58 protein-coding genes and 1 pseudogene are annotated in these 49528 nt (G+C 72.1%); 19 read left to right on the plus strand and 40 right to left on the minus strand.

The features are described from left to right. Positions 1-584: 584 nt before the first annotated feature. From ACZ4M8_RS29295 to ACZ4M8_RS29330, 8 genes are all read left to right on the plus strand, one after another. On the plus strand, positions 585-1508 hold the full coding sequence (locus tag ACZ4M8_RS29295; RefSeq protein WP_467612867.1) for a sigma-70 family RNA polymerase sigma factor: 924 nt from the start codon (positions 585-587) through the stop codon (positions 1506-1508). Between the two features lie 13 nt (positions 1509-1521). Next, positions 1522-2352: a hypothetical protein gene (locus ACZ4M8_RS29300; RefSeq protein WP_467612870.1), complete on the plus strand. Its 831-nt coding sequence runs from the start codon at positions 1522-1524 to the stop codon at positions 2350-2352. Then, positions 2353-2736 (plus strand): GIY-YIG nuclease family protein, encoded by a 384-nt coding sequence (locus tag ACZ4M8_RS29305; RefSeq protein WP_467612873.1) that lies wholly within the window; start codon positions 2353-2355, stop codon positions 2734-2736. Between the two features lie 637 nt (positions 2737-3373). Further along, the gene (locus ACZ4M8_RS29310; RefSeq protein WP_467612875.1) at positions 3374-3535 is read left to right on the plus strand and encodes a hypothetical protein; all 162 of its coding nucleotides are present in this window, start codon (positions 3374-3376) and stop codon (positions 3533-3535) included. Then, on the plus strand, positions 3532-4818 hold the full coding sequence (locus ACZ4M8_RS29315; RefSeq protein ID WP_467612878.1) for a hypothetical protein: 1287 nt from the start codon (positions 3532-3534) through the stop codon (positions 4816-4818). Before ACZ4M8_RS29310 ends, ACZ4M8_RS29315 begins: the two co-directional genes overlap by 4 nt. 81 nt (positions 4819-4899) lie before the next feature. Continuing rightward, positions 4900-6291: a replicative DNA helicase gene (dnaB, locus tag ACZ4M8_RS29320; protein WP_467612880.1), complete on the plus strand. Its 1392-nt coding sequence runs from the start codon at positions 4900-4902 to the stop codon at positions 6289-6291. 112 nt (positions 6292-6403) lie between these two features. Beyond that, on the plus strand, positions 6404-6721 hold the full coding sequence (locus tag ACZ4M8_RS29325; RefSeq protein ID WP_467612883.1) for a hypothetical protein: 318 nt from the start codon (positions 6404-6406) through the stop codon (positions 6719-6721). Positions 6722-6795: 74 nt separating this feature from the next. After that, on the plus strand, positions 6796-7104 hold the full coding sequence (locus ACZ4M8_RS29330; protein ID WP_467612886.1) for a hypothetical protein: 309 nt from the start codon (positions 6796-6798) through the stop codon (positions 7102-7104). A gap of 72 nt (positions 7105-7176) precedes the next feature. Here the strand turns inward: ACZ4M8_RS29330 and ACZ4M8_RS29335 are convergent, their stop codons facing one another. Together ACZ4M8_RS29335 and ACZ4M8_RS29340 are read right to left on the minus strand one after the other, a co-directional pair. Then, positions 7177-7593: a hypothetical protein gene (locus ACZ4M8_RS29335; RefSeq protein ID WP_467612889.1), complete on the minus strand. Its 417-nt coding sequence runs from the start codon at positions 7591-7593 to the stop codon at positions 7177-7179. Positions 7594-7627: 34 nt separating this feature from the next. Next, positions 7628-7972, minus strand: a complete 345-nt coding sequence (locus ACZ4M8_RS29340) for a hypothetical protein (RefSeq protein WP_467612892.1) — start codon at positions 7970-7972, stop codon at positions 7628-7630. 675 nt (positions 7973-8647) lie between these two features. Here ACZ4M8_RS29340 and ACZ4M8_RS29345 point away from each other — a divergent pair. Beyond that, positions 8648-9409 carry a hypothetical protein gene (locus ACZ4M8_RS29345; RefSeq protein WP_467612895.1) on the plus strand — a complete coding sequence of 254 codons (762 nt, stop codon included), beginning with the start codon at positions 8648-8650 and terminating at the stop codon, positions 9407-9409. A 137-nt stretch (positions 9410-9546) separates the two neighbouring features. Here ACZ4M8_RS29345 and ACZ4M8_RS29350 read toward each other — a convergent pair whose 3' ends face one another. The 6 genes from ACZ4M8_RS29350 to ACZ4M8_RS29375 all read right to left on the minus strand — a co-directional run bounded on the left by ACZ4M8_RS29350 (position 9547) and on the right by ACZ4M8_RS29375 (position 13513). Further along, complete coding sequence (locus ACZ4M8_RS29350; RefSeq protein WP_467612898.1) at positions 9547-9843, minus strand: hypothetical protein; 297 nt, start codon at positions 9841-9843, stop codon at positions 9547-9549. Positions 9844-9968: 125 nt separating this feature from the next. Beyond that, on the minus strand, positions 9969-10301 hold the full coding sequence (locus ACZ4M8_RS29355) for a hypothetical protein (RefSeq protein ID WP_467612901.1): 333 nt from the start codon (positions 10299-10301) through the stop codon (positions 9969-9971). Positions 10302-10406: 105 nt separating this feature from the next. Beyond that, positions 10407-10670, minus strand: a complete 264-nt coding sequence (locus ACZ4M8_RS29360; protein ID WP_467612904.1) for a hypothetical protein — start codon at positions 10668-10670, stop codon at positions 10407-10409. Between the two features lie 105 nt (positions 10671-10775). Continuing rightward, the gene (locus ACZ4M8_RS29365) at positions 10776-12032 is read right to left on the minus strand and encodes a site-specific integrase (RefSeq protein WP_467612907.1); all 1257 of its coding nucleotides are present in this window, start codon (positions 12030-12032) and stop codon (positions 10776-10778) included. A gap of 141 nt (positions 12033-12173) precedes the next feature. Continuing rightward, on the minus strand, positions 12174-12527 hold the full coding sequence (locus ACZ4M8_RS29370) for a hypothetical protein (protein WP_467612909.1): 354 nt from the start codon (positions 12525-12527) through the stop codon (positions 12174-12176). Then, entirely contained in the window at positions 12527-13513 is a 987-nt protein-coding gene (locus ACZ4M8_RS29375; protein WP_467612912.1) for a ParA family protein, read from the minus strand. Before ACZ4M8_RS29375 ends, ACZ4M8_RS29370 begins: the two co-directional genes overlap by 1 nt. A 273-nt stretch (positions 13514-13786) precedes the next feature. Here ACZ4M8_RS29375 and ACZ4M8_RS29380 point away from each other — a divergent pair, with 273 nt between their 5' ends. Next, complete coding sequence (locus ACZ4M8_RS29380; RefSeq protein ID WP_467612915.1) at positions 13787-14269, plus strand: hypothetical protein; 483 nt, start codon at positions 13787-13789, stop codon at positions 14267-14269. Positions 14270-14509: 240 nt separating this feature from the next. On the opposite strand, the gene ACZ4M8_RS29385 is transcribed toward ACZ4M8_RS29380, so the two are convergent. Further along, positions 14510-14923 carry a hypothetical protein gene (locus tag ACZ4M8_RS29385; protein WP_467612918.1) on the minus strand — a complete coding sequence of 138 codons (414 nt, stop codon included), beginning with the start codon at positions 14921-14923 and terminating at the stop codon, positions 14510-14512. A 106-nt stretch (positions 14924-15029) separates the two neighbouring features. Between ACZ4M8_RS29385 and ACZ4M8_RS29390 the strand changes: the two genes are divergently transcribed. Further along, entirely contained in the window at positions 15030-15674 is a 645-nt protein-coding gene (locus ACZ4M8_RS29390; protein ID WP_467612921.1) for a hypothetical protein, read from the plus strand. Here the strand turns inward: ACZ4M8_RS29390 and ACZ4M8_RS29395 are convergent. Beyond that, on the minus strand, positions 15671-16006 hold the full coding sequence (locus ACZ4M8_RS29395) for a hypothetical protein (RefSeq protein WP_467612924.1): 336 nt from the start codon (positions 16004-16006) through the stop codon (positions 15671-15673). The two genes, ACZ4M8_RS29390 and ACZ4M8_RS29395, sit on opposite strands and share 4 nt — an antisense overlap. Positions 16007-16063: 57 nt before the next feature. Next, positions 16064-16993, minus strand: a complete 930-nt coding sequence (locus tag ACZ4M8_RS29400; protein WP_467612927.1) for a hypothetical protein — start codon at positions 16991-16993, stop codon at positions 16064-16066. Positions 16994-17509: 516 nt separating this feature from the next. Between ACZ4M8_RS29400 and ACZ4M8_RS29405 the strand changes: the two are divergent. Beyond that, positions 17510-18037 (plus strand): annotated as a pseudogene (locus ACZ4M8_RS29405) (DUF4231 domain-containing protein); the annotation flags it as partial. A gap of 93 nt (positions 18038-18130) precedes the next feature. Here ACZ4M8_RS29405 and ACZ4M8_RS29410 read toward each other — a convergent pair. Next, entirely contained in the window at positions 18131-18700 is a 570-nt protein-coding gene (locus tag ACZ4M8_RS29410; RefSeq protein WP_467613031.1) for an endonuclease domain-containing protein, read from the minus strand. Then, complete coding sequence (locus ACZ4M8_RS29415) at positions 18613-19728, minus strand: tyrosine-type recombinase/integrase (protein ID WP_467612930.1); 1116 nt, start codon at positions 19726-19728, stop codon at positions 18613-18615. Before ACZ4M8_RS29415 ends, ACZ4M8_RS29410 begins: the two co-directional genes overlap by 88 nt. 214 nt (positions 19729-19942) lie before the next feature. Here ACZ4M8_RS29415 and ACZ4M8_RS29420 point away from each other — a divergent pair, with 214 nt between their 5' ends. The 5 genes from ACZ4M8_RS29420 (at position 19943) to ACZ4M8_RS29440 (ending at position 23897) form a co-directional block, all read left to right on the plus strand. Beyond that, positions 19943-20731, plus strand: a complete 789-nt coding sequence (locus ACZ4M8_RS29420) for a hypothetical protein (RefSeq protein ID WP_467612933.1) — start codon at positions 19943-19945, stop codon at positions 20729-20731. A gap of 202 nt (positions 20732-20933) precedes the next feature. After that, complete coding sequence (locus ACZ4M8_RS29425) at positions 20934-21362, plus strand: hypothetical protein (RefSeq protein ID WP_467612935.1); 429 nt, start codon at positions 20934-20936, stop codon at positions 21360-21362. Between the two features lie 457 nt (positions 21363-21819). Continuing rightward, positions 21820-22023, plus strand: a complete 204-nt coding sequence (locus ACZ4M8_RS29430) for a hypothetical protein (RefSeq protein WP_467612938.1) — start codon at positions 21820-21822, stop codon at positions 22021-22023. After that, positions 22020-22871: a hypothetical protein gene (locus ACZ4M8_RS29435; RefSeq protein ID WP_467612941.1), complete on the plus strand. Its 852-nt coding sequence runs from the start codon at positions 22020-22022 to the stop codon at positions 22869-22871. The genes ACZ4M8_RS29430 and ACZ4M8_RS29435 overlap by 4 nt, the downstream gene beginning before the upstream one ends. Before the next feature lie 33 nt (positions 22872-22904). Next, a complete protein-coding gene (locus tag ACZ4M8_RS29440; protein ID WP_467612944.1) occupies positions 22905-23897 on the plus strand; it encodes a hypothetical protein in 993 nt (330 codons plus the stop codon). A gap of 58 nt (positions 23898-23955) precedes the next feature. Here ACZ4M8_RS29440 and ACZ4M8_RS29445 read toward each other — a convergent pair whose 3' ends face one another. The 5 genes from ACZ4M8_RS29445 to ACZ4M8_RS29465 form a co-directional block, all read right to left on the minus strand. Next, complete coding sequence (locus tag ACZ4M8_RS29445; RefSeq protein ID WP_467612947.1) at positions 23956-24177, minus strand: LexA family protein; 222 nt, start codon at positions 24175-24177, stop codon at positions 23956-23958. Further along, positions 24174-24410: a hypothetical protein gene (locus ACZ4M8_RS29450; RefSeq protein ID WP_467612950.1), complete on the minus strand. Its 237-nt coding sequence runs from the start codon at positions 24408-24410 to the stop codon at positions 24174-24176. Before ACZ4M8_RS29450 ends, ACZ4M8_RS29445 begins: the two co-directional genes overlap by 4 nt. Before the next feature lie 202 nt (positions 24411-24612). Then, entirely contained in the window at positions 24613-25353 is a 741-nt protein-coding gene (locus ACZ4M8_RS29455) for a hypothetical protein (protein WP_467612953.1), read from the minus strand. Positions 25354-25413: 60 nt separating this feature from the next. Next, positions 25414-25632: a hypothetical protein gene (locus tag ACZ4M8_RS29460; RefSeq protein WP_467612956.1), complete on the minus strand. Its 219-nt coding sequence runs from the start codon at positions 25630-25632 to the stop codon at positions 25414-25416. Positions 25633-26645: 1013 nt separating this feature from the next. Then, positions 26646-26993: a hypothetical protein gene (locus ACZ4M8_RS29465; RefSeq protein ID WP_467612959.1), complete on the minus strand. Its 348-nt coding sequence runs from the start codon at positions 26991-26993 to the stop codon at positions 26646-26648. 233 nt (positions 26994-27226) lie between these two features. On the opposite strand from ACZ4M8_RS29465, the gene ACZ4M8_RS29470 reads away from it, so the two are divergent. Both ACZ4M8_RS29470 and ACZ4M8_RS29475 read left to right on the plus strand, forming a co-directional pair. Beyond that, positions 27227-28504, plus strand: coding sequence for an XRE family transcriptional regulator (locus ACZ4M8_RS29470; protein ID WP_467612962.1), 1278 nt, complete (start codon positions 27227-27229; stop codon positions 28502-28504). Beyond that, entirely contained in the window at positions 28489-29034 is a 546-nt protein-coding gene (locus tag ACZ4M8_RS29475) for a GNAT family N-acetyltransferase (protein WP_467612965.1), read from the plus strand. The genes ACZ4M8_RS29470 and ACZ4M8_RS29475 overlap by 16 nt, the downstream gene beginning before the upstream one ends. An 82-nt stretch (positions 29035-29116) precedes the next feature. Here ACZ4M8_RS29475 and mobF read toward each other — a convergent pair whose 3' ends face one another. From mobF to ACZ4M8_RS29585, 22 genes are all read right to left on the minus strand, one after another. Continuing rightward, positions 29117-33286 (minus strand): MobF family relaxase, encoded by a 4170-nt coding sequence (gene mobF / locus ACZ4M8_RS29480; RefSeq protein ID WP_467612967.1) that lies wholly within the window; start codon positions 33284-33286, stop codon positions 29117-29119. 453 nt (positions 33287-33739) lie between these two features. Beyond that, entirely contained in the window at positions 33740-33955 is a 216-nt protein-coding gene (locus ACZ4M8_RS29485; protein ID WP_467612970.1) for a hypothetical protein, read from the minus strand. 121 nt (positions 33956-34076) lie between these two features. After that, entirely contained in the window at positions 34077-34694 is a 618-nt protein-coding gene (locus ACZ4M8_RS29490; RefSeq protein WP_467612973.1) for a hypothetical protein, read from the minus strand. 62 nt (positions 34695-34756) lie between these two features. Then, positions 34757-35338 (minus strand): hypothetical protein, encoded by a 582-nt coding sequence (locus ACZ4M8_RS29495; RefSeq protein WP_467612976.1) that lies wholly within the window; start codon positions 35336-35338, stop codon positions 34757-34759. Positions 35339-35448: 110 nt separating this feature from the next. After that, positions 35449-35607: a hypothetical protein gene (locus ACZ4M8_RS29500; protein ID WP_467612979.1), complete on the minus strand. Its 159-nt coding sequence runs from the start codon at positions 35605-35607 to the stop codon at positions 35449-35451. Positions 35608-35699: 92 nt separating this feature from the next. After that, entirely contained in the window at positions 35700-36704 is a 1005-nt protein-coding gene (locus tag ACZ4M8_RS29505; RefSeq protein WP_467612982.1) for a hypothetical protein, read from the minus strand. Positions 36705-36889: 185 nt separating this feature from the next. Continuing rightward, on the minus strand, positions 36890-37114 hold the full coding sequence (locus ACZ4M8_RS29510; RefSeq protein ID WP_467612985.1) for a hypothetical protein: 225 nt from the start codon (positions 37112-37114) through the stop codon (positions 36890-36892). Positions 37115-37235: 121 nt separating this feature from the next. Next, positions 37236-37421, minus strand: coding sequence for a hypothetical protein (locus ACZ4M8_RS29515; protein WP_467612988.1), 186 nt, complete (start codon positions 37419-37421; stop codon positions 37236-37238). A gap of 31 nt (positions 37422-37452) precedes the next feature. Beyond that, positions 37453-37965 (minus strand): Pycsar system effector family protein, encoded by a 513-nt coding sequence (locus tag ACZ4M8_RS29520; protein WP_467612991.1) that lies wholly within the window; start codon positions 37963-37965, stop codon positions 37453-37455. Positions 37966-38092: 127 nt separating this feature from the next. Next, positions 38093-38917 carry an AAA family ATPase gene (locus ACZ4M8_RS29525; protein WP_467612994.1) on the minus strand — a complete coding sequence of 275 codons (825 nt, stop codon included), beginning with the start codon at positions 38915-38917 and terminating at the stop codon, positions 38093-38095. Between the two features lie 30 nt (positions 38918-38947). Continuing rightward, complete coding sequence (locus ACZ4M8_RS29530) at positions 38948-39445, minus strand: hypothetical protein (protein WP_467612997.1); 498 nt, start codon at positions 39443-39445, stop codon at positions 38948-38950. 91 nt (positions 39446-39536) lie between these two features. Then, positions 39537-40937: a DNA/RNA helicase domain-containing protein gene (locus tag ACZ4M8_RS29535; protein WP_467613000.1), complete on the minus strand. Its 1401-nt coding sequence runs from the start codon at positions 40935-40937 to the stop codon at positions 39537-39539. Continuing rightward, entirely contained in the window at positions 40937-41797 is an 861-nt protein-coding gene (locus tag ACZ4M8_RS29540) for a hypothetical protein (RefSeq protein ID WP_467613003.1), read from the minus strand. The genes ACZ4M8_RS29535 and ACZ4M8_RS29540 overlap by 1 nt, the downstream gene beginning before the upstream one ends. Positions 41798-41898: 101 nt before the next feature. Continuing rightward, positions 41899-42318: a hypothetical protein gene (locus tag ACZ4M8_RS29545; protein WP_467613006.1), complete on the minus strand. Its 420-nt coding sequence runs from the start codon at positions 42316-42318 to the stop codon at positions 41899-41901. A 2-nt stretch (positions 42319-42320) separates the two neighbouring features. Further along, complete coding sequence (locus ACZ4M8_RS29550) at positions 42321-44549, minus strand: hypothetical protein (protein ID WP_467613009.1); 2229 nt, start codon at positions 44547-44549, stop codon at positions 42321-42323. Positions 44550-44696: 147 nt separating this feature from the next. Next, positions 44697-44915, minus strand: a complete 219-nt coding sequence (locus ACZ4M8_RS29555; RefSeq protein ID WP_467613012.1) for a hypothetical protein — start codon at positions 44913-44915, stop codon at positions 44697-44699. Then, positions 44915-45376 (minus strand): hypothetical protein, encoded by a 462-nt coding sequence (locus ACZ4M8_RS29560; protein ID WP_467613015.1) that lies wholly within the window; start codon positions 45374-45376, stop codon positions 44915-44917. Before ACZ4M8_RS29560 ends, ACZ4M8_RS29555 begins: the two co-directional genes overlap by 1 nt. A 107-nt stretch (positions 45377-45483) precedes the next feature. Continuing rightward, the gene (locus ACZ4M8_RS29565; RefSeq protein WP_467613017.1) at positions 45484-47559 is read right to left on the minus strand and encodes a coiled-coil domain-containing protein; all 2076 of its coding nucleotides are present in this window, start codon (positions 47557-47559) and stop codon (positions 45484-45486) included. Between the two features lie 74 nt (positions 47560-47633). Then, positions 47634-48047 carry a hypothetical protein gene (locus tag ACZ4M8_RS29570; protein WP_467613019.1) on the minus strand — a complete coding sequence of 138 codons (414 nt, stop codon included), beginning with the start codon at positions 48045-48047 and terminating at the stop codon, positions 47634-47636. After that, positions 48044-48685, minus strand: coding sequence for a hypothetical protein (locus tag ACZ4M8_RS29575; protein WP_467613022.1), 642 nt, complete (start codon positions 48683-48685; stop codon positions 48044-48046). The genes ACZ4M8_RS29570 and ACZ4M8_RS29575 overlap by 4 nt, the downstream gene beginning before the upstream one ends. After that, positions 48682-48969: a hypothetical protein gene (locus ACZ4M8_RS29580; protein ID WP_467613025.1), complete on the minus strand. Its 288-nt coding sequence runs from the start codon at positions 48967-48969 to the stop codon at positions 48682-48684. Before ACZ4M8_RS29580 ends, ACZ4M8_RS29575 begins: the two co-directional genes overlap by 4 nt. Positions 48970-49078: 109 nt before the next feature. Further along, entirely contained in the window at positions 49079-49510 is a 432-nt protein-coding gene (locus ACZ4M8_RS29585; protein ID WP_467613028.1) for a hypothetical protein, read from the minus strand. Positions 49511-49528 lie beyond the last annotated feature (18 nt).

The raw sequence follows: 49528 nt of genomic DNA on the forward strand, positions 1-49528 counted from the left end.
ATGTCGTCGACCGCGTCGACCGCGTCGACAACAGCCCAGGGGCGCAGGGGTACAGCAGCAGCTGCGATGATGCTCATGCGGATCGGCTCCTAGTTGTTGATCCGTGGACCCCCGCGACACGGCGTTGCACCGCCGTTGCGCCCTTCGGGCGCTCGTCGTCGGGGGTCGCGCCGTCTTGGCGGCGCGGTGAGCGGGCAGGGAATCGCACCCCGGCCCCACCCCTGGGGCCCTCTATCCCGCTCTCGGGCTGCCGTGCGGCCAACCCCCCGCTCAAGACCTCGCCAGCGGAAAACCGCTGGCGAGAGGGTCATCTCGTCGTAATGACGGCAGGGGCGCCGCGGCCCGAAATTCAGTCCACTGTGGAGTTCTCAAGGAACGAGCGGCCATCCGACCTAAGCCCTCGCGGGCCGTATCAGAGCCGCCAAATGACGCTTGAAGTGCAGGTATAGCTAGCGCGACGACCTGATTTAGCGAACTAAACCAGCGGCGCACCGAAACCATAGGGCGACTCTCCACTTCGAGTCAACAGCCTTGAACTCATGCCGTTTAGTGAGGTAAACATGACCCCACGAAGGGAGGCACGAATGGAACAGGAACGGCTCGATGCGGCGACGTCCCCCTCACTGCAGGGGCAGATCGACGCGGCTTTCGACATCACGTTGTCCCAGTTGAAGGAGTTGTCCGACCCGCTGGAGCGGGCCAAGGCGGCCCATAGCCTCGTCAGCCGGGCGCAGGACTACGGGAACGAGTTCCAAGCCGTACGCAACGAGGCGATGAACGAGACCCTGCGGGTGGGAAAGCTGAACAGCACCCAGCTCGCGGCGGAGCTGGGCATCAGCAAGGGACGAGTGAGCCAGCTCGCCAAGGGAGCGCCGCCCGAGCGGCTCTTTCTCGGCTCTGGCAAGGTCATCGTGGCGCTTGCCGAGAAGCTGGAGGACGGCCGGCTCAAGGACGGCAGCGAAAAGCCGGTCCAGGGCCCCGTGATCGCCACGGAGGACGTCCAGACCTACGAGCACCTGCGGGAGCTGGCCGAGGAGGTCGGCCTGGAGATCACCTTCGAGCGGATTCCGCTGGGTGGCAACGTCCGGCTCAACCGCAACAACCTGGTGGTGATCTGCGGACCTCGTCTGTCCCCTCTGATCGAGCAGATCCTCGAAGGCGACCCTCACCTCCGGTTCGACAAGGACGAGGCGGGCTGGTTCCTCACCGACCGGAACACCGGCGAGATCTACCGCTCACCGATGGACCGCGGCGAGAACAGCGACATCGCGTACTTCAGCCGGCTCCCTCGCCCCGACGGTCAGGGCACCTTCCTCTACATCGCGGGCGTCCACGCCCGCGGCTCCGGCGGTGTCGTCCACTGGCTCAACCAGGAGCTGGCCAACGCCCACCGTGAGCTCAAGGCGAAGCGGTTCTCGACCCTCATCTCCAGCACGTTCGACCCCGACACGCTGGAGATCACCTCCAGCGAGCGCATCACGCCGTTCTACCGCCCGGAAGGGGCCTGACGTGCAGGTATCCATGGCATCGACCCACGGTGTGGGCGCCACGAACGAGGACACGGTCCACGTGAGCCCCACTGGTGTGGTCGTGCTGGACGGCCTGTCCGCCCCGAAGGATCTGCCCATGGGGTGCGTTCACGGCACCCCATGGTTCGTACGACAGCTCGGCACCACCCTGATCAACCTGATCGGCGACGACGAGGTATCCCTCCAGGACGCCCTCCGCAGCGCCATCACCGAGGTCAACGAGCTACACCGCGATACCTGTGACCTCGACCAGGAGGCGGTGCCGGCCTCGACCGTGGTGATGATCCGCGAGCGCGGCGACGTCCTCGACTACCTGGTGCTCTCCGACAACGTCCTGGTCCTGGACCTGGGGACGGACGGCATCAGCACGATCGTCGACAAGCGGGTGGAAGAGGTCGCAGCCAAGGAGATGCAGGCCGCCCTTCAGGGACCTACTGGGACGCCCGAGCACGCTGCCCGCGTGTCCCAGCTCGTCAGCGTCCAGCGACGTCTCCGGAACAAGCCAGGCGGCTACTGGGTCGCGGCCACCGACCCGGCCGCCGCCGCCGAAGCGATCACCGGCTCCGTGGAACTCGCGAGGGTGCAGCAGGCCGCATTGCTCACCGACGGCGCCAGCCGCCTCGTCGACTCTTTCGACGCTCTCACCTGGGAGGAGCTGCTCACGCTCCTGCGTACGGAGGGGCCGGCCGCGCTGATCGACCGCACCCGCGAAGCCGAACTCGCCGATCCAGTGGGCGAGAGGTGGCCCCGGTTCAAGCGCTCGGACGACGCCACCGCCGCGTACGTCAACAAGATCTCGTCCGTGCCGAAGGGCGAGGATTAGATGAGCGTCTACCTCATCGGCGCTGATGGCTCTCCGCTGGTGAAGATCGGGCACAGCCGGACGCCCGAACGTCGTCTTGCCGACCTGCAGGCTGGCTCTCCGCTGGCTCTATCCCTCCTCGCCACTTGGCCCGGCGGGCAGGAGACGGAGACTCGTCTTCACGCTCAGTTCGTCGAGGACCGGAGGCATGGCGAGTGGTTTGACCTTGGCGCGACGCCCGTCGAGCGAGTTGACGCGGCTCTGAAACAGCTCCGGAAGCCGAGCCCGGCTGCCGAACCGCTGACCCAGGCCCACCTCGACTGGTTCCCGGATGATCCACCAGCCGCCCCGACACACCCAGAAGTCGCAGGCTGCCCCCATGAAACCGAGGAGGGAGGAAGATGACCCGCGAAACGCGAACAGGCCCCCGCGGGGGCCTGCCGGTCGCGCTCGCCGGTTGTGGTGGTCGGCGGCGTCGGACCAAGCACCTGATGGGAGGTGCCTGCGATGCGTTGCAGGCTACGCGTACCCACTGACCGTGGGCCAGCGGGACACGGCGATACGCCGTCGACGCCCCGTTCTTCCCGCGTGGCGGGACGCTTCCGCCCGCAAGTTCTCTCCCGGAGAACGGGACCGGGGAGTATCCGCGCCCGGAACTCGGTACAACACGACGACGCCGTCCGGCACGATCGCCGGGTGCAACCACGCGTCATACCAGCTCATCACCGGTTTCGGAAACCGGCGGAAGGACTCCACCATGGTCGTCATGACCGCTCGCGCCCCGTAACGCCGAGGGCCGCCCCTGCGCCAACAGGAGCGGCCCTCGACCTTCACAACCTGACTCAGTCCACCGGCCCTGCAAGCCACAGCTCCTGAGTCGTACGTCGGCTGATGCCGGGCTCCCGACCCATCGGGCCCGGTCACCATCAGCAGGGTAACCGCCCAGACGGACTTCACGCAGCACCGCTCGCGTACCCGCCCAGTTACCTGGTGATGATCGCCGACGTGCGGCTCTCTACCCCCTCCGGAGAGATCGCACCCCATGCACTGTCCCCTCCCCGCCTCCGCGAAGTCCGCGCTGGTACCGTCTGCGGCCGCGTACGACGGCGCCGTGATCAAGGTCTGCCCGCCGCCCGCAGCCGGTGTCCGCTTCGCCACGTACACCACCGCATCCGTATCGGCCGCCGAGGCGGTGGCCCGATGACCCGCCAGCCGATCAACCCGAACGACCTCGACGAGACCCTTGAGGTCACCCTCGGCCGACGCGCCCCGTTCAGCCAGCTCGGCGACTGGGTGCTGTTCTCCGGCGTGGACTCCGACGCCCGGACCCTGTACTGGGGCCTGTCCGCCCACATCAACACCAGCGAGCGCAGCGACACCGAGGTCTGGCCGGGCCTGGCCACACTGGCGCGGATCCTCCAGTTGAAGAAGCCGGAGAACGTGTCGAAGTTCATGCTGCAGCTGGAAGTCATCGGCGCGATTGAGGTCGTGCGCACGATGGTCGGCCTGGTCCGCCGGAATCGGTACATCGTCCATCAGACACCGCCGGCCTCCCACACTGGCGCGCGATCGACGAGTGAGTGGTACGCACTCAACCGCGGCCCGAAGGGCGAGCTCCCCGAGGCCCGCAAGGAACGTGAGGCCCAGTTCGACCAGTGGCTGACGGCTGTCCGCACCGCCCTCAAGGCCCACTGCGACAAGGTCTCTAAGAGCCGCGCCGCCGCGAAGAAGGCGAAGGCCGCGATGCCGCCCATCGAACTGTTCGTGGCGCCGCACCTCTCCGACTTCCGTACCCCCTGCGCAGGGGGTACGGCACGACCTGCGGCGATTCAGAAAACCGCAGGTCAGCCCGTACCCCCTGCGCAGGGGGTACGTACCCCCTGCGCAGGGGGTCCCGTACCCCCTGCGCAGGGGGTTGAACGAGACCAACATCAACTAGACCAACCTCTCTCTCCCGTCCGGTCTGCCTCAGAGCATCTGGCCAACGCAGCTGAGGCCCAGGCTGGCAAGCGAGGAGAGAGGAAGTCGGCTTCGCCGAAAACCGCCGCCTTCCCTCCGTCTGCTGCTGATTCCTCGGTGACCGCTGTTGTCGAGGCGTGGGCTACTGGCATGAGGGCCGGGGGACGTCAGAGCCTGCCGAGGCGCGCGGCCGCCATCGCTGCGGAGGTGCCCGGCCTCGTTGCTGCTGGCCATCAGCTGGACCACCTGTGCCGGGTGGCCGAGTGGATGGGCCGGGCGAAGCCGACCTGGAAGGTGCTGGAGGACGCGCTGACCTGGCCCGAGGCTCCGCAGCCCGCGGTGCCTGGCCAGCGTCCCGGCCGTCCGGCGGGCCCGGCGCGGTGCGAGCAGCACCCGACCTTCGAGGCCGGTGACTGCCCTCGGTGCCGTATGGCCGAGCGCGACCGGCAGCAGCGCGGCGACTCTCAGCCCGCCTCCGTCGACGGCGCCGGGCTGCTGGCCCGGCTGCGTGCCGGTCAGTCCGTCTGACCCGATCGTTCCGCAAACGCCTGTGGCGGCCGCTCCCGCTAAGAACCGGCCGCCACAGAAGAACCTCACTAGGAGATCCGCATGTCTATCGTCGCACCCCACACCGCCCCTGACGACCAGGTCGGCCCCTCCCAGCACGGCTTCGACCGTGTCCCGCCGAACGACGTCGCCGCGGAGCAGTCCGTGCTCGGCGGCCAACTGCTGAGCAAGGACGCGATCGCCGACGTCCTCGACACCCCGCTGCAGCAGCGCGACTACTACCGTCCGGCGCACGAGACGATCCAGGCCGCGATCCTCTACCTGTACGGCAAGGGGGAGCCGGTCGACCCGATCACGGTTGCCGCGGAGCTGACCAAGCGCGGCGACATCGCCAAGGTCGGCGGCGCCTCCTACCTGCACGACCTGGTCCAGTCCGTGCCGACGGCGGCCAACGCGGAGTACTACGCCGAGATTGTCCATGAGCACGCGGTGCGCCGCCGCCTCATCGAGGCCAGCGTGCGGATCGCGCAGGCCGCCTACTCCGGCGAGGGCGAGATCGACGAGGTCCGCAGCACGGTGGAGGCCGAGGTCCTCGACGCCCTGGCGACCCGGGAGCAGTCCGCCGGCTACGCCTACGTCCGCGAGGACGTCCCGGGATTCTGGGACCGCCTGGATGCCCGGATGAAGGGCACGGGGACGATGGACGGTCTGCCCACCGGCTTCCTTGACCTCGATGCGCTGACCGGCGGCTTCAAGCCCGGCCAGCTCATCGTCGTCGGTGCTCGCCCGGCCATGGGCAAGTCGACCCTCGCCCTGGACTTCGCCCGCGCCGCCTCCCTCGCGAACGGCAAGACGGCGGCGTTCTTCTCACTGGAGATGGGCCGGGCGGAGATCACCAACCGGCTCTACAGCGCCGAGTGCCAGGTGGCCCTGCACCACATCACCGCGGGGACGGTCAGCGAGAGCGACCTGACGAAGATGGTCAACCGCACCCCCAGCATCGAGGCGGCGGACTTCATCGTCGACGACTCCCCGAACCTGACGTGCCTGGAGATCCGCTCCCGCGCCCGCAGGATCAAGCAGACCAAGGGAGGGCTGGACCTGCTGGTCGTGGACTACCTCCAGTTGATGCAGGGCGGCGGTTCCCGGCGGGCAGAGAGCCGCCAGCAGGAAGTCTCCGAGATGTCGCGGAACCTCAAGCTGCTGGCCAAGGAGCTGGAGATCCCGGTCATCGCGCTCTCCCAGCTCAACCGCGGGCCCGAGCAGCGGACCGAGAAGCGGCCGGTCCTCTCGGACCTGCGGGAGTCCGGGGCCATCGAGCAGGACGCGGACATGGTCATCCTGCTGCACCGCGAGGATGCCTACGAGAAGGAGTCCCCTCGCGCCGGCGAGGCCGATCTGATCGTCGCCAAGCACCGCAACGGGCCGACGGCCACGGTCACGGTGGCGTTCCAGGGGCATTACTCCCGGTTCGTGGACATGGCCGCCACCTGAAAATAGATCAAATATTCGAATATTCGAACCCTTTGAGGCTCCGTCGGGACACCGGCGGAGCCTCTTCGTGTACCTGCGCCGCCGCGGGCGGCCCGACCGAGACGAGGACGATGTGATCACCATCCATGGGGCGATGCTCGCCACCGAAGCCGACTTCCACGGGCCCGCGGGCTACCTGGCGCTGTGCGCGGTGGCCGGGTTGGAGCCGACCGCCGGGGGGTACGGCTTCCTCCTGGCGCTCGACGACGACGGCCGGCCGTACACGGCGGTCACCTGGGACGTCGACTACGTGCGGCTGCTGCTGTCCGTCATGGAGGCCGGGCAGGCGCGGGACATCGAGGTGCCCGCGGAGAAGATCCTCGGGCACATCCGCGAGTGGCCGTGGATGTGGGTCGGGGCCGCCGCGCCGCGCTCCCCGGCGGGGGAGTGACAGGGTCGGCCCGGCCGTGCGGGGCCTGGGAGACCGGCGTCGCGGTACGGGCGGAAGCGGCATGATGAGGCGGCGTGGCACAAGAGCAGCCGGAGAGCCGGCACCCGCAGATCCGCATCCATCGGTACGAGCAGGCCGTCGCTGTCAAATGGCCCGGTGAGGACCGGTGGTTCATGGCCTGGGGGGACGGCGAGGCGACCGCGGAGTGGCGGGACAACCCCAACGATTCCCTCGGCTTCGACAGGCTGTCTCCGCACGACGAGTGGATGGACCCCGTGGCGGAGCACCGCAAGGACGTGAGGCCCTGGACGGATGCGATCCGGCGGGACGTGGCGTCGATCCAGCGGCTTCTCGGGAGCCTGGAAGACCACCCCTGGGGCTGACGGGGCACCGTGCCGCGCGGCTGGTACCGGGGGCGGGAGCCGTCGGGCCGACCGGCGCCGAGCCACCGTCGTTCACCGGGCCGGCGGCGTGCGCAGGTAGGCGCGGGCGAAGCGGGCCGCCGGGCGGACGAGCGGCGCCGCACCGTCGACGTCGCCGAGGCGTTCGGCCTGTTCTTCGAGGGTGGCTGTGGTCTCCAGCCAGGCGGCGAGGGCGGTGGCGGCCGGCGGGTCGAGCGCGGCCATGTGGGCGGCCGCCGCCAGGGCGCGGGCGTGGGTGGCCCGGTCCGGGTTGCCCGGGTAGGCGAAGGAGGCCAGGGTGCCGCCGCCCACGGTGCCGTCGGGGGCGACGTCCTCCGGCAGGTAGCCGGCGAGGACGAGGGCGCCGTCGTCGTCCTGGTCCACTGTCCACCGTTCGTCGGGGGAGGCCGCGGCCTCGGTGGCGCGGCGCCGCAGTGCGGCCGCCGCCTCCCGCAGCAGTTCCGTCGTCACGGGGTTCTCCGGCCGTTCGCGTCACACATAGGCGTCACCGTGTGACGGCTGCTGAACGCGAGCGCCGGCGCCATGCCCGGGTCCGGCACCTCGGTGAGCACCAGCGGCTGTCCGACCGCTTGCGGGTTCCGAGGGGGGTGTCGGCGGCGTACCAGGTGTCGCCGCACTCGGGGCAGCGGAAGCGCGGCCACGGGTGGGGGCGTCCCTCGATGAGGGCCTGGAGCGCCTGGCCGCCGGCCTCGATCGCGGCCTCGCGGGCGCGGGACACCCGCCAGGCCCTGGTGCGGCAGGCCGGGCCGCAGTACCGGCGCGAGCGCCTGCTGCCGTCGGGCAGCTCGGTGCCGCACTGGTCGCACCGGCGGATGTGTCTCCTGCCCATGTCTCCAGCCTCCTCCCGTCCGCCGGCGGATGCCACGCCGGGCGCCCGCACGGCGGCCCGGCGCCCACCCGCCATTAACAGGCCCAGGCTGCCCGCGCCGAACCTGGGGTGTTGGGCGCGCGTCGCACCCAACACCCCAGGTCAGAGCACCCCTCACCCTCCCGGCGCCGCCTCGCGGGCGTGGCTCCCTGTGCAGAATGCGGCGTCGGTGACCGGCTGGGACTGCGAGGGAGAGCCCGGAGTCTGCAGGTCATGGACGCGCCAGGACCGGTGAGTAATGAGCGCCTAGGCCTGTTAATAGCTCTGGATGGGGCGGCGCCCCGGCACCCGCCAGGGTGCCGGGGCGCCGCGCGGGCCGTCCGCCCGTGAACACCTGCGGGTCACAGCAAACAGACGCGCTACGCGCGGCGACCACAAGAACAGAACCTCGCGCCCCTGAGAGGCCGCGTACGGCCCTCGGGGGCGATCAAGGCCCAAGCGGGTCCGGCGGGCGCCGCAGGCCCTCCTGGGCCCCGCTGGGCCCCTTCTCGGTCATGTTCTGCATGATCAGGAAGGAGGTGCCACCGCCGCGCGGCCGGTGTCACTCGAGAACGGCCGAGCCGAGGTGCGCGGACGGGCAGACACGCCCCGTCCGTGATTCGCGGACATAGGGCGTGGGGTGGCAGGCTGCCCGCCATGGCGAAGATCGACCCCGAGGTACGCGAGCAGCAGCTCCGCAACGCCCAGGACCTCCTCCGCGACCGTTACGGCGCCGGCCGTGCATGGCACGACCCCGTCCGCGCCATGCACGCGGTCCGCGCGGCCGCCGACGGTTACGGCCAGGCCGACGGCGCCGAACCGGCGGACGTACCGCTGGAGGACGTCCTCGCCGCCCTCACCCAGCTCGACCAGGCGCGCGCCGACCTCGACGTCCTGGAGCGCGACCTGACCCGCGCCGCCCGGTCCCGCGACGGCTCCTGGCAGCAGATCGCCACCGCCCTCGGACTCTCCTCCCGCACCAGCGCGGAATCCCGCGCCGTCCGCCTGGAGCGCGGCGCCGCCAGCCACGGTGCCGACCGCTACCCCGACCAGCTGCGCGCCGCCCGCGCCCGCGACCGCGCCGGTGACGACTGGTGCCGCGCCAACGAGCGCCGCCTGCGCGAAGCCGTCCACGACCTCGCCACGTTCAACGACACCTGGCCCGACCTCGCCCTCGCCGCGCCCGCCGTCGAGCTGACGAACTGGGCCGAGCACCTGGACGGCCCCGGCCTCGCCGCCCGGCTCCGCGGCCTGCGGCCCGTCCTCACCTTCGGCCCTCCGCCCAGCGCCGAGGCGTCACACCCTCTGACCGCCACCGCCCTCCACAATGAGGTCCTCGCGCTCCTCGACGAGCTGATCGCCGCGCGCCACGGCCTACCCGCCCCCGACTCCGGGCTGGGCGCCCAGCAGGGTTCCTGAGCTCTGCAGCCGGGCTACCAAAAGCCCCCGTCCGCGATTCGCGGACGGGGGCTTGATCGATTGACGCTTCCTGCCCTGTTGGCCCCGTTAGGGCCAACAGGGCCAACAGGCTTTGGCCTGGTCCCTTCGGTACACGGTCACGCCTCTTCTTTCCAGGCGTGGCCGCATTCGCCACAGCTCACGCGGGCGAGGTGCGGGTCCCTGTCGGAGCGCCACGACGTGAGGTCGTCACCGTTGCAGTCCAGGCAGCGGGGACGGTCACCGTAGTCCTCCGGGAGTCCGTGGCGGCGGAGCCATTCGCCCTCGTAGTCGTTGCGGCCAACGGCAGCGAAGGCCGCTCGCGCGTCGTTCACCTCGTCGTCCGTCATCTCAGTGGAGACCTTGTGTGCCCAGGTCTTGCCGGTGAGGTCCGGCCAGCGGTCTGCAGATCCCATACGTCCTCCGTAGGTGGTGGGCATTCAGGCCCAGTCGTTGCCTCCGGGCGTGGAGCCGGAGGCCCTGACGAACATCAGACCCATTAGGTCCAATAGGTCTGACAGTGGTTGGGCTGGCCTTTCGGTTAAAGCCAGCGGAAGGCATCGCGGACGTCGCTGGCGGCGGCCGAGAGGTTGTCGGCGTGCAGGCTCGCGTCGAATTCGTACGGGTCCTCCATCTCGCCCGTCACCGCGCAGGAGGCGGCGTCGAGGACGTCGGCGAAGGCGTTGTGCACGCCGGCCTGCTTGAGGGCCTCTACGACGTCGTCGTGGTCGGTGCCGCGGCGGATGGCGTCGGCGAGCAGGCGCAGGGCAGCGGCCGCGGCCGGGGCGAGGGCGTCGAGCGCCTCGTCGGCGGCGACGTTGCCGTGGCGGTCGGCGGCGGTCTCGACGGCGGCGATGCGGGCGATCTCGGTCACGATGGGCCTCCTGTGGGTGTCGAACTCCCTGCCCGACACCCACAAGAATGCCAACTCAAACTTGGCGCGTCAATACTGAGTTGGCCAACAAATATGCATCCACACTCAGGGGAGCCGGTTGTACTTGGCGAAATCGCCAGCCATGGCCTTGGCCTGCTCGGTGAGGCGGAGCGTTGCGTCCGCCAGTTGCACCGTGAGTTCCCGGGTGAGGTACTCCAGGGCGACCGGGTCCTTCCCGAGGTCCGCGTACTCGTGCGCTTCCTTGGCGGCCTTTCTGGCCTCGTGCGATGCCCTCCAGGAGGTGATCCGGCTGGCGCTGTAGTTGGCCTTGTCTCGGATCATCGCCGCCGCGAGGATGCGCAGGAACACCGCGCCTTCTGGCTCCTTCTCCTCATGATCAACCCATATGCCGACAGTGGCCGAATCGCCGCCAGAGGAGGTGAGGCCGCATCAGACCTGTTGGGGCTAACGGGTCTATGGCGCCGCCGGGCTCGCGGCGCGGTCGAGGGCACGCAGCAGCTCGGGGTCCCACCCGGTGCGGGGGATGTCGTAGGCGAGCAGTCCGGCATCCGCGAGGGCGCCCAGCTGCACCTGGTGCCGGACGCCGCCGCGCCACGCCTGCAGCAGGGCATGGCGGGCCCTGTCGCGGGCAGCGCGGCCGGCCGACGTGGAGGAGCGCAGGTCGGGCAGGGCGGCAAGTGCGCGGGCTGCCTGATCCAAGCGGGCCATGGCGAGGTCGGTGAAGCACCGATCGGGGCGCTGCGGGATGTAGTGCGAGTCGACATCGACGCCGCGGCGCAGCTGCTCCATGCGGGTCGGCAGCGGTGTCCAGCCCTCGGTACCGGCCAGCGCAGCGTTCACGGCGTCGACCGTCGCGGTGTAGGCACGGGCGACGCCGCGCGGGCGCAGTGGTGTGCCGGGTGGGCGGGGGCCGGGGCCGTCTTCGCCGCCGGCCCCGCCGTGGTTGGCTCGTACGGAGACCCATAGGGCGTCCGCGCCGCCGGTGACCGCGGTCATCAGCAGGCGGCGCACCAGGAGGTAGCGCTGCAGCGCGGCCTGGGTCGAGCGGCGCAGGGGGCACGCCTCGACGGTGACCGGGCTGCCGGGGCGTGCCCGCTGCGGACGGCGCACGATGCGGACCTCCTCCAGGGCAGGGGACAGGTCTTCCAGGCGCAGGGCGCACAGCTCGCCGACGCGGGCGCCGGTGTCGAGGACGACCGCGGCCATCGCGAGCATCCGGACGCGGCTGGAGATGTCGGGGGTGAGCAGGCCGCCGTCGACGGTCCAGTGGGTGCGGCGGCCGATGCGGTCGGCGACGGTCTGCAGGGATGCGCGCAGCTGCTCGCGGCGGGCGACGTCGACGGGCTCCTTGCCGGGGATCGTCTCCAGGGCGCGGAGGTGGATGACCGGCAGTCCGAGTTGCGCCTGGAGCAGGGCCATGACGCCGGAGCGGATCAGGGCGGTCGCCTCGGTGGTGGGCCGAACGCCGCCGCGGGCGCGCAGCTGGCCGGCGAGGGCCAGGCGCTCGTACTCCTGGAGGGAGTCCCGGCCGAGGATGTCCGCCAGGTCGTCGTCGGCGGTGTGCGGGTGGTCGGGGTGGTGCAGGGCGCGGATCAGCTCGCGGGCGTGGGCCCGGATCTGTCGGCAGCGGGCCTCGGAGGTGGCCGCCTGGCAAGCGCCGTCGACCGCCCGCCGGAGATCGGGCAGCTCGTCGAGGACGTCGGTCGTCATGCCCGCACGGTATCCAGGCCGCGCCGGCCGCACGGCCCGGGGCGCCCCTCTAGACCTGTTGGGCCTAACGCGCCTAACTGGTTATGACCTGCACAGAAGAAGGCCCCGCCGACGGTGCGGCGGGGCCTTCGAGGCGGATGCTCAGGCGATGGGCGGGCCCGTCTTGAGCCTGGCGTGCGGCCTGGGCGGGTACGGGCGGCCGCTGTTGTACTCCGCCTCCACCTCCGCGATGGCCGACTCGATCGCGGCCTCGACGAAGGACGACAGCGACAGGGGCGGGACGTCGACGTTGGGGTCGCGCTGGAGGCCGACGACGGTGTTGCGCAGCCGGTCGAGGAGGTCGTTGCGGACGTAGGCCGGCACCTTGCTCTTGCCGCCGGGGGGCCGTCCTCCTCCGATCAGGTTGCCGAGGATGCCGCTGCCACCGACCGAGCTGGGGCCGGGGTGCGCCGGGGGCTGATTGCCGGTCCCGTTTCCAGATCCGATCTTGGGCATCAGGCAGCTTCCTTCGCAGGCAGGAGGAGGTGGGCGAGCTGGGCGTAGTCGAGTGCGGTCGTGGCCTTCGGGTCCAGGGCCCGCAGGGGGAGCCCTCGCGCGGGGGCGGCCGCCGCCTTCACGTTGCGGCGGGCGGGCGCGACGATGGCGCCCGGGTAGTCCCGGCGGATCGTGGCGGCAATCTGCGGGACCAGGTTGCTCTTGTTCCAGTTCGTCATCACACCGGCCGCGACGACCAGATCGGGGTTCTCCACGTTCTGCACCCCCTCGATCGTCCGCTTCAGGTCAAGCAGCGCCTTCGCGTCCAGGGCGCTCACCTGCATCGGCAGGATGACCTGGTCGGCGGCCACCAGGCCGTTGATGCTCAGCTTCCCCAGCGCGGGCGGCGCGTCGATGATCGTGATGTCCACCGGCACCGTCGAGCGGCGGATGGCGGCGCGCAGCATCTGGTCGCGGGCGGCCCGGCCGTCGAACTCGACGTGCTTGAGGTCTTCGAAGGACGGTACGAGGTAGAGGCCCTTCACGGCCGTCTCGTACGTGCACTCGTCCAGGGGCTGGCGTCCGTAGAGGACGTCGGCGAGGGTGTAGCGCTCCTTCTCCGGGACGCCGTCGAAGTTCGGCAGCATCCAGGCCCGGGTGACCGAGGCGTCCTGCGGGTCGGCGTCGATGATGCGGACCGTGTAGCCCATCGCCACCCAGGCCGCCGCGAGCTCGACCGAGGTCGTGGTCTTGCCCGCGCCGCCCTTCTGATTGACCACCACATAGGTGCGGTGGCCAGCCAGGGGTGCCGGCGGGACCGTGTAGCCCGGCGGTACGTACATCTGCGGGCGGACGTCGTCGCGGTAGTTCAGCAGCTTCGCGATCGCGGCCTCGATCGCTTCCTGCGGCTCGTCCAGGAACGGGATCAGCTCGTCGATACGCCAGTCGCGTACGACGTCCAGCTGCGGGGAGGAGCTGGACAGCTGCTCCAGCACGGTCATGGACATACTGCTCCTCGTCGGCCGGACTCCGGGGCTCTACGGTTCACGCCCTGACCGTACCGCCCGAGGCCGCGCCGTCCTTTCCTGCCTCGGCATACCTGCAGGAAAACCGCTGTTCGGCCCGTTGGGTCCAACGGGTCAAACGTCCGCCCCTCCGAGCGGAGAGATACAGGCCAGAAATATTTAGTTGGCCACCTTTTACTTGCCACGCCAACTCTAACTTGGCATTCTCGGGGGAGTCGGTCGGCACCCCGCCGCCCCACCCCGATTGGAGACCTCGTGTTCTTCCGCAGGAACCGCACCGCGCCCGCGCCGGCCCCCGTGACCCCCACGGCTCCCAAGGCCGCGCCCGCCGAGTACATCGGCATCACCCTCGCCGAGTTGCAGGCCCTGGAGAAGGTCCTGCAGCACGGGGACACCATCAGGACCCGGGCCCGCCCGGACATGGCCCCCAGCACCGCCCGGACCCGCCTCATCGGCACCCTGTACGAGCGGGCGGGCACGGCCTCCGTGATCCAGTCCGACCCGGACGAGCTCCGCGTACCCCTGCACCACAGCGACTTCTTCCAGCTGGAGAACGCGCTCGTCGACATCGAGAGCTACCGCGGGTCCGCCGAGGTCGCGGCCCTGGCCCGCCGCCTCCTCAACCGATTCCGCTTCCTGCTCGGGCAGGCCCACGCCGTACAGCACCTCGGCGGCGTCCCCGCCTTCGTCCCGGAAACCCCGGCCCCGGCCACCACTGGCCTCCGGGAACTGCCGTAGCCATCTGATGGGCGGCCGAAATGCCAGGCGGCCGCCCATCAGACCTGTTGGAACCAACCAGGCCGCACGTCGGCCGTCAGCGTGAGGCAGAGGCCGCGGTCGACGAGCGGTTGGGCTACCTGGGGATGAACCCGGTCGCGGTCCTCGCCGAGTGACCTCCGCAGTCCGCCGTCGCCCCCAGGTTGGTCCTGTTGCCCCCAACAGGACCAACCTGGGGGCTTCCTTCCTTGCGGCTCCGGATCACCGGGCTTCGGCCTGTGTCCGCATCCGCGCCAGCAGGTCCGTCATCCCCGGGCCGTCCTCCCGCAACACCCTCATGACGTAGGCCAGGGCCGTGCGCGCGATCTCCTCGGGGGAGCCACCGCAGGCCGCCCAGCGCTCCACCGCGTCCACCAGCAGCCGCGAGACGCCCGCCACAGGATCCGCGACGATCTTCTGCTCGATCTTCGCCGCTTGCCTCGGGGTCCTCACCCGGTCGACACCGGCCGCCCGGAGCATCAAGGTCTCGGCGGACTGCGACAGCCACCTCGCCGTCAGCACGGCCAGGGCCGAGGTCTCCCGCTCGATGCGCCGTGCCACGGCGTCGTCGTCCCGGTGCACCGCCTCCAAGTACCTGAGCACCAGCCGCATCTCGGCCGCCTGCATCTGCCCCATGTGACATCCCCTCCTCGTACGGACCTCCGCAGTCTCTCCCACCCCGCCCGCACAGCAGGCGGCCACCCGAGGGCGAGCCGCTGACGGTGTACGGGAAACTGCTGTGATGGCTGACGGACGGAACCGGATGTGGCGGCGGGCGGCGGAGAGGGCCGACCAGATTGTCGGAGACAGGTGGCCCGCGACCAGCTGGGACGGGCGGGCGATCCGCGGGATCCTCACCGTCGTCCTCGCCGGGCTGGCCCCTCACCTCACCCGCGATCCGCACGAGGTGGACCCGGGGGCACTGCTGTGGCACCTGGATGTCGGCGGCGCGTCATGGGTGCGCGAGCTGGGCGACCTCCTGGAGCTGCACGGCGAGGCTGCGGAGGAGTGGGCGTGGCTGACGCGCCAGTGGCCGGCCGATCCTCCGGTGGCGAACGCGGGCGGGATGCCGGGCGGGCGCGGGATCGCCCGGGGGTCCGTGCGTTCCGCGGTGGAGATCTGCACGTCCTGGGCGACGTCCGCCGTCTCGCACGAGCTGGCCGCCGAGCGGCAGGGCTGGGCACCCGGGACCCGGGTGGAGGTGACGGCCGGAGAGCACGCGGGCCGCACCGGCGTCGTCCGCGGCGCGGCGTGGGTGCTGAACGACGAGCTGCGCAGCGTGCGCCCGGGGCCGCCATCGGGCTACCAGGTCCGCTTCGAAGGCTGCCCGGAAGACGCGACGGACTGGCCCGTGGTGCGCAGCGAGGACCTGGCGCCGCTCGGTTAGCCGGGTGCCTGCTGCCGCAGGGCGGTGGTGATGGCGATCTGCAGAGTGAGCCGGGCCCAGGCGGTGTCCGCGGGAGTCCAGGTGTGGCCGCACGGGCACAGGATGGCGGCCGGGTCACCCCACCGGCCTCTCAGGTGAAGGTCACGGTTAGCCGCACACGCGGGGCACGCCACCACCGTCCGCTCGGTGCCCGCAGAGCAGAACGCGCTGTCGCATCCGCACGGAGACTCGGCGACGACGAGGGTGCCGACGGGGACGTCCCATATGTCGTCCGGGCCGACCTCGGCCGGACGCTCGCCTCCGAGTGCGCGGATGCGCTCCGACCAGTCCACGGCCGCATGGTATCCGCGCGGCGCCGTCTGACAGCCGTCCGCGAACTGCGGACGGTGTCAGTCCGGCCGCCCCGACGCGATCGCCCCCAGCCCTGCCGCGCAGGCCCGCAGAGCGGCTTCGATCGCCATCACCTGCTGCACCAGCAGGTCCGGCACCTGCCCGGTCTCCCACTCCGCCCACGCCGCGGGGGACCCTGCCGCCACCCACAGCGCCTCGACGTCCTCGGCCGGCCCCACCATGGCGGCGCACATCCCCGCGTGTGCCTGCAGCACCAGGGCGAGCGGGTCGCCCGTCAGGTCGGCGGCGGCGCGGAGCCTATCCGTCATCGCCGCCAGGCGATACGCCCGCTGCAGCCAGCTCGGTGCCCCCGCCGACCCCGGGAGCGGGACCTGCGGGTAGTCGTGCACCTCGGCCTCGAGCAGCCCGCTGGAGCGGATCGCCGCCCGGTCCGCTGAGGTCGGACGCCAGCGAGCGGACAGCCACTCCGCCCGCAGCCGGTCCAGGGTGCGGGCGGCGGCGGTGCGGTGCTCGCCCCAGCCGCCCCGTACGACCGGCAGGTCGGGGTCGGCCCGCAGCGCCCGCGCCACGTACCCGACCGTGTCCGTCGCCCATGCCCCTCCTCGGACGCCGGGGCGTCCGCCCGCGCACGCCAGGGCGATGGCCCTCGCGGACTGCACGGTCCGGGCCGCCCGGTGCGCGGGGGGCAACTCGCCGTCCCGTCCCGGGTGAAGCGGCGGCGGCGGGGAGAGCAGGTGTGTCCCGTCGCGCTCGCACCGCGCGGCCACCGCGGTCAGCCGGATGTCCTCGACCGAGGTGGCCGTGTCCTCGGCGGTCCGCCAGATCGCCGTGGCCAACACCGTGTGTTCCCACAGCTTCACCTGGCCCAGCGGAGCGGAGGCGGCAGGCCGATGTACGGCGTCGTACCAGGCGTACAGCAGCCGCGTACGTACGAGCGCCCGCTGCCATTGCCCACCGGTGTCGGTCATCCCGGCACGGTACCTCCCGTGCCAAGCCCCAAACTTCGCCGCTCGCAACTCACAGCTCAGCCCTGGTAAGACCCATTAGGGCCAACAGGTCTTACCAGGGCGGCACCTGAGCGGCAGAAGGAGGTGAGGCCAGCCAAGCGTTGGCGTCCCAGCCGTCGGCGATCTGCACGTGACCGAGCACGTGCCAGCCTCGATCCGGCCAACGGAAAGGGTTTGCGTCAATCCCTCCGGACACAAACAGCCGGGGCCGGCCGGGCCGCTACAACAGGGGCACCGACGAGCGCGACCGCCCGTCCTTTCAGCTCATGGGGGAAGCCGCACATGCCGCAGTCCGGCCCGGCCGCCGAGCACGCCATCGCCGCCCTGATCCAGCACCGACGCGTCGTCGCCGACCTTCACCGTCAGATCAAACGCACGCGCATGGTCGAAGTCGCCCAGCTGGTGGGGTGGCTCGGGGTGCCGCTCCTCCTCCTGACACTCGCCACGGCGACCGCGCTCACCTGGCGCCGGTTCAACATGGCGCCCCTCAACATCGTCGGCCTCCTCGCCGGGGTCGCCCTGGCCGTCGGATGCACCGTCTTCATCGTCAAATTCGACACCAAGCAGCCCAAGTACGCGGAGGCTGATGACGGCCGGGTGGTGCGGCTGCGGGCCAAAACGTCCGAGGAACTGCGCCTCGACCTCGAACTTGCCGAGGAGGAACGGGTCCTGGCCGCATCGCAGGTCGCCCGCGCGGCCTTCGAGCGGCAGTACTCCTACCGGGAGGCCATTCCCCGGGAGATCGACCGGCTGCGTGCCGAGAGCGCGACCTACCGGCGCCGACACAACTGGCTCCAGTGGTCGCTGATCCTCTGCTCCGCGGCGATCCCCGCCGTCACCGCCCTCTACGACCCCCCGCAGCCCGGCAAGGGCATCCTCGTCGGCCTGGGCGCCGCCGTCTCCGTCATCACCTCGGTGATGGGCTACTTCAAGTTCAAGGAGCGCGGCTTCAACCTCCAGCAGACCGCCGACGCCATCGAGCAGCACACCACCGCGCTCGACCTGGCCATCACCAGGGACAGCAGGAAGTCGTGTAGCGCGGGGCGCCCCATCTCCAGCCTGGGAGGCACACCGAGCCTCACCAGGGCTGTTGTGCGGTCAGGTGAGGCCGGCGGAGGCGTTGTCGTCCCAGCCGTCGCCCCTGGGCGGGGCGGGCGCCGCATACCGGCCGGTGAGTGGGTCTCGGTAGCGGATCGTCAGGCCGAGGATCGTCGTGGGCGGTCGCTCGCGGTAGCTGGCGAAGGCGGTGCCGGGACCGACTGTGGTGCCCTCTCGCGTGTTGCAGGAGCTGCAGAGCCACCCGCGTACGAGGCCGGTTGCGTGGTCGTGGTCGAGGACGAGGCGCCGGTCGGTCGCCCCGCAGGTGGCGCAGCGGCCGGCCTGCCACGTCGCCAGGGCCTCGCTGTCGGTGTCCAGGGCATCCGCGGCTTCCTGGAGGAGTCCCATGACCATCTCGCTGTAGCCGGTGGTGTCGATGCCATCCCAGAAGCGGCGGTGAATCTCGTCCCTGCCCGGCCGCCCGGCGGGCCAGGACCAGCAGGCGGGCACCCTTGCTCCGGGCACGGTCCCCTCCGGGCTCGTCACAGGCCGATCCCGACGAGCGGGCTGTTCTTCACGCGGTCGACGTCGTCCATGTAGCGGGCGAGGACGCGGGAGCCGTCGGCCCATCCGCCCGCGCGGGCGATCTCCAGCGGGTCGTGCCCGGCGGCGCGGGCGGCGGTGGCGAAGCCGCGGCGCAGGGAGTGCCCGGACCAGTCGCCGGACAGGCCGGCGGCGTCGGCCAGGCGCTCGATGACCTCGGCGGCGGCCTCGGCCGTCATGCGGCCGGTCGGGTCGCCGATCGTGCGGCCGTTGCGGGTCATCGGCGGGGCGAGGCGGTCCCAGCGGTCGACGCGGACGAACAGCGGGCCCTGGTCGGTCCGTCCGGCGTCCGCGAGTGCGGCGAGGTAGGCGCGCAGCGCACGGACCGGGCAGGTGGCGGGGTCGGAGCCGTAGAGCACGGCGTTCGCGGTGTGCTTGCGGACCTTCTTGCGGTACACGGTCACGTCGTAGCCGTGCTCGGCCACGGTGGCGGCGGGGATGTCGAGGGCGGTGAGTTCGGAGACGCGGGCCGCCGTGGCGAAGCCGAGCAGCACCAGGGCGGCGTTGCGCTTCCCGGCGAGGGTGGTCCGGTCGAGGCCGGCGAGCATGGCGCGGATCTGCGTCGGCAGGGCCGCGGTCGCCTGCCGCGGCTGTGCGGCGGCCGCCTTCTGTTCGGCGAGCCGGTCGCGGTAGGCGTTCAGGACGGCGCGGGCGCCGCGCATGTTCGGCTTCGGGTGGCCCTGTTCCAGGTGCCAGGTGGTCACGGCGGACATGGCGCGCTCGATGGTCGGCGGTCCGGCCGGCCGGTTGGTACGCGGCCGCGGGGTGACGGTCAGGTGGCGCACCCACTCCGCCATCGTCTCGCCGGACGCCGGGACGGTCGTGCGGCCCTCCTGGAGGCACCAGGCGGCGAACGAGGCGCGGTCGGTGCGGTAGGCGCGGCGGGTGGAGGCGGCGGCGCTCGCCTCGATGGCGGCGACGGTCTCGGGGGAGAGGTGCCGGTCCCGGTCCGTGTGGACGTCCGGCGCGGCGGCGGGTGCGTCGTCGTTCACCAGTTCCGCGTCGACGACGCTGCCCGCAGCCAGGACGGCCAGTCCCCGACCCGTTGCACCCATGTGAGCCTCCCTCAGTTCTGACTCTAGAGAAGGAACATTATCAAGAGTCAGATAGCCATCGGGTCGGATAACGGAACGCGGTTATCCGATACGACCCCGCCGGACGGGCCGTTGTCCGCGGAACGCGGACGCGGGAGACCGTCGGCGCCGGCGCCGCCCGGAAAGGGCGGGGCGGCCCCGGCAACTGAGGGCATGTCAGGGCTACCCTGACACGATGACGACCGACACCCCGCCCGCCGGGTCCGCGCCGCTGCGCCTGTCCCCCCGCGACGAGGCCCGTCTCGCCTTCGCCGCGTCCGCCGACCTGCTCGCCGCGGCCGCCGACCGGGCCGTCCCCGTCCGCCCGTTCCCCGCCGGCGACCTGCTGCGCCAGGCCCTCGACCTGGTCCGCCGCGCCGAGCGCCTCGTCGACCAGGCCGTCGTCGCCGAGCGGGAGGCCGGCACCACCTGGGAGCAGATCGGCGCCGCGGCCGGCACCACCCGCCAGTCCGCCCACGAACGCTGGCACGGGGCCCTCCACGCCTGGGCCGCCACCGGCCGCGTCGCCTTCGCCAACGGCACCGACCCGTCCCTGCAGCACGCCCAGGACCTCGACCACCTCTACGCCCAGCGCCACTCGGACGAGCCGCACGCGGTCACCGCCGGACTCGACGCGACCCAGCCCCCCGGCTCCCAGGAGTACGAGGCCGCCCTGCGCACCCGCAGCGCCGCCCTCCACGCCCGCCTCGACGAGCTGCGGCGGGCCCGCCGCGACGCATACCCGGAATACGCCCAGCTCCAGAACGCGACCGACCGCGACGGGCTGCTGCAGCTCGCCGCGAACCGCGACGCCTCCGCCGACCGGAGCGACCTCGCCGCCGCCCTCTACGACGACCTCGTCACCGCCGAACCCGCCCTCGCGGAGGAGCACCGGGCCACCGCCGACCGCCTCCGCGCCAGGGCCGCCGACGCCCGCAGCCACGCCGCCGACGCCCGCCGGCGGGCCGAGGAGGCCCCCGCGTAGACCCCGCCGCACACCGCCTCCACGCCGTGCCGGGCCATCGCTCGGCACGGCATTCCGCTGCCCGCCGGCGGGCAGCGGGCCCCACCCCGCGGTGGCCGCAGCCACTCCATCGCCCGGCGTGGGCAGCGCGACCGCGAGTCGGCAGCCACAACAATGAGGCGGGCCGGCCATCGCGGCGGGCGTCGAGGGAACGGAGATACCGGTGACACCGACGGTCACGGACGGCAGGGCGGGCGAGCAGCTCGCCGAGGAGCTGCTGCACGGCGTGGGCAACGAGGGGATGCGGGCGGCGACCCGGCTGCTCGGCGCACACCGCAACGGGTACTGGTTGCGGCGGTTTCTGACCGAGCGGGACGCACAGCCGGATCCCCTGCAGTACGTCGACCGCAGCGGCACGCATCCCAGCGTGAACTGGATCGGCATCGCCCACCGCCTGATGAGCGAGTTCCCTCTCACCGACACCCCGCCGATCCAGGGCTCACGCAGCGAGCTGGCCATCCTGCGCCTCGCAACCTCGCTGACCGGGGCCGCGCCGCTCAACCTCAAGGCGGCGCTGGACGCCTTGGACGAGACGGAACTCCGTCTCGTCCAACAGGCGATCGCGGAGGCCGCTGCCGGCGAGGAAGGCTGACCGGTCCCGCTCCACGGAGGAAGGCACTACCCGCTACCGGCCTGCTCAGGCGCCTCCCCGGCCGCTAGCGGGGGTGCTACCGGTAGCGGCCCGAGGTGCTACCGGTAGCACCCGTCTCACCGGCAAGCACGCCCAGGAGCACGCCCCCCCCCGCGGCCACGTAGCTCTTCCACATCGCCGCCTCCGTCCCGGCGCAGCCGGACGACGACATTCCCCTTCGGCGGTTCCTCCCCGGATACGGCATATGACCAGCTGGATCGGGGTGGCGGACCGTGGCGGTTTCTGCGGGGGTGCCGGAATCGCTCCGACCGGGACGGGGCGAGCGGCAGACTTCTGGGCCAGGCGGCTTGGCCGCCCGCGCCGCCCCGGAAGAGTTCCCGTCCGCAATCGCGGTGGCGTGGTCTTGAACCTCCGTGTCCGAAGGAGCCAGCGCACGCTGACGTGCGCGTCACCTCATATGTCCTCGACCTTCTTCCACGACGTCGGCGCCCAGTACATAGCGGCCGTGATGGTTGCTCTCACCTCGCTGGGGGTGGGTGCGGTGCGCGCGGCCTGGCGGCGCAAGCACCGCACCCACCCCGCCCTTCTGCCCCCGGGCGGCACAGCGCCGTCGTCTGCTGCGGATCCGTCGTCCGGCGGACGACCTGAGGTGTCGTCATGAAGACGTCGGCGCCCACTCCTGAGCAGCTGCACCGCCGTGCGCGGGCATGGTCCCTGCTGAGCAGCGCCACCGGAACCCCGCGGATGCCCCGGCTCGACGAGGCGTCCCCCGGCGAGCTGGGCGACGTTGCCACCGGCTACGACCGCGTACTGCGGCGTGCCGCGGGGCGGCGGGAGCCCGATGCCACCGACGCCCAGGTGCTGGCCAGTCTGCTGACGATCCGGATGCTGCGCGAGAAGCTGGACCACGACGAGACCGAGCTGACCACGCTGGCCCGGACCAAGCGGATCACCTGGGCACGGATCGCCGAGTGGCAGGAGTTGAGCGGTCGGCAGACCGCCGAGCGCCGGTACCTGCAGCGTTCGGCGGCATACCTGCGGCCCGACGGCAGCGCGCCGGCCACCCAGGCCGACCGGGTGGAGGCCGTACGCGAGCAGCGCAGCCGCCGCGCCGAGCGGGCCTGGGCCCTGGAGCACCGTGTACGGATCCGGCGCGTCGCCGCCCAGCTCGCCGCCCTTCCCGATCTGCAGGAGCGGGCGGACCGTTCGGCCGCGGCGAGGTCCCTGCGGACCCTCCAGACCTACGGCCCGGAGCCGTCTGTGGCGCCGACGGTGTGGCCGCGGGCCCTGCGCGCCGCCGTCGCCGAGGAAGAGCGGTTCCGCACCGAGGTGGATCCCGCGACGCTGACCGGCCTCGATGCCTGGCGCCACGAGCAGCGGGCCGCCGACCTCGCCCACCGGCTGCTCGGGCTGACCCTGTACGCCGCCGACCCCCGCCACCTCGACCTGGACGGCCACCCCGACCTCCTCGACGCGGTCACCGACCTGCAGCAGCGGGCACGCCGGTGACCGGCGCCGGCCCCGAGAAGAACGGAGAAGAAGATGAGTGATCCCCGGCCGCCGTGGTGGCGCCCGGTCTTACGCATGCACCGGTGGCGGGTCGACAAGCACCTCGACCCGGCGCAGACGGCGGCGGCCGAACTGGGCGTCCCGCTGGACGTCGCCCTCATCCGCCGGGCCCTGGCCTACCGGCGCGGAACGCTCCTGCGCCGGGTCCCGGACGTCGCCGTCGCCACCGGCGGCTTCACCGCCTTGATGTGGATCGTGAACAGGGCGGACTGCACGCCCGGCGGTGCCCTCGACACCAGCCCCTGCACCATGCTGTCCGCCGCGGACTTGTGGGGTGTCGCGGCCATCGTCTTGGTGCTCGCCTGGTGCTTCGTGCTGTGGACGATCTGGCAAGGAGACGCGGTCCGCCCTCGCTACAGGCCGCTATGCCAGGTGCTGGACCTGGTCACCAACGGTGCCGCGGTCGCGCTGCACGGTGGGCGGCACGAGGCGGCGGTCAAGCTCAGCTCCGCCACCGAGGAGGTCCGCCTTCCCCTGCAGCGGGCCGTCGCCCACCTCGTGGACGAGCTCTTCATCAGCCGCGAGGTCAAGGACACCCTCTGGGATCGCACGACCCGCGTGACGCAGGCCCTCAGACGGGACGCCGACCGCCTCGTCGCCGACCGCACCGGCGCGGCGGCGCATCTGGGCACCATGGCGGTGTCCATCGCCCACAGTCTCGCGTCCGACAACGTCCTCGCCCTGCTGCCCGAGGAGCAACTGCCCGAGAGGGCCCGGATCGAGCCCGACCGGACCGACGGACGGCGGCTGGCCGGCGCGTTCGTGAAGGGCGCGGTCATCGTCACCGTGTGCGTCTCGCTCGCCGCGCAGGTCCCCTCCCTCGGGAAATACCTGGCCCCGGTCGCCATCGGGCTCTTCTTCCTGATCCCGTTCCTGCTCCTGGCCTCCCGGTTCGGCCTCACCGAGGCGGGCCGGCTGATGCGCAGCATCCCCGCGGTGGCCTTCCGCCGCGAACCGCCGACCTGACGCAGGCCAGAGTTCGTTGGGCCTGTTGGGGGCAACAGGCCCAACAGGCCCTGACCTGCTATTGGAGATGTCCGCAGTTCGGGCAGCGCCCGCTGGGACGACGACCCCGCGTCTGCGCGGGTACCCCCGCCTCGCGCAGACGCTGCAGGTGGTAGCTGAGCGTGGACGCGCTCAGGCCGACCGCAGTCGCGAGCTCCCGTACGGAGGGCTCCTCTCCGTATTCGACGGTCCATTCGCGCAGGGCGCGGGCGATGCGGCGCTGCTGTTCGGTCAGCGTCACCGCACCCCCTCCGCGGCCGCGGCGCGGGCCCGCTCCTTGAGCGCCACCCGGGCCGCGGGCGTGCCCGCCGGCGTCCGCCAGTACGGGTGGGCGGCGATGTGCCGGGACAGCTCCAGCAGCCTCCGCCGCTGCTGCGCCACCCCGCCCGGCGGGGACACAGCGAGCCGGGCGTAGACGCGGTACCAGTCGGTCTGGACCTCCAGCAGGTCCGGGGGGATATCGGGACGTTCCATACACGAAAGTAGAGCACTTGTTCGAATTTCGAGGCAAGGAGGCCCGACGGACCGAACAGGATCCGGGCGGGCGGTCCACTCTCGCTCCGGAGAGCCGGACAGGCGGGGGCTGTGTCCGCGGTTCGCGGGCACAGCCCCTACGTGAGCACCCATGACGCCCACCACTGGGGCTCCGTACGGGCGGTCGCGCAGTCGCGGACCGCTACCTGCGCCGCGCGGCCGGTGCGGCCAGCCGCCGGGCAGCGATGACGTCGCGGGGGACCCCTGCCGGGGGACGGACGTGCCGCACGCGCGGCGCCGAAGGGTGGGCGCTCTTCTGCAGGCCGAATCCCAGGAGACTCGCGCGCAGGCGTTCCCCCGGCTGCACCCGGGACAGTTCCTCGAGCCAGCGGCCGATCGTGAGGGGGTGGACGGAGCAGGCGGTGAGCACGGCGACCATGATGTCGGCGTTCATCGGGCGGTCGCCGCGCAGGACGACCCCGAGAGTGTGGTGGGAGTACCCGTGGCTGAGCCGCGCCAGATCGCGCAGGCTCAGCCTCATGAAACGTCGGAACTGATCGAGTGCTGCGGCCAGCTCCGCACCCGTCCTCAGCGTCGGGGGGTCGAAGACGCCGGTCCGCCACCGCGTGACGGCCTCCGAGATCGCTGCGGAACCGGCGGATTCGGTGAGGCGCGTGGCCCGGAGGCCGCGCCACCAAGCGTGCCAGGAGGCGATGTCCTTCGTTTCCGTCCCGCAAGCGCCGAGGTAGCCGTGCACGGTGCGCCACGTGGGCATTTTCGTACCGCTGTGCGCGCCGGAAAGGGCAGCGATGCAGACGCCGGAGCGCCGGGACATCTCCGCCAGGGTCGGGCTGCCGGCCCGGACGCGCAGGGCACGCAGATGGGCAGCGAAACGGCCCAGCTCACTCTTGTCGGAGGGCAGGGCATTCATGGGGCGGGCCATCGCCGTCTTCTCCTTCCGCTGGCCCGTGGCCCGGGGCAGGGCGCCCCGGGCCGAAGGACGTCAGGAGGAGGTGAGGCGGCGGCGGAGCTCGGCAGCGACCAGGCCCGCCACCCCCACGATGGAGACGGCCTCGGGCAGGTCGATCCCCAGGGCGAGGAGAATCACCAGCGCTCCCAGCACCACGACCAGGAGGACCAGGTCGAGCCAGGACAGGCGGGGGCGCGGGGCGGGCTCGGGCTGCGGGGACGTGCCGGACCGGTCGGGAAGGATCAGGGACACCTGAACTCCAAACAATTCGGGGACGTTTGCTGTGGACGGACCCCGTTCGGTTGCAGCCGAAATGGGGACCTCAGAAAAATCTACTGGTCCACAACGCACATACCCGACCGCCCAATACACCCCTTGGAATTTTTGTCGATACCGCACCGCCGTGCCGATGAGCCGCACACGCTGCATCGTTCGCGACTTTGGGTAGGTTCGCCTGAAGCGCGGAGAAAACGTAAAATCCCGCCCGTCACCGCAGGTCAGAGCGGCCACGGAAACACCTCGAAGAAAAGATGAATCCCGATACAGAGAATGAAAAACTCTACTGTTGCGCCGCTCGGAAGTTTTTTGAACCCTGTCGCGGTACTGTCGCGAAAAACTCGGGCCCGGAGCCTGACCGTATTTACGTTTCCGCAGATCAGAGCCGCTATTTTTCATGTAGCGTAATAACCGACCGTTCGGAACTTGCCTTTGTCTGCCAGTGGCAGCCAAACTCAAGCCATCGGACCCCGCCCCGGCGAGGTCCGGACAGCGCGGGTACGTGGTGCCCGCGCCCCGGGCGACGATCCGTTTGCTGTGGACGCACCAGGGACACCAGGGGAACTCCCGTTGCAGCGGGACCCCCACCAACTTCTGCCCGCGCCGAGCGCGACGCGCAGGACATACGGAGTGTGGGGCCCGACCATCGGTCGGGCCCCACACTCCGTTGCGCCGCGCACCAGCGGCGAGACCACCGAACCATTTAGCCCATCCCCGAACCCGCATCCCCCGCCGGCGCTCCACTCTCTCCCGGTAGGACCCCGCCGTCCTCGATTTCACTGCCCCACTTCTCCCTGTAGTTGGTGTACCGCTGCGGTGCCGCCGCGGCGGGAAGGGGAGCGTGGCCTGGGAAGAGGACACCGGGGGCTACGAGAGGGTTCGCCGTCCGGCGGAGGAGCTGGTGGAGAGGGCGGCGGTGCACCGGGTGGCACAGGGACACCCTGTTGCCCCCGTTAGGTCCAATGGGGGCAACAAGGCGTGACGTGGGTTTACGAGGTTGCGCCGTCTGCGTCGGCCAGGGGTGCCCAGGTGTAGCGGATCCGTACGCCGTGGTCCTGGAGCCACGACGTCTCGCGGTAGCGGGCCTCGTGGGCGCACTCCGGAGCGATGGCGGAGGGCCACCGGATCAGCACGGTGGCGAAGGTGCCCGCTGCCGCCAGGTCGCGGACTCGCTGCCATCCCTGGCGGAGCTGTGGGTTCGGCTCACCGAACTCGTCGGTGATGATCTCGGCGATCGTCAGGCCGTGCTGCTGCGCGAAGGCGCGGGCTTCCTCTTCGGCTCGCTGAGTGGCGAGGCCGGGCATCTGGGGGCTGCGGTCGGCGCACACGTACAGCACGGCTGTGTCTGGGTGGGGTCCTGCACTGGTCATCGGTGCCTCAGCAGGGGACGGGTGTTGGCGCCCCGCCGCGCCTCCGGGGGAGCGAGGCGCGGCGGGGCCGTACACGACACCTAACCGCCTGCTGCTGCCCGGAGGGCATGACGAAATCAGGCCGGTGTGCCTCGGGCGGGGTGACGAATTGACCCGTCCGTTACCTGCGGCCGTCTGCCCGTACGCCCTACCGTGCTGCCGTGGCGGAGAGAAACGAGCCGTTGGCTGCGTGGATGACGGCGCACCAGATGGCGCCGGCCGAACTGGCGGACGCGGTCAACGATGCGATCTGCGACCTCACCGGCCGTCTGGGGACGGCGTCGGCGCGCACGGTGCACCGATGGCTGTCCGGGGAGAGCCGCTGGCCCCAGGAACGGCAGCGCCGCGCTCTGCAAACGGTGACGGGCCTGTCCGCCACGGCCTTAGGGTTCGCGCCGCGGGGGAAGTCCACGTCCGCTCCCGTACGACCGGAGGACCCCGACATGCGCCGTCGCCGATTCGTCGGCGTGGCCGCCACCGCCGCGGCCGCCGCCCTGCCCACCAGCCCCGCCTCGGCCCAGCCCGCCCGCGTCGGCACCTCCGACGTGGTCCGGCTGCGCGAGGACATCGAGCGCCTGGTCGCGCTCGACGCGGAGCGCGGCGGGCACGGCCTGGAGCAGGCCGCCCTCGCCGGAGCCGCCGAGGCCCTCGAACTGCAGAAGGGATCCGCCACGCAGCGCGTGCGCCAGCGGCTGTTCGCGCTCGCCGCCGACTTCACTGCGACCGCGGCATGGTCACTGATCGATGCCGGACAGCTCGACGACGCCGGGCGCCACCTGGACCGGGCCCTGACCCTTGCGGGCCTCGGCCAGGACACGGGGATGGTGATGCAGGTGTGGAACTGCCGGGCGCTGCTCGCCCGGCAGCGCCGGGACTACGCCGAGGCGGTCGCCGCCGCCCAGGCTGCCCAGGCCACGGCCATCGCCCGCACCAGCCCGCTGCACTCCTCCCTCGCCGCCGCGCGGACCGCCGTCAGCCTCGCCCACGGCGGCGAGTCCCGTGCCGCCCTCGCCCAGCTCGGGCGCGCCGAGACCGCCCTGGCGAAGGCTGACTCTGCGGAGCCCCGGGCCAGTTGGATCGCGTTCTACGGGGCGGCGGAGCTGCACTGCCTGACTGCGGTCGTGCGGGATGTCGTGGGACACCCCGCGGAGGCGGAGGCGGCTTCCCATCGAGCCCTGGCCGCGCTGCCGAAGTCCTACCGGCGCAACCGCGCGCACACCACGGCCCGGCTCGCCCTCGCGCAGTTGCACCAGGGCGACGTCGAGCAGGCGTGCGCGACCAGCAGCAAGGTCTTCACGATCATGCAGGGCACGCCACTGCCTGGACGGATGCGGCAGCTGCTCGGCGACTTTCAGCGCGACCTGATCACCCACGCCCCCTCCGCGCGCCTCGCGCACGAGTGGATGGACCGCTACCGGACCGAATGGAGCAGCTCGTGACCACCACAGCCGTCGACCTCCGTCACTTCGTCCACGAGGACCTGCCGACCATCCGGCAGACCCTCCTGGACGTGCACGCGGACGCCTACGCCGACGACATGACCGAGTTCGACGAGCGGTTCCCCTGGTTCGTGGACCACTGGGGCGGCAACCCCGGCTTCGCCTGCGTCATCGGCTACGACGGCGACGAGCCGGTCGGGTTCGCGTACGGCGCCCCGGCCGCTCCGGGCCGGGAGTGGTGGCGCGAGCACCTGAACAACCCGCCGGCGGACGCGTCCACCTTCAACTTCTCCGAGCTGATGGTGCGCCCTCGCTGGCGGAAGACCGGGACCGCCGAGCGGCTGCACGCCGCGTTGATCGAGGACCGGCCGGAGGCCATGGCCGCCCTGCTGGTCGACCCCGACCATCCCAAGGTGGAGGCGCTGTACGAGACGTGGGGCTACCGACGGATCGGCCGACGGCAGCCGTTCCCGGACTCCCCGAACTTCGCCGTGATGCTGCGCACCCTGAGCATCCCAGCCGCACCCTGACACACTGCGCAGCAAGGCCCCGGGAAGCCTGGAGGCCTTGCTGCTGGTCAGCAGGCATTACTGCCATTGGGTCCAACAGGCCTTACCGGCCCATGGACGGCCCGCCACGGCCCCGGGAAGGCGGCTGGCGGTGGTAGCTGGCCGACTCCTGAGCCCGGGCCCGGGACTGTTCGACGGCCGCGCGCTTCTGCTCGACGATGTGCGCGCGGCGGTTCTTGGTCTCGGTGCTGTGGAGCTCGGGGTACTTCGTGGCGATGGTCTTGCGCAGAGCCTGCTCGGCCTGGCCGGCCGCCACGGTCTTCCGGCTCTTGGCGGCCGCGTTGGTGTACTGGGTGACCTCGCCCTGCAGACGAGTCAGCTCCTGGGCGTCGCGTCGGTCGAGGCGGATCTCGATGTCGGGGAGCTGCTCGCGCATCGTCGCCAGCCGCTCGGTGACGGTCGCGACGTCGGCCGGCGCGGGCTGCTGGGCGTCGACGCCGTGGAACTGCCCGGCGAACTCACTGGTGCGGATCATCTCCCACGCCTCCATCCGGGCGCCGTTCCCCGCGCTGCGGGCCTCGCTCTCCGCTGCGCGGAAGGCCGCCTGCTCGGCTGTGGCCTCGGCGATGTCCGCCGCGATCTGCTTCTTGGTGATGCTGGCGCGCATCCGCTCCCAGCGGGTCATGTTCTTCTTCGGCGCCAAGGAGTCGCGCAGGTACCGGCCCCGTTCTTCTGCTCGGGTGCGCGCGGTGGCCGCCCGGTCGAGCTGCTGTGCGGCTTCCTGGGCCTTCGCCTCCGCCTGGTCCAGCAGGCTCTGCGCCGCGGCGGCGAATGCCTGCCCGCGGGTCTGCCCGGACGCCTTCTCCCGGGCAAGGCGCTCTTCGAGGGCACGTGCCTTCTGCGCCGTCTGCGCGGCGCCGCGCTCGGCGATCCCGGCCCGCTCGTGGGCCAGCCCGACCGTGCGAGCCAGGTCGGCGTCCGACCGCTTGCCGTACGGCCGGGTCTTCCAGGACTTCACAGACGCCATCTCCCGCTGGCGCTGGCTCTCCGCCAGGTGCTTCTCGCGAGCTGCCCGCTCCCGCGCATCGTTGTGGTCGGCCGCGGGGTCTTCCTGGGCCTCGGCGGCGGCCTGCTGTGCCTCCTCCTGCGCCTGGTGCGCGAGGCCGGGGGAGACGGCTGTCGCCACCTGGGCCCGCCGTAGCGCGGCCTCGCGCTCCTCGTGGCCCAGCTCGTGCTCGCGCGCGGCGGCCTGCTCCGGCAGCCGTACGGCCGGGGCCGGTGGTTCGCGCAGCAGGTCCGAGACCATGGAGTCGCCCCGGCTCTGCCCAAGGAACTTCGCGAACGCGCCGACGGCGCGCTGCAGGCGTTCGGTCTCGGTACGGGCCGCGCCGAGGCGGGCCTGCGTCTCATCGTCCTCGACGACCTCCAGGGGCAGCCAAAGGTGGTTCTCGGCTCGGCCGCGGGTGATGCCCGGGTAGACGGCGAAGGCGTTCGCGCCGTGCCCGTACAACAGGCTCACCTCGCTGGTGAGGCCCTGGCTCGCCGCGACCGTCATCGCGTAGCCGAGGGAGAGGGCACCGGAGCTGATGGCCTTCGGCTCGTACCAGGCGGACACGGTCTCGCCCGACTTCTTGTCACGCCAGGAGATCTCGACGCGGTGGTCCTCACCGATCGCCGTGACCACGGCCCGGTAGCCGTTGAGGACATCGGGGCCCTCGCCGCGGCGGCTGCGGTAGTCGTTCTGGCGCACGCGCACCAGGTCGCCCACGGCGAGGTTGAGTTCCGCGCCGCCGGACAGGGCGTAGCGGTGCTCGGCTCCGAGTTCGCCGCGCTGCCGGCGGATCTGCTGCGCCCCCAGGTTCAGCAGGTCGACGTCCGCGTTCTTGGCGGCCAGCACGGTCAGCGAGTCGATCAGGTCGTGCGGATCGCTCCAGCGGCCGCGCACCTCGTCCCAGGTGGTCAGGATCTGTCCGTGCGCCTCGATGGCGGTCTCGGCGGCGTGCACGCGGCCGGTGTCGGCCAGGATGCGCAGGGCCTGCTCGTGGTCGCCGGTGCGCCACACCTCCAGGGCGGCGCGTTCGGCGTCGTTGCGCTGGCGCCGGTTCTCGGTGAGGACCAGGCCGCCGACGAGCCGGTGGACCTCCTTGAACCAGCCGCCAGGGCCGATCGCCTGGAGCTGCTGCGGGTCGCCGATCGCCACGATCTTCGTGCCGGTGCGCTGCGCCTCCGTCATGAGGGCGGCGGCCTGCCGGTCGTTGGACATGGTGGCCTCGTCGACGACCAGGACGTCGATGCCGGTGAGCCCTTGGCCGTCGCGGATCTGCTGGAGCCAGGAGGCGATCGAGCGGGCCGGGATCCCGGAGGCGTCGTCCAGCGACTTGGCGGCGACGGCGGACACGGTGGCGCCGGCGTAGGTGTGGCCGGTGGCGTCCCACGCGATCCGGCACGCCTCCATGAGCGTGGACTTGCCGGTGCCGGCGGCGCCGATGTGCGCGTCGATGCCGTGCCCGGCGGTCAGCGTCCGCTCGATGGCGGCGCGCTGTTCGTCGGACAGGGCGAAGCCGTTGGCTATCTCGAAGACGGACATGGCGGCCGCGGCCTGCTCGGCGGTCAGCTGCACCGCCCCCTCGTCGAACCGTGCCAGGGCCTGGCCGGTGACGGTCTTCTCGGCGTCGAGGATGTCGCGGGTGGTGTAGCGGGCGGTCGACGACATGAGGGTGGAGCCGACGTGCGGCAGGCGCACCGCGTACCCCTCGACGGCGAGGACCTGGTCCGCGAGTTCGTCCAGGAGGCCCGGCTCGGCGCCGATGCCGAACTCCATCGCGTCCGCCACGGCGCCGAGCAGCTGCGCGCGGCTGAAGGATTTCTGCGAGGCGGTCAGTCCGGTCTCGGGGTCGAAGACGATGCGCGCGAGGTCGTCCGGGCCGGGCAGCCGCGGGCCTCCGCCGGGTCCGTCGATGCCCGCGCCGCCGTCGGGAGGTCCGGGTGCGGCGGCCGCCACCATCGCGTCGACGTCGCCGACGACCGCCGCGGCGCGCGTGCGCCAGCTGGTGCGCATCCCCGAGGCATCGGCGTCGACCTTCGCGCGGCGGGTCTGGTCCGCGACGCGCTGGCGTTCCTCGCGTGAGGCGTCCTCGGCAACCCGCTCGTTGACGGCGGCGTGGCGGCGGGAGAACGTGTCGCGCAGCTCCTCGGGCACCCCCCGGATCTCCCACGAGCGGGTGTCAGCGTTGTACTCGCGGCGCACGCCGAACGTCTCGTACGTCAGCTCCCGTACGCGCGCCTTGAAGTACCCGTCGAGGGCCTTGGCGTGACGGTGGAAGTCCTGCCCCGAGTTGGCGACGGCCCTCCACTCGCCGTCCTCGCAGAGCGCCATGTTGGCGATCGTGACGTGGACGTGCAGGTGCGGGTCGCCCGGCTCCCCGGCTGTCACCGGACGTGCGGCGAGGTGCTCCACCGACCAGCCGAGCAGACCGCCGGTCGCGATGCGCACCTTCTCCCCGTCCTCGCCGGCGACGGCGTAGCCGATCCACTGCTCGGCCTGGCGCACCGTGTCGTCCTTCGCGCGCTGCACCAGGTCGCGGAAAATGTGCTCATCGAGGTCACCCATGAGTCCGGAGAGCGCGCTGTCACTCTTCGGAAGATCGAGGACGAGGTCCCATCCGCGCACCCTCTTGTCGATGCGTTTGTCCGCGCTCGCGCGTGCCCGCTCGACCGTCTCGGTGCCGTAGATGTCGTCGAGGTCGAGGCCGACCGCGCGCGCGAGCTTGTGCAGTTCGGTGACCTTCAGGCGGTGCGTTTCACCGAACCGGTTGACCATGCGCAGCTGCGTGGCGAGCTGGCGCTGCTGCTTGGGCTTGCCCTCGAAGAGTTCGGCCGGTTCGACGCCCTGCTCAGCGGCGAGCGCGGTGATCGCCTCGGTCAGCCGGGCGACGGTCAGCTGCGCGTCGGGGTGGGCACGCACCGACGCCCTGGAGGCCAGCAGCCGGGCGCCGGTGGCGGGGTGGCAACCGTTCATGATCCGGCGCGCGGCGTCCTTCGCCTCGTCGTCCAGGCGGTCGCCCGCCGCGTACCCGAAGGTGCCCATTCCGCTGCCGACCCACACCAGGTGGCCGTCGCCCTCCGGTCGCAGCCGGTAGTCGAGGGCGGCGTCGACCGTGTCGTCCAGGACGACGGTTTCCGCCGCGTCGGCCTCGACGACGCCGCATCCGGCCTGTTCGCGCAGCCGGTACTCGACCTGTGCGTCCGCCTTGATCTTCGTCAGCCAGGCCATGCGGCCGCCCTCCCCGCTTGTGCGCTTGTGCGCCGTTCGGCCCGGCCGCGCTGGAGCTCCCCGATAGGGGAGCTCCCTTTGTGCCTAGGTCTTTTCTGATCTTGAACCTGTAGGTGAGCAGTCAGCTCGTCCGCAGGGAGCTTTGACAGTAGCTTCCGATCGACGGCTGCCGAAAAAGTGTTCGCGCTCGGCGAGGTGGCGGCTCGGTGCCGGGCTGCCGCGACGGCCTTCGGCGGGTCCGTCACCGCGCGCCGGGCATGAAATGAAGGCCGGGAGAGCGTCCGCGAATCACGGACGGGTGGTTGCGGACGGTGGTCGACGGGCGTCCACCCGCGGGTGCCGCCGGCGTCGGTGGGCGGGGCGGTTCGCGGCCCCCGGGGCCGTCCTCGAACACGACGAAGCCCCCGTCCGCTGAGGTTCGCGGACGGGGGCTTCGGAGCGCAGGCAGGCGGGTCAGCTGTCGCTCGTGTTGCTGCTGAGGAGCTGGCGCAACATGTCCTTCATCTCGTCCAAGTCCCCCTTCAGCTGCTCCTGCCCCTTCTCCAGCCGGTCGAGGGACGCGGTGTGGTTGGCCAGGGCGATGGTGTGCTCCGTCTGCTTGTCGATCACCCGCTGGAGCTTCTCGTTCAGGATGCGGGCCATCTCCTGGCTGATCGGATCCTCTGCCATGACACCTCTCGTTTCGCTTGTCGGTCCAGTGTGCCGCGATACCGGATGCGGCGGGTGCCTCATGGGCGGCGGACTTCGATTCCGGCGCCGCCGGGCGGGCTGGCGATGACGGGCAGGCCGCTCACCAGTGGCCGCCCTCAGCGCCGACCAGCTTGGCGACGCGGGGTCCGGCGCCGGCGTTGATGTGGCGGACCGCGACCTCGACGGCCTTCTTGGCGTCGTCGATCAGCAGTTCCTCGACCGGCCACTTCCCGGCGGGCTGGTCCAGCGTCCAGTCGTCCGCTGGCAGGCGCAGGGTGGCGGCGAGCAGCAGCGCGGGCTTCGACTCGTCCTCGGGGGCCTGCAGAGCCCGGGGGCCGTCGGAGCAGTCGTATCGGTCGGTCTCCCAGTCGCGCATGGCGGAGTAGGGCGGGCGCACGCTCTGAGCGAGCTGGTTGTGCTGGAGGGGGACCTCAATCTCGACCAGGAGGCGCCCGTCGTACTGGGACTGGGCAAGGCGGACGGCGCCGAGGTCGGGGCGGATGCGGACGTAGCCGGGGGACATGGTCGGCCCGGTGGCGACATGCCAGGCCCAGACGAGGAAGGCGATCGGGTCGGTGCGATCCTCGTCCCACAGGCCGTCCAGGTGCTGGGTGAGGTAACGGCCGAAGCGGGAGTCGAGAGGGGCGTTGCTGTCGCCCGCGGCGCGGTCGTAGTCGTCCGCGACGGCTACGAGGGTGGTGCTGGACCAGTTGGTCACGATGGGCTCCTCAAGAGGAGCGGGGCCGGTTTCGGCGGCCCCGCCGGGTCGGGCGTGGTGGGTCAGTGGCGGAAGATGTTGCCGAGCTCGCCGCGCACGAAGGCGCGGATGATCTCGGCAACCTGGGAGGCGCCGGCCTGGGAGGCCGGGGCGACGATCGACATGACGGGCGCGCGGTCGGCGGCGAATGAGAATGCCCAGCTGCCATCGCTGTAGATGCGGACGTCGATGTCGGCGTCGCCGTGGTAGCCGCCACGCGGGGTGTCGGGGCCGCGGTCGACGATGACGCCCGGGCCGTCGCACCGGGCGGTGAGCCCGAGTTCCTCCAGGGCCCTGACGAGGCAGCCCTGAAGGGAGATGATCTCCTCGATGGTGCGTCCGGACTTCGGGGCGCTCTCGTACTCGTACTGGCGGGAGACGACATCGAGCGTGCCGCCTGCCAGGTCAGTGGTCCAGCCCCACTCGGCGGGGGCGACGCCGTGCTTCTCGCCGGCGGCCCACAGGGCGGTGAGGAGTTCGGCGGCGTGCTCCAGGACGCTGGGCACGTACAGGGCGCGGTGCCCCTTGGCTGCCTTCTCGACGGCGGCGTACGCCTCGGCTGAGAAGGCGGGGCCGTTGGTGGCGGTGCTGTCGGTGCTGGGCATAGCTTCCTCTCTCGGTGAGCCCGGGGCCGGTTTCGGCGGCCCCGGGCTCATGCTGTCGTGGGGTGGTGACGGCGTAGGCGGATATCCGCCTACCTCTCACTGCTCCGTGGTTACTCGGGGTCCAGGCCGGTGCGCGGCTCGGTGTCGGGGATCTGGTGAACGTCGACCATGCGGCGGCGCAGGTCGAGTGTGATGTCCGCCGAGTGCGCCCAGGGCCCGGCCTCGTGGCCGAACGAGTCGATCGCGACGCGGATACGTCCGTTGGACATAGTGCCTCCACGGTTAGGGGTGTTGGGCCTAATAGGTCTTGAGGGTGTGCGATGACAGCGCCGGGCAGGGGACCGGGCCGTGCGGGCGGGCGTCAGGCCACCGCTGCGGGCTGCGTCTCGGAAGTGGTCGTGCGCGCCTCGTTCTGCTCCTGCCAGGCGTCGGGGTCGTATCCGGCGTCCTCGGCTGCGGCGTGGGCGAGGTCTGCGATCTCGCCGCTGTCCATGAGGTCCTCGTCCAGGTCGCGGACGACGGCGTCGGCGCGGGCGGGGTCCGTCTCGCGCAGGGCCACCAGCAGGCGGTGGGCGGTCCAGGTGGCGGCCGCGGTCTGGTGCCACGCGGTGCACGCCGTCAGGTCGGTGGTGAGGGTGTCGGCGGCCTCGTCGAGGGCGTGCAGCGTCTGCCGCAGCAGGTCCTCATCGCGGGCATCGGCCAGGTCCGGGGTGGGCCGGGGCGGGAGGAGGTCGGCGCGGGGGCCGGTGGTGCCGAGGCTGGTGGCCCAGTTGCCGAGGGCGGCGTCGACATCGTGCCGGGTGGGGCGGCTGCTGCGGTGCATCGGCATCTGGAGTCCCAGGTAGTCCCGGCCGAGGACGACCAGCGGCGCGTCGGGGGCGGGCTGCCAGATCTGGAGGGGGAAGGTGGCGTGCTGGAAGCGGGAGAGCAGGTGGGGATTGAGGCCGGTCAGCGCCGCCTCGGAGGTGACGGTGGTCAGGGCTGTCCGGACGACGTCGCGCCATGCGGGGTAGGTGGCGTCGTGGGCGGGTGCGGAGATCTGGGCGGTGCCGTCGGTCATCGTCAGGGTGTCGTCGACGCCAGGCGTCAGCGTGAGAAGGGTGTCGCCGGGCTGAGCGTCCAGCCATGCGATCAGCCAGGCCAGGTCGGTTTCGGGGACCGTGCGGGACCAGGCCGGGGCCTGGGGCGAGGTGAGCGTGGCGCGGGCGACGGCGAGGCTGAAGCGGTCGGTCGCGACGGCGTGGAGGATGCTCCCGTCGGTGTCGAGGCGGATGCCGCGGAGGGCTGCGGGGGCGTCCTCGTGGCCCACATGCGGGAGGGCCAGGGTCAGGATCCGGTGGAGGTGACCTGCGGACAGGGTGGTCATGGTGCTGCCCTTTCATGAGGCGGGCCGTGGCTGTTCGTCAGAGTTCTGCGGAGGCCAATTCGGCGCGGGCGCGTTCCAGCGGAGTCCTGGATGTGACCGACGGCCTCTTCGAGGATTTCTTGCGGGCGGGGAGTGCGGGGGCGGCCGTGCCTCCGGCCAGAAGTCCGGCCACCCCCGTGGTGCGGTCAGTTCGCGTAACGGAGCAGCTGCTTGCGGATGTGCTCGCGGGAGAAGTCGAGGTGGTCGGCGACGGCGGCCTGGGTGAGGTGCTTCGCCTTGATCTCGGCTGCCACGACGCTCCAGTAGGCGCGGTGTGCGGCGTCGATGGTCTGGTCCCGGGTAGTGCCCGCCTCCGTGATCCGCTGCTTCGCGGCGGTGGCCTCGGGGGTGTCGGGTCGGCTGGGGGACATGGTGATCAGCTCCGTCTCGGTTGAGGGACGATGGTGCTGCCCCCTGCTCCGGTTTGGAGCGGGTTGGGCGACCGGGGCGGGCGGCGCGTGGTGGGTAGCCGAGTGGCCGCCTGCCCCGGGGTCAGTTGGGCAGGGGGCTGCACTCGTGGCTGTACGCGGCGATCAGGTAGGGCGCGAGTTCCATGGGGCTGTCGAGGGGGACAGATGCGGTGACCTGCAGCCTGCATCGACCGCACCTGTAGTCACCGCGGCGGCGGTCGGCGGGCCGGGGCCAGCGGCCGCGCAGCAGGTTCAGGATCCGGTTCATCGGCGTCGAGCCTTTCTGATCAGGTGTCGGGTCAGTTGAGGGCGAGGGCTGCGCCCAGGGCCAGGACCAGGAGGACCAGGGCCCCGGCGGTGATGTCGTGGGCGATCTTGAGCCCGCGGTACTTGGCGGCGGCGATCGTGGAGAGCTTGACGATGTGCTCGGCGGTGCGGTCCTCGGCGAGGTCGGCGAGGACCTCCTCCGGCGAACAGTCCTTCCAGTACAGGTACGAGCCGCGCGGGGCCCCCTTGATGCTGGGGCGGACCACGAGGATGACGACGAGCATCGCGGCGACAAGGCCAGTGCCACCGGCGCCGACGAGGACTGCGGCCGGTACGGACAGGTGGTGACCGGGGATGGTGCCGATCAGCACCGCGAGGGGGATGGGGAAAGCGGCGAAAAGCCCGTTGGCCTTTCCGTCCGTGCGGACGATCTGGGCTTCCACCCCGGCGAGGGCGGTCTGCAGTTTGGCCTCGGTGGTGGCGACCTGACGGCTGGGCAGCCCGTCCAGGTCCAGCGCCTGCCGCGGGATCGGCAACTGCTCCATGACGACTCCTTCGTCTCGATCGGTGCGGGCCGCTGCCCGACACCCACACAATGCCAACTCTGAGTTGGCTATGTCAAGTTAAAGTTGGCCAGCTAAAAATCCCCGATAGGCAGAAGGGCGCGGGCGCTCAGCCCCGGGGCCGGCCAGCGGCCTCGCACCCCTCGCACCGTGGATCGTCGGCCGGTTGCTGGCCGCGGTAGACGGCCAGCAGGTCTGCCGGGCCGGTGACCTGGACCCAGGCGGGGCCGGGACACCCGTCCGGACAGGCGGTGCGGGCCTGCCAGTGGTGGTCGTACGGGTCGCCGTCGTTCCACCACCGCACTGTCAGCTCCTGGCCGGCGACACCGAAAGCGCCGGTGTCGAAGGCGTCGACCGAGGTCTGCCAGGTGAAGACGGCGGCCAGGTCGTCGCCGAAGTCCGCGCGGACGTTTGCGACGGGGTCGCGGGGGGCGACCGCGGACCGCTGTAGCAGCAGGCCCATCAGGTCCAGCTCGTCGGCGTAGTGCGCCTCGGTGAAGCCCTCATCGAGCAGCTGCTGGAGCGGCGGTGTCCCCGCATGCTGCCAGGCGACGGTGCTTTCAGGGACCTGCCGGGCGAAGGGCCGCTCGTACTGCCGGTCCTGGCAGGTCGACAGTGCCGTACGGACGACGATCGCGACGGCGGGCATCCGGTGGGCGCGGGCCTGTTCGATCAGCGTCGTACGGACGCGATGCTCCACATTCGTGGAGTCGGCGACGACCGGGAGTTGCCGTCGCAGGCGGCTGGCGAGCACCGCGTCGGCGACGGCCACGGCGTCCGGTGTGGCGGTCTGGTCGCCAGCCGTCCCGGCTACGGCCAGGCGCAGCGCGTCGAGCTCCACCCGCCAGTCGGCAGGGAACGCGCGGGCGATGCGGCTCTTTCCGGCACCGGCCGGGCCGATCAGGACCAGGACGGCGGGCTGCTGTGTGAACACAGTGGGTCTCCTCGATGGTGGGGCGGTGGGTCAGTGCAGCTCGTTGCGCGTGCGGGCGACCAGGCCGCGGGTCTGCGTCGTAACGCTGGTGTGGTCGTGGATGACCGTGCCGCTGTAGTGGTGGTGGTGCTCGGTGTGCGCGTCGGTCTTGGCGCGGCCAAGGGACTTCAGAAGGGATCCGGCGGCGAGGACCAGGGCGACGGGCCCGGCGGCGCCGACCGCGAGGGTGACCGGGTCGACCTGCCCGAGCGTGTAGAGCACGAGCGAGGTGGCGCCGCCGGCGGACAGGGCGGCGACGCTGCCGGAGAGCATCAGGGCGCTGGCGTCCGTCGCCTTCTGGCTCATCGGCGGGCGGCCGGGCTGGGCGCAGGGCACGGCGTCTCCTGTGGTCGGCAGCGTGGCGCTGTCCTTGTAGCGGGTGGCCGTGGGGCCGGTGGTGCTGTAGCCCTCGGCGATGAGGCGGGCGGCCTCGGCGGCGGCCTGGGCTTCGCTGAGCGGCTGCCGGGAGTGGGTGGTCGGCTCGTGCATGTCGAGTCCTCCTGCGGGCTGTGCGTGGGCATGGGGCAGGCCCGGAGCCGGGGTGCTCCGGGCCTGCGGTCGGTGTGCGGGGAAGGGGCGGTCAGTCGGCGGGGAGGGGGATGATGCGCTGGGTGCCGTCGGGGCGGGCGAGCTGTCCGCGGTCGCGCATGGTGCTGACGGTGGTGGTGATGGTGCCGCGCCGGGGCGGGCGGCCGCCGTCGTCCGCCAGGGCTTCCTGGAGCTCCGCCAGGGTCATGCCGTCGGGCGGCAGCACCGCGAGGATGCGCTGGGCGGTCGTCATCGTCGCCGGGGTCGGCTCGTCCGGCCCGCCGGACGGCGGCGCGGAGAGACCGCCCGTACTGCCGCTCGTCTGGCCGCCGGCCGCCTTGCGTTCCTTGGCGGTCACGTACGCCTCCAGGTCGATCGCGTCGCCCGGCGGCGGCTGCTCGCCGTACAGAGTGAGGATCACCGGGTCGTAGCCGACGCACGGCTCGACGCTGCCGACGACGTAGGTCCGGGCCATGCTGGTGGGGCGGCGGGACGTGAGGTGGTAGAGCATGCCCTGCGAGTTCACGTCGTCCTCGTCGTCGGCCGCTGTCTCGTGGTACCGGCGGACCCGCTGGACCTGGCCGACGACCTTCGGGATCGGCTGGAGGGCCTCGCCGCGGGGGACCAGGCCGTCGCCGACGAGCTGCTGCATCATCGCGGACGACCAGCGCAGCAGGATGACTTCGCCCTCCTTGAGCATGCCGCGCAGGGTGTCGCTGCCGCCGAGCTCGTCGAGGTGGCCGGCCTGCGCGGCGATGATGATGCCGACGCCCACCGACCGGCCCGTCCGCCCGAGCTCCTTGATGAGCCGGGCGCCCTCGTCGCGGACCGGGGCGCCCTTCTCCAGCAGCCGGTTGGCTTCGTCGACGATGCCGTAGACCAGCGGGTCGGGGGCGTCCTTGACGAAGCCGGAGCGGCCCATCTCCGCGTACGCGGCCATGCGGCGTTCGGCCTCGGCGACCAGGCCGCGCAGCATGAGGATCGTCTCGTACTGCGTGGTGACGCGGGTGGCGACGTGGCCCTTGGCCTCGGGCACCGATTGGCCGGACTTCAGGTCGGCGAGGTGGACGACGATGCCGGAGAGCTTGCAGGCGATCAGGAGTGCCTGCACCAGGCGGGACTTGCCTGCGCCGGTGGTCCCGAAGACGGCGCCCCTCTGCGCGTTGCCGGTCTTCGGGTCGAAGAGGCGGAACCGCAGTGGTGAGCCGTCGAAGTAGGTGCCGAGCGTGACGCGGCCCCGGGCGTCCATCAGCAGGTCGTTCAGGTTGATTTCCCGCATGTTCATCAGCGGGTTGGCCGGGTAGACGCGCACGATGGCCTGGCGTCCCACGCCCTGCTCGAAGATCACGCGGGTGTAGTCCTCGACCTTGAGCAGGTCGCAGAGCGCCTCGTGGTCGTAGCGCTTCACCCCGCCGGCCGGGGTCTTGAGTACGTACTCGCGCACTTCCGGCATCAGGTCAGCTCCTTGCGGACGGTGTACGTGGTGGCCTCGATCAGTTCGACGCCGGGCATCGCGGTGGCGGCGATCTCCTCCCACACCGCGGCCTCGTCGTCGTCGGCGTCCTGTTCCGGTTCGGCAGGTTGCGGGCGCACGCCCAGGACCAGGAGCCGGACTCCGGAGCCGCGTCCGGGCACGGGCCCGATCTCGATCAGGTCCTCCGGCATGTCCAGGTACGCGGACAGGTCAGGGATGAAGTCCTTGCCGAGCGGTACGGCCTTCCCCCTCGTCGCCGAGCCGATGACGAGCGCGAGGCATTCCTCGGTCACCTGCCGGTGCTCCACGAGCACGGTGCCGGGTGCGACGCCGCCCTCGACCGCGATGTTCTCCCCCCACCACCGGGCCTGCGGGCTGTCGTACGTGACCGCCGGGGCTTCTTCGGCCTCTTCCGCGGCGGCCTCGGCGGCTGCGGCGAACTCGGCGAGCTCCTGGGCGACCGCCTCGTCGACGACATCGCGGGCGAGACGGCCGGGGCGCATGATCCAGGTGGCGCCGGTCCACAGCGCCACCACGCCCGCCTGCACGAGCAGGGACACCCCGGTGTCGGGCGCCAGGCGCTCGGCGACCAGGAGGCCGCAGGCGCCCGCGTGGGGGGCGGCGTAGACGCCGATGGCCGTGGCCCGCGCCGAGGCGGGGCCTTTGAGGATCTTGATGTTGGTCGCCAGGCCGATCCCGGCGGTCGTCACGGCGGCGAGGACGCCGGGGACGGTGACGGAGTCGGTGGCCAGGCCCGCGGTGAGGACCGCGGCCCCGGCGACGGTTGCGGCACGGCCGGCGGTGGCGCGACTGGCCACCGCACGCACGCGAGCGAGCATGGGTTCCTCCAGAAACGGGGCGGGGCGGCCGGGCCATCGGCTCCGGCCGCCCCGCGGGGTCGGTGGTCTCTTCCGCTTCGGGCGGGTCCGCCCGAAGCGTGTCAGCGGTTGCTGTAGTACTCCCGGGTGGCCAACTCGCCGGGCTTGGAGACGATGGCGTCGTGCACGGGTCCGTAGTCGGCCTCGTGTCCGGTCTTCGCGGCGCGGAAGTCGCCGGCCATCTCCTCCGCCTCGGCGGCCAGGGACTCGGCGTCGGAGAGCACGCCGCGCATCACACCGGCGGCGTCCCGGTGCGCGTCGACGACGGCGCCCGAGACCCACATGGCGGACGCGGTGTCGGCCAGGGTGTCCACCTGGCGCGCGCAGTCCTCGACGTAGTTGTAGGCGCCGCGGACGGACTCGCTGAGGGCGAGCATCGCCATGCTCGCCATCCCCAGCTTGGCCGTGGCGACGGTGTAGGTGACGCCGTCGACGAACAGTTCGGCGACCTTGCTGCCCGCGCGGGCGAGGTCCATTCCCATGGCTACTCCTTGTGGTACGAGGATGCGGCGGGCGCGGTGTGGCCCATGTCGCGCACGACGTCGGCGACGGGCTTGTCGTGCTCGGCCGCGGTGTCTCCGGCGAGGGCGATGGCCTCCGAGGCACGGGGCAGGCCCGCCGCGACCGCGGTGGCCTTGTCCTCCACGACCCCGGCCCGGTCCATCAGCCGGGTGCACCAGCCGACGAACACGCCGGGCACGTTCTTGGCGATCAGGGAGGCGCGCAGGCCCTCCAGGGCGGCCTGGAGGCGCTGGCAGCGGTCGGCGACCTGCAGGGCGTGCTCGGCGCCCGCGAGGATCTCCTCCGCCATGTCCTTGTCCGCGTCGATGACGTCGTAGACCGTCAGGTCACTGTCGCCGAACTGTGTGTTGCCCACCGGCGGGGCGGTTCGTGCAGGCGCTCCTCCGGGCATCGGGATCGCCTCCTTTCTCGTGTTCTTCGGTGCCGGCGAGCTGGTGCTCGGCGGCGGTGCTGAGGGAGTGGGGGGAGCCGGGGTGGCCGGCGGTGTCTGCGGCGCGGCGGGGCCGGGCGGGAGACCCGGGCGCGGGGCGGCGACGTTGTCGATCCGGGGCTGGCGCCGCAGCGCCTCCGCCCGCGCCTCCGCGGCCCTGGCCCTGGCCTGGGCCTCCCAGTCGGTCCGGTGGAGCGTGGTCTTGTACTCCACCCGCATGCCGGGCGGCGGCCGCAGCCACTCCCCGTCCGCCCGCGGCTCCTCCCGCGGCGGCGGCCGGTGCTCGCGGGTGCGGCGGGACCGCGACCCGGGCCCGGACCCCGTCGCCCCGCCGGCAGACTCCGGCCCCGGGGTCTCAGCCCCGGCCGCCGAACCCTCGCCCCCGGGGGGCGGCTTCGGCGCCGTGGCCTTCGGCGGCGCCGTCGACGATCCCTTCGGTGCCCGCGGCTTCTTCTTCGAGCCGCCCTCGGGTTCGGTCTCGGCGTCCTCGGCCGGGGTGTCCTTCCTGTGCTTGCTCAGCACGGGCGGGTCGAGGTCCCCGCGCCGCTCTGTGAGCCGACGCTCCGCCTCTTCCGCGATCGACTGCCCGAGCGTCGTACGGTCCTCCTCGGCCTTCCGGGCCTTGCGCCGGGCCTTGCGGTCCGCCTTGGCGTCGGCCCGCTCCTGCCGGCGGGCCTCCCGGGCCGCGTCGCGGCGGGCGGCCCTGGCTTCCAGGCGCCCGTTGCGGATGCGGTCCTTCGCGGCCTGCCGGTCGTCCTCCGAGCCGTGCTTGCGGTCCCGGCCCTTGCCCCAGTCCTCCAGCCGGGCCGCCGACTTGTCCGCACGCCGCTGGTCCTTCGCCCGCTGCTTGTCCGCGGCCCGCTCCTGACGGCCGCGGACGCGCTCCAGGCTCGGGCTGGACGCGCTGGAGCTCGGCGACTTGGTGGACTTCGGACTCTTGGGGCCCGGCCCGGAGCCGTCCTTGCCCTTGCCCCCCGAGCCGTCCTTGCCCTTGCCGCCCGAGCCGTCCGGCCCCTTCGAGTTCTTGTCGCCGCCCTTGCCCTTGGCACCGGGGTCGTTCTTGCCGCCGGTTCCGGACTTCCCGCCGCGGCCGCCTCCGGTGCCGCCGCTCTCGCCGAACGTCCCCTTCGAGCCGCCCTTGCCGCCGCCCTTGTTCTTGGTGGTGGCGTCGCGGCCGAACTCGGTCGGTGACTGCACCCTGGCCTTCGCGCGGGCCTTCGCAGCGTCGTTGCCGATGGCCGCCAGGGCGGCCTCCTGCTCGGCGCGGTCCTTGATCCGCCCGGCCTTCGCCTTCGCCGCGGCCAGGCGGACGGGCGCCTGGTCCTGGAAGCGCTGGCGGCGGTCCTCCGCCCACTGCGTCATGCCGCGCAGGGCGGCAACCGCGATACCGATCGAGGCCACCATCATTCCGCCCAGGCCGGCCCGGCCCCGGCCGCCCTCGTCCTCTGCGCCGCCTTCGTCACGGGCTCCCGACCGCAACGCGGCCGGGAGCTCCGCCGTACTGCGCGACGGTGAGGCCGGGACCGGCGAGGGAGGGACCGCAGGTTCGGGGATCGACAGCGTCGGCAGGACCAGGGTCGGCGGGGACTCCTCGAAGCCCTCGTCCTCGTCCTCGTCCTCGTCGGTCACCGGCGCGGTGGGCGGGGCGGGCGGCATCGGTGGCAATGGCGGCGGCGGTGGGGGAGGAGGCGGGGGCGTGCCCCCGCCCGTCGGCCGGAACGGGAGCACCCGGCCGGGGGTGCCGTCGGTCTCGTCGCTCATGATTCCTTCCCAGAAAGGGTTGACAGACTGTGACCGCCTCGCGTACGCGCGCGCGTGTCCGTGCGCCCGTGTGTCCGCGCCTCCGCATTACGCGTGCGCGAGGCGGTCACAGCCCCAAATTGACCGGTGAATTGATTGAGCGGGCGGTCACTGTTCGTAGCGGGAGACCCAGACCGAGATCGTGCGGGCCAGGTCGTTCCAGACCTCCTCGCCGTTCTTCTCCCGCGTCGCGGCGACGGCCCGAGCCCGCTCCATCCACGACTCGGCCAGCCCGCGCGGCCCGCGCGCGGCCCGCTCCGCCTGACGGCGCTCGAAGTGCGCCCGCCGGTTGGCCGCCTGACGCTCCGCCTTGGTCTGCGCAGCCATCAGGCACCTCGCCGCAGGCCGTCGAACACGTCCCCGAACTCGTCCGTGGCCGTGGCCTTCGCGGGGGCGGTGCCGGGCTGCCCCGACTCGATCTCGGGGCGGCGGCCGGCCTTTTCCAGCTTCCGCTCCAGCTTCCGCTGGCGCTTCGCCTCCCGCTTCTCCGGCAGCTCCTCGTAGGAGCGCTGGTACCGCGCGTTGAACGCGACCAGGTCACCGACGGCGGACTCCACGTCGTCGGCGGCCTTGAACAGCGGCTTCGTCACGTGCCGGGCCCGCAGCGCGGCCTGGCCCGGCAGGTCGCCCTCGATGCTGTCCATCTCCCCTACCAGAGCGGCCATCTCGCGGGCCAGGCGCCGCAGATCGTCGACGATCGGCAGGAGCTGTGCCCTGCGCTGCTCCAGGTGAATCGCCCGGTCGGCGGGGGTCTGCAGGTGATCCGGGGTCCATTTACTGCCGTTCATGTCTCTCTCCTGACAGGGAAAGGGGCGGGGCCACCGCCCCCTGGAGAGGCACGGCGGCAGCCCCGCGGTTACGGGGGGGGGAGGGCTGCGCCGCCGGGATACCCGGCTCAGGCGCGGATGCGGGCGCGCTCGACGGCGCGGACCTGGTTGCGGACGTACTCGGGGCCGGTTACCGGATCGAGTGCGAACTGCCGGGCAACCTCGGCGTGGGAGACCTCGGCACCGGAGTCCATGAGCTCGCGCACCCGGGCACGGATCGCCTCACGCGTCTCGGCGGACGGCGCGTTACCGGACGCCTTACCGGACCGACTACCGGATCCGTTACCGGACGCTTTACCGGACCGGCTACCGGACCCGGTACCGGACGCCTTACCGGACCGACCACCGGATGCCTTACCGGGCCGGTTACCGGATCCGGTAGAGCGCGAATTACCGGACCGGCTACCGGATCCGGTAGGCGGCTGGCACTGCGCGCACTCGTGCTCGCAGTCACCGGCGCAGGGCAGCAGACGCTCGTACGCGTCGCAGGAAAGGTCCTTGCACGAACCGTCGCAGTCGTCACCGCACTGGGGGCGCTCGGCGCCCGGCTCGTCGGAACGTTCCTTGTCGTGGTCGAGCAGGCCGTGCACCCGCCACACGACCGTCACGAAGACCAGCACGACGCCCACGATGAGCTCCTGGGGACCGTGCGACTTCGGGTCGGCTAGGTGCGCGGTGATGTTGGCCGCGGCCATGATGCCCAGCGCCCAGGGCACATCGGTCTTCCGGCGGAACGCCGAGATCGCGTAGATGTCGATCGCGACGGGCAGCATCGGCGCCGCAGCCTCGTTGAAGCCGACCAGGCGGGCGAGCGAGTATTCGCCCTGCGCTGTCAGCCCTACCGCCGCCACCAGCCCCAGCCAGGGCAGGCCGCCCCAGAACCGGTTGGTGACCGACCGCCGCCGGGCAGCCCACGACTTCTTCGTCGCCGCGGCCGCCTTCAACTTCTCGTACTTGGCATCGGCGCGGCGCTGCATCTTCGCGGCACGGTCGGTGGCTTCGACCGCGTCCGCCAGCAGCTCCTTCCGCTCCTCCTCCACGCCGGCAAGGACCTGCGCCGCGGCCGAGTGAGCGTCCGCCTCGGCGACCCGGCGCATCTCCGTCAGCTCGGCATCGAGCCGGGCACGCTGCTCCTCGCGCTCCGCCTCCAACTGCTCGCCGAACGCGTCCGCCTGCTCCTGGAGCGCGGCGCGGGCCGTCGCCGCGCTCTGGCGGTCCCGGTCCAGCGTCGCCTGGATCTCCGCTCGCTGCTCAGCGAGTTCTTCGCCCAGTTCCAGGTGAGCGCGGCGGCGCATCAGCTCCACATCGGATTCGGCCGCCTGACGGATCGCGTATGTCTCGGCCGCCTGCCGCTGCGCCTCGTCGAGGATCCGGGCGGCGTCGGCAAGCGCGGTCTTGTAAGCGGTCTCCGCCGCCGCCCGGCGCAGCGCCATCAGCCGCTCCGCCTGCTCGGTGGCTTCCGCCAGGACCTGCTGGGCACGCTGCTCAGCCTCCTCCCGGAGGGCCGCGGCGGCGCGAACGGCCTGTTCCTGGATGGCGTTGGCGGCTCGGGTGGCCTGGGAGCGGCGTCGGCCCGCAGCCGCCCGTGCGGAGGTAACGGTGGTTTTGGCCTGCTGCCGGGCGTCGTCCCGAATGCCCTGTGCCTCCTGGGCCGCGGCGGCGCGCACACCGTCCGCGTCCGCGGCCGCCTGCCTCAGCCGGCCGCCAGCCTCCTCCGCGGCCTCGCCCAGGACCTGCCGGGCGTCGGCGGCCGCCGCCCGGCGGATTACTCCGGCTTGCTCCTCGGCGCTGCGGATCAGCGCCGCTACTTCGTCGGCCGCGTCCTTCGCCGCGGCAGCGCGGGCAGCGTCCGCGTCCTCGGCGGCCTGCCGCAGCCTGCGGCCGGCTTCTTCGGCGGCCTCGATCAGGGTCTGCCGGGCGTCGGCGGCCGCTCCTCGGCGGATCAGCACCGCGGCTTCGTCGGCCTGGGCAGTCAGCGCTGCGGCCTTGTCGGCTGCGGTTCGCCGGACCTCGTCCACGATGTCAGCGGACTGAGGACCGCCCCCCGCCCGCCCCGCCGTACGGGGCCCCGGCGTCTTCTTCGGCGGAGCGTTCCGGGACGCGGACGCCGCCTTCTTGGCGCCGCGAGTAGCTGTGGCGGCCACGCCGCCTCCTTTCCATACGAGGTGGTCCTGCACCGGTCGACCGGTGCAGGACCACAGGGAGATGGGGGATCAGGTCACCGAAGATCATCGGGCCTTCGGGGTACGAGGTTCTGGTGCGTCTCGTAGTCGGCGGCCGTCCAGTGGGCAGGGTCGCCGCGCTCCGCGCGGAACGCGGCCGCGGTGGGCGAGGGCGCCCGCCAGGACTCCTGGAGCTCGAAGTGGGCCAGCCACTGGTCGGTCGTGGCTCCCGCCAGATACAGGCGCTCGACCATCCGCTCCAGCCGCGGGGTGACGTCGTGGTCCCAGGTCAGCACCGCAGCCGCCGTTGCCAGCAGCACGTCGGTGCCGCCTTCCAGGCGGGCGATCGCCACGATCTCGATACCGGTGAGCTGCGCGGCGCCGACCATGGTGCCGGCGGCCACCGCGAACGGGACCACGTTGCGGACCGTGAACCGCGCGGCGCGGGCGAGGAGGTAACGGGTGCTCATGCCTGCACCTCCACCGCGACCTCGTCGCCGACCCGCGGGGCCTGCGTGATGGCCCAGCCGTCCGGCACAGCCCCGGGCACCCCGCGGTCCGTGTGGTGGTAGCGCTCGGCGAGGTCCTCGACGTGCGGCGGGGGCTCGGTCTCCGCCAGCCGGTGCGTCGTAGCGATCCAGCCCTCCCGGCGGTCCTTGTCCGCCGGGGTCGGCCCCCACGGGCCGTCGCCGATGGACGGATCGGCCGCGCGGGCAGCGTCCTCGGCCGCCTTACGGGTGCGGTGGGCACTGTGCACCAGGCCGTCACGGACCAGCACCTCGACCGGCGCCTCAGCGGCCCGCCAGAAGTGGTCGATGACGTCCAGGAGCTGCTTCTCGACCGTCCGCAGCGTGGCCGCCTCCGCGATGACCCGCGTCAGGTCGGCCGCCAGCTCGTTCGCCCGCTGCGCCTCCGCACGCAGGTCGTTCGTCAGCACGGCGGCCCGCTTCTGGGCCAGGAGGGCGCTGTCGTCGACCGTGCGGTCGAGGTCGTCACGCTCGCTCTTGATGCGGGCGAGCCGCAGCTGGACCGCGGAGACGCGGGCCTCGGCCCGGTCACGCTGGCCGACCAGCTCGGCCAGACGCCGCTTGGTGATGAAGCGAATCATGCGGAGTACCCCCTGACGGTGCCCGTACGCGGGCGGGCGAAGTGGTGGACGGTGAGGCGGACGGCGCAGCGAGCGAGAAGGCCGGCGGCCGCAAGGACGACCGCCGCCTTCATCAGCGCCGCGGCGGCGACGGCGACGGCAACGAGCGCGGGCTCCAGCACCAGGCCGACCCCGAGAGCCAGGCCCAGCAGGACACCGACCAGCACGGCCAGCGCGGCGGGGTGCAGCTCGTCGACGCGCTCCAGCAGCCTCCGCCGCAGGCGGTTGAGGTGGATGCGGTCCATCACTGCACCCCCGGGACGGCTTTGCCCGAGCCGCCGGACGAGCGCTGGTTGTCCTCGGCGACCCGCCGGGACAGCTCCTCGCGGTCCTCCGACCGCGACATGTCGCCGCTCATGCCGCTCGCCCCGCCTTCTGGGCCTCACCGTCGAGCACGTCGTCGAGGTCGGCATCGACGGCGGCGATCAGCGCCTCCAGCTCGGCGACGGTGATCTGGGAGGAGTCGACGGTGATCTTCAGGCTGACGTCGCCCTGGCAGATCGTCCCGGTGACCGTGCACCGCGACGGGGTGCGGGTGAGCGCGCTGTGCTCCAGGTCCCGGACCAAGGCCGGGAGGAGGCCGACCACCGGGGCCGGCACGTTGAGCTCGACCGTGATGCGGCCCTGGCGGGGGATGATGACCTCGACGTCGACGCCGAGGCGGGCGAGGTCCCGGACCTCGCCCCGGACGCCCCGCGCCTCCTCGACGATGTCGTCGACCGCGTCGACCGCGTCGACAACAGCCCAGGGGCGCAGGGGTACAGCAGCAGCTGCGATGATGCTCATGCGGATCGGCTCCTAGTT

It is taken from the genome of Streptomyces sp. NPDC027185 (assembly GCF_055567035.1).

Excerpts from the sequence above, each read along its gene's own strand:
- ACZ4M8_RS29560 (WP_467613015.1), bottom strand. The coding sequence starts at position 45,376 with ATGAACGGCAGTAAATGGACCCCGGATCACCTGCAGACCCCCGCCGAC.
- mobF (WP_467612967.1), bottom strand. The coding sequence starts at position 33,286 with ATGGCCTGGCTGACGAAGATCAAGGCGGACGCACAGGTCGAGTACCGG.
- ACZ4M8_RS29375 (WP_467612912.1), bottom strand. The coding sequence starts at position 13,513 with ATGTCCATGACCGTGCTGGAGCAGCTGTCCAGCTCCTCCCCGCAGCTG.
- ACZ4M8_RS29505 (WP_467612982.1), bottom strand. The coding sequence starts at position 36,704 with ATGACCACCCTGTCCGCAGGTCACCTCCACCGGATCCTGACCCTGGCC.
- ACZ4M8_RS29410 (WP_467613031.1), bottom strand. The coding sequence starts at position 18,700 with ATGGGCCGACGGCTCCCGCGTCCTCGCCCGCTACATGGACGACGTCGA.
- ACZ4M8_RS29370 (WP_467612909.1), bottom strand. The coding sequence starts at position 12,527 with ATGCCCAAGATCGGATCTGGAAACGGGACCGGCAATCAGCCCCCGGCG.
- ACZ4M8_RS29390 (WP_467612921.1), top strand. The coding sequence starts at position 15,030 with ATGGCTGACGGACGGAACCGGATGTGGCGGCGGGCGGCGGAGAGGGCC.
- ACZ4M8_RS29400 (WP_467612927.1), bottom strand. The coding sequence starts at position 16,993 with ATGACCGACACCGGTGGGCAATGGCAGCGGGCGCTCGTACGTACGCGG.
- ACZ4M8_RS29440 (WP_467612944.1), top strand. The coding sequence starts at position 22,905 with ATGAGTGATCCCCGGCCGCCGTGGTGGCGCCCGGTCTTACGCATGCAC.
- ACZ4M8_RS29550 (WP_467613009.1), bottom strand. The coding sequence starts at position 44,549 with ATGAGCGACGAGACCGACGGCACCCCCGGCCGGGTGCTCCCGTTCCGG.
- ACZ4M8_RS29540 (WP_467613003.1), bottom strand. The coding sequence starts at position 41,797 with ATGCTCGCTCGCGTGCGTGCGGTGGCCAGTCGCGCCACCGCCGGCCGT.
- ACZ4M8_RS29415 (WP_467612930.1), bottom strand. The coding sequence starts at position 19,728 with ATGGGTGCAACGGGTCGGGGACTGGCCGTCCTGGCTGCGGGCAGCGTC.
- ACZ4M8_RS29350 (WP_467612898.1), bottom strand. The coding sequence starts at position 9,843 with ATGGGATCTGCAGACCGCTGGCCGGACCTCACCGGCAAGACCTGGGCA.
- ACZ4M8_RS29315 (WP_467612878.1), top strand. The coding sequence starts at position 3,532 with ATGACCCGCCAGCCGATCAACCCGAACGACCTCGACGAGACCCTTGAG.
- ACZ4M8_RS29305 (WP_467612873.1), top strand. The coding sequence starts at position 2,353 with ATGAGCGTCTACCTCATCGGCGCTGATGGCTCTCCGCTGGTGAAGATC.
- ACZ4M8_RS29385 (WP_467612918.1), bottom strand. The coding sequence starts at position 14,923 with ATGGGGCAGATGCAGGCGGCCGAGATGCGGCTGGTGCTCAGGTACTTG.
- ACZ4M8_RS29310 (WP_467612875.1), top strand. The coding sequence starts at position 3,374 with ATGCACTGTCCCCTCCCCGCCTCCGCGAAGTCCGCGCTGGTACCGTCT.
- ACZ4M8_RS29475 (WP_467612965.1), top strand. The coding sequence starts at position 28,489 with ATGGAGCAGCTCGTGACCACCACAGCCGTCGACCTCCGTCACTTCGTC.
- ACZ4M8_RS29535 (WP_467613000.1), bottom strand. The coding sequence starts at position 40,937 with ATGCCGGAAGTGCGCGAGTACGTACTCAAGACCCCGGCCGGCGGGGTG.
- ACZ4M8_RS29295 (WP_467612867.1), top strand. The coding sequence starts at position 585 with ATGGAACAGGAACGGCTCGATGCGGCGACGTCCCCCTCACTGCAGGGG.
- ACZ4M8_RS29345 (WP_467612895.1), top strand. The coding sequence starts at position 8,648 with ATGGCGAAGATCGACCCCGAGGTACGCGAGCAGCAGCTCCGCAACGCC.
- ACZ4M8_RS29450 (WP_467612950.1), bottom strand. The coding sequence starts at position 24,410 with ATGGAACGTCCCGATATCCCCCCGGACCTGCTGGAGGTCCAGACCGAC.
- ACZ4M8_RS29340 (WP_467612892.1), bottom strand. The coding sequence starts at position 7,972 with ATGGGCAGGAGACACATCCGCCGGTGCGACCAGTGCGGCACCGAGCTG.
- ACZ4M8_RS29435 (WP_467612941.1), top strand. The coding sequence starts at position 22,020 with ATGAAGACGTCGGCGCCCACTCCTGAGCAGCTGCACCGCCGTGCGCGG.
- ACZ4M8_RS29365 (WP_467612907.1), bottom strand. The coding sequence starts at position 12,032 with ATGACGACCGACGTCCTCGACGAGCTGCCCGATCTCCGGCGGGCGGTC.
- ACZ4M8_RS29570 (WP_467613019.1), bottom strand. The coding sequence starts at position 48,047 with ATGAGCACCCGTTACCTCCTCGCCCGCGCCGCGCGGTTCACGGTCCGC.
- ACZ4M8_RS29455 (WP_467612953.1), bottom strand. The coding sequence starts at position 25,353 with ATGGCCCGCCCCATGAATGCCCTGCCCTCCGACAAGAGTGAGCTGGGC.
- ACZ4M8_RS29580 (WP_467613025.1), bottom strand. The coding sequence starts at position 48,969 with ATGGACCGCATCCACCTCAACCGCCTGCGGCGGAGGCTGCTGGAGCGC.
- ACZ4M8_RS29510 (WP_467612985.1), bottom strand. The coding sequence starts at position 37,114 with ATGTCCCCCAGCCGACCCGACACCCCCGAGGCCACCGCCGCGAAGCAG.
- ACZ4M8_RS29530 (WP_467612997.1), bottom strand. The coding sequence starts at position 39,445 with ATGCACGAGCCGACCACCCACTCCCGGCAGCCGCTCAGCGAAGCCCAG.
- ACZ4M8_RS29420 (WP_467612933.1), top strand. The coding sequence starts at position 19,943 with ATGACGACCGACACCCCGCCCGCCGGGTCCGCGCCGCTGCGCCTGTCC.
- ACZ4M8_RS29545 (WP_467613006.1), bottom strand. The coding sequence starts at position 42,318 with ATGGGAATGGACCTCGCCCGCGCGGGCAGCAAGGTCGCCGAACTGTTC.
- ACZ4M8_RS29585 (WP_467613028.1), bottom strand. The coding sequence starts at position 49,510 with ATGAGCATCATCGCAGCTGCTGCTGTACCCCTGCGCCCCTGGGCTGTT.
- dnaB (WP_467612880.1), top strand. The coding sequence starts at position 4,900 with ATGTCTATCGTCGCACCCCACACCGCCCCTGACGACCAGGTCGGCCCC.
- ACZ4M8_RS29515 (WP_467612988.1), bottom strand. The coding sequence starts at position 37,421 with ATGAACCGGATCCTGAACCTGCTGCGCGGCCGCTGGCCCCGGCCCGCC.
- ACZ4M8_RS29575 (WP_467613022.1), bottom strand. The coding sequence starts at position 48,685 with ATGATTCGCTTCATCACCAAGCGGCGTCTGGCCGAGCTGGTCGGCCAG.
- ACZ4M8_RS29495 (WP_467612976.1), bottom strand. The coding sequence starts at position 35,338 with ATGCCCAGCACCGACAGCACCGCCACCAACGGCCCCGCCTTCTCAGCC.
- ACZ4M8_RS29500 (WP_467612979.1), bottom strand. The coding sequence starts at position 35,607 with ATGTCCAACGGACGTATCCGCGTCGCGATCGACTCGTTCGGCCACGAG.
- ACZ4M8_RS29485 (WP_467612970.1), bottom strand. The coding sequence starts at position 33,955 with ATGGCAGAGGATCCGATCAGCCAGGAGATGGCCCGCATCCTGAACGAG.
- ACZ4M8_RS29555 (WP_467613012.1), bottom strand. The coding sequence starts at position 44,915 with ATGGCTGCGCAGACCAAGGCGGAGCGTCAGGCGGCCAACCGGCGGGCG.
- ACZ4M8_RS29520 (WP_467612991.1), bottom strand. The coding sequence starts at position 37,965 with ATGGAGCAGTTGCCGATCCCGCGGCAGGCGCTGGACCTGGACGGGCTG.
- ACZ4M8_RS29430 (WP_467612938.1), top strand. The coding sequence starts at position 21,820 with ATGTCCTCGACCTTCTTCCACGACGTCGGCGCCCAGTACATAGCGGCC.
- ACZ4M8_RS29300 (WP_467612870.1), top strand. The coding sequence starts at position 1,522 with ATGGCATCGACCCACGGTGTGGGCGCCACGAACGAGGACACGGTCCAC.